The sequence below is a fragment of the Pseudomonas sp. TE3911 genome, assembly GCF_054062775.1.
Window position 1 is genome coordinate 2,689,962 of record NZ_JBSSFP010000001.1, and the last position, 57,256, is coordinate 2,747,217.

At 60.9% G+C, this 57,256-nt stretch carries 49 protein-coding genes, 1 pseudogene and 2 riboswitches (1 of these 52 running past the window's edge); of the genes and pseudogenes, 26 read left to right on the plus strand and 24 right to left on the minus strand.

Translation table 11 applies throughout. From position 1 onward, the window contains the following. The 6 genes in view from pepN to ACVWXD_RS12305 are tightly spaced (at most 14 nt apart) and all read right to left on the minus strand, a layout consistent with a single transcriptional unit that may run on beyond the window. Positions 1-468: the beginning of an aminopeptidase N gene (gene pepN, locus ACVWXD_RS12280; RefSeq protein WP_181643702.1), read on the minus strand. 2,190 nt of this gene lie to the left of the window's left edge; the window shows 468 of its 2,658 coding nt (coding positions 1-468); it begins with the start codon at positions 466-468; the stop codon falls past the left edge of the window. A gap of 13 nt (positions 469-481) precedes the next feature. After that, the gene (locus ACVWXD_RS12285; RefSeq protein WP_032887068.1) at positions 482-1,312 is read right to left on the minus strand and encodes a DUF2797 domain-containing protein; all 831 of its coding nucleotides are present in this window, start codon (positions 1,310-1,312) and stop codon (positions 482-484) included. Next, on the minus strand, positions 1,309-1,572 hold the full coding sequence (locus tag ACVWXD_RS12290; protein WP_457371070.1) for a YeaC family protein: 264 nt from the start codon (positions 1,570-1,572) through the stop codon (positions 1,309-1,311). The genes ACVWXD_RS12285 and ACVWXD_RS12290 overlap by 4 nt, the downstream gene beginning before the upstream one ends. Positions 1,573-1,586: 14 nt before the next feature. Continuing rightward, a complete protein-coding gene (locus tag ACVWXD_RS12295; protein WP_032887072.1) occupies positions 1,587-2,456 on the minus strand; it encodes a rhomboid family intramembrane serine protease in 870 nt (289 codons plus the stop codon). Next, on the minus strand, positions 2,453-3,427 hold the full coding sequence (locus ACVWXD_RS12300; RefSeq protein ID WP_371854021.1) for a metallophosphoesterase: 975 nt from the start codon (positions 3,425-3,427) through the stop codon (positions 2,453-2,455). The genes ACVWXD_RS12295 and ACVWXD_RS12300 overlap by 4 nt, the downstream gene beginning before the upstream one ends. Beyond that, positions 3,424-4,314: an NAD(+) kinase gene (locus ACVWXD_RS12305; RefSeq protein WP_032887076.1), complete on the minus strand. Its 891-nt coding sequence runs from the start codon at positions 4,312-4,314 to the stop codon at positions 3,424-3,426. The genes ACVWXD_RS12300 and ACVWXD_RS12305 overlap by 4 nt, the downstream gene beginning before the upstream one ends. 156 nt (positions 4,315-4,470) lie before the next feature. Here ACVWXD_RS12305 and ACVWXD_RS12310 point away from each other — a divergent pair, with 156 nt between their 5' ends. Further along, positions 4,471-5,418, plus strand: a complete 948-nt coding sequence (locus tag ACVWXD_RS12310) for a DUF1853 family protein (RefSeq protein WP_181643703.1) — start codon at positions 4,471-4,473, stop codon at positions 5,416-5,418. 126 nt (positions 5,419-5,544) lie between these two features. Here ACVWXD_RS12310 and ACVWXD_RS12315 read toward each other — a convergent pair whose 3' ends face one another. The 4 genes from ACVWXD_RS12315 to cobW all read right to left on the minus strand — a co-directional run bounded on the left by ACVWXD_RS12315 (position 5,545) and on the right by cobW (position 12,251). Then, the gene (locus ACVWXD_RS12315; RefSeq protein WP_457371587.1) at positions 5,545-6,147 is read right to left on the minus strand and encodes a vWA domain-containing protein; all 603 of its coding nucleotides are present in this window, start codon (positions 6,145-6,147) and stop codon (positions 5,545-5,547) included. Between the two features lie 53 nt (positions 6,148-6,200). Next, the gene (locus ACVWXD_RS12320; protein WP_457371071.1) at positions 6,201-7,199 is read right to left on the minus strand and encodes an ATP-binding protein; all 999 of its coding nucleotides are present in this window, start codon (positions 7,197-7,199) and stop codon (positions 6,201-6,203) included. Between the two features lie 225 nt (positions 7,200-7,424). Then, complete coding sequence (gene cobN / locus ACVWXD_RS12325) at positions 7,425-11,186, minus strand: cobaltochelatase subunit CobN (RefSeq protein WP_457371072.1); 3,762 nt, start codon at positions 11,184-11,186, stop codon at positions 7,425-7,427. Between the two features lie 3 nt (positions 11,187-11,189). Further along, positions 11,190-12,251: a cobalamin biosynthesis protein CobW gene (gene cobW / locus ACVWXD_RS12330; protein WP_099602913.1), complete on the minus strand. Its 1,062-nt coding sequence runs from the start codon at positions 12,249-12,251 to the stop codon at positions 11,190-11,192. A gap of 93 nt (positions 12,252-12,344) precedes the next feature. Continuing rightward, positions 12,345-12,545, minus strand: a riboswitch (cobalamin riboswitch). A 41-nt stretch (positions 12,546-12,586) separates the two neighbouring features. Beyond that, positions 12,587-12,792: riboswitch (cobalamin riboswitch) on the plus strand. Positions 12,793-12,888: 96 nt separating this feature from the next. Between cobW and ACVWXD_RS12335 the strand changes: the two genes are divergently transcribed. The 4 genes from ACVWXD_RS12335 to cobM all read left to right on the plus strand — a co-directional run bounded on the left by ACVWXD_RS12335 (position 12,889) and on the right by cobM (position 14,999). Next, on the plus strand, positions 12,889-13,077 hold the full coding sequence (locus ACVWXD_RS12335) for a CbtB domain-containing protein (RefSeq protein WP_012723860.1): 189 nt from the start codon (positions 12,889-12,891) through the stop codon (positions 13,075-13,077). Positions 13,078-13,088: 11 nt separating this feature from the next. Beyond that, positions 13,089-13,793: a CbtA family protein gene (locus ACVWXD_RS12340; RefSeq protein WP_095185921.1), complete on the plus strand. Its 705-nt coding sequence runs from the start codon at positions 13,089-13,091 to the stop codon at positions 13,791-13,793. Then, positions 13,790-14,182 carry a cobalamin biosynthesis protein gene (locus tag ACVWXD_RS12345; protein WP_032887089.1) on the plus strand — a complete coding sequence of 131 codons (393 nt, stop codon included), beginning with the start codon at positions 13,790-13,792 and terminating at the stop codon, positions 14,180-14,182. The genes ACVWXD_RS12340 and ACVWXD_RS12345 overlap by 4 nt, the downstream gene beginning before the upstream one ends. A gap of 70 nt (positions 14,183-14,252) precedes the next feature. Further along, positions 14,253-14,999 (plus strand): precorrin-4 C(11)-methyltransferase, encoded by a 747-nt coding sequence (gene cobM, locus ACVWXD_RS12350; protein ID WP_099602915.1) that lies wholly within the window; start codon positions 14,253-14,255, stop codon positions 14,997-14,999. A 248-nt stretch (positions 15,000-15,247) separates the two neighbouring features. Here cobM and nfuA read toward each other — a convergent pair whose 3' ends face one another. Both nfuA and ACVWXD_RS12360 read right to left on the minus strand, forming a co-directional pair. Further along, on the minus strand, positions 15,248-15,832 hold the full coding sequence (gene nfuA / locus ACVWXD_RS12355) for a Fe-S biogenesis protein NfuA (RefSeq protein WP_032887092.1): 585 nt from the start codon (positions 15,830-15,832) through the stop codon (positions 15,248-15,250). Positions 15,833-16,744: 912 nt separating this feature from the next. Continuing rightward, complete coding sequence (locus tag ACVWXD_RS12360) at positions 16,745-19,036, minus strand: fatty acid cis/trans isomerase (RefSeq protein WP_457371073.1); 2,292 nt, start codon at positions 19,034-19,036, stop codon at positions 16,745-16,747. 166 nt (positions 19,037-19,202) lie between these two features. On the opposite strand from ACVWXD_RS12360, the gene metH reads away from it, so the two are divergent. Then, positions 19,203-22,913, plus strand: a complete 3,711-nt coding sequence (metH, locus tag ACVWXD_RS12365; protein WP_095185926.1) for a methionine synthase — start codon at positions 19,203-19,205, stop codon at positions 22,911-22,913. Positions 22,914-23,040: 127 nt separating this feature from the next. After that, a complete protein-coding gene (locus ACVWXD_RS12370; protein WP_032885836.1) occupies positions 23,041-23,259 on the plus strand; it encodes a DUF2970 domain-containing protein in 219 nt (72 codons plus the stop codon). Here the strand turns inward: ACVWXD_RS12370 and ACVWXD_RS12375 are convergent. Continuing rightward, entirely contained in the window at positions 23,256-24,323 is a 1,068-nt protein-coding gene (locus ACVWXD_RS12375; protein ID WP_457371074.1) for an ABC transporter substrate-binding protein, read from the minus strand. The genes ACVWXD_RS12370 and ACVWXD_RS12375 overlap by 4 nt on opposite strands. 422 nt (positions 24,324-24,745) lie before the next feature. Between ACVWXD_RS12375 and ACVWXD_RS12380 the strand changes: the two genes are divergently transcribed. Then, on the plus strand, positions 24,746-26,404 hold the full coding sequence (locus tag ACVWXD_RS12380; protein ID WP_095185928.1) for a nitrite/sulfite reductase: 1,659 nt from the start codon (positions 24,746-24,748) through the stop codon (positions 26,402-26,404). Further along, positions 26,388-26,882, plus strand: coding sequence for a DUF934 domain-containing protein (locus ACVWXD_RS12385; protein WP_032885833.1), 495 nt, complete (start codon positions 26,388-26,390; stop codon positions 26,880-26,882). Before ACVWXD_RS12380 ends, ACVWXD_RS12385 begins: the two co-directional genes overlap by 17 nt. A 41-nt stretch (positions 26,883-26,923) precedes the next feature. Here the strand turns inward: ACVWXD_RS12385 and ACVWXD_RS12390 are convergent, their stop codons facing one another. After that, complete coding sequence (locus ACVWXD_RS12390) at positions 26,924-27,328, minus strand: MerR family transcriptional regulator (protein WP_032885832.1); 405 nt, start codon at positions 27,326-27,328, stop codon at positions 26,924-26,926. A 71-nt stretch (positions 27,329-27,399) separates the two neighbouring features. Between ACVWXD_RS12390 and ACVWXD_RS12395 the strand changes: the two genes are divergently transcribed. Together ACVWXD_RS12395 and poxB are read left to right on the plus strand one after the other, a co-directional pair. Beyond that, on the plus strand, positions 27,400-28,632 hold the full coding sequence (locus tag ACVWXD_RS12395; RefSeq protein ID WP_457371075.1) for an NADH:flavin oxidoreductase/NADH oxidase family protein: 1,233 nt from the start codon (positions 27,400-27,402) through the stop codon (positions 28,630-28,632). 78 nt (positions 28,633-28,710) lie between these two features. Beyond that, positions 28,711-30,435: a ubiquinone-dependent pyruvate dehydrogenase gene (poxB, locus tag ACVWXD_RS12400; RefSeq protein ID WP_032885830.1), complete on the plus strand. Its 1,725-nt coding sequence runs from the start codon at positions 28,711-28,713 to the stop codon at positions 30,433-30,435. Between the two features lie 54 nt (positions 30,436-30,489). Here poxB and ACVWXD_RS12405 read toward each other — a convergent pair whose 3' ends face one another. After that, entirely contained in the window at positions 30,490-31,047 is a 558-nt protein-coding gene (locus ACVWXD_RS12405; protein ID WP_032885829.1) for an NADPH-dependent FMN reductase, read from the minus strand. Positions 31,048-31,275: 228 nt separating this feature from the next. On the opposite strand from ACVWXD_RS12405, the gene ACVWXD_RS12410 reads away from it, so the two are divergent. After that, a complete protein-coding gene (locus ACVWXD_RS12410; RefSeq protein ID WP_032885828.1) occupies positions 31,276-31,512 on the plus strand; it encodes a hypothetical protein in 237 nt (78 codons plus the stop codon). 61 nt (positions 31,513-31,573) lie between these two features. Here the strand turns inward: ACVWXD_RS12410 and ACVWXD_RS12415 are convergent, their stop codons facing one another. Continuing rightward, on the minus strand, positions 31,574-31,912 hold the full coding sequence (locus tag ACVWXD_RS12415; RefSeq protein WP_122754398.1) for a hypothetical protein: 339 nt from the start codon (positions 31,910-31,912) through the stop codon (positions 31,574-31,576). Positions 31,913-32,092: 180 nt separating this feature from the next. On the opposite strand from ACVWXD_RS12415, the gene ACVWXD_RS12420 reads away from it, so the two are divergent. Then, on the plus strand, positions 32,093-32,986 hold the full coding sequence (locus ACVWXD_RS12420; RefSeq protein ID WP_181644256.1) for a LysR substrate-binding domain-containing protein: 894 nt from the start codon (positions 32,093-32,095) through the stop codon (positions 32,984-32,986). Here the strand turns inward: ACVWXD_RS12420 and ACVWXD_RS12425 are convergent. From ACVWXD_RS12425 to ACVWXD_RS12445, 5 genes and pseudogenes are all read right to left on the minus strand, one after another. After that, the gene (locus ACVWXD_RS12425) at positions 32,983-33,552 is read right to left on the minus strand and encodes a GNAT family N-acetyltransferase (RefSeq protein ID WP_032885825.1); all 570 of its coding nucleotides are present in this window, start codon (positions 33,550-33,552) and stop codon (positions 32,983-32,985) included. The two genes, ACVWXD_RS12420 and ACVWXD_RS12425, sit on opposite strands and share 4 nt — an antisense overlap. Before the next feature lie 20 nt (positions 33,553-33,572). Then, a complete protein-coding gene (locus ACVWXD_RS12430) occupies positions 33,573-35,828 on the minus strand; it encodes an Orn/Lys/Arg family decarboxylase (RefSeq protein ID WP_032885824.1) in 2,256 nt (751 codons plus the stop codon). 200 nt (positions 35,829-36,028) lie between these two features. Continuing rightward, complete coding sequence (dnaQ, locus tag ACVWXD_RS12435) at positions 36,029-36,769, minus strand: DNA polymerase III subunit epsilon (RefSeq protein ID WP_163033241.1); 741 nt, start codon at positions 36,767-36,769, stop codon at positions 36,029-36,031. Between the two features lie 73 nt (positions 36,770-36,842). Beyond that, positions 36,843-37,295 carry a ribonuclease HI gene (gene rnhA / locus ACVWXD_RS12440; RefSeq protein WP_017738572.1) on the minus strand — a complete coding sequence of 151 codons (453 nt, stop codon included), beginning with the start codon at positions 37,293-37,295 and terminating at the stop codon, positions 36,843-36,845. Positions 37,296-37,340: 45 nt separating this feature from the next. Beyond that, positions 37,341-38,100: pseudogene (locus tag ACVWXD_RS12445) on the minus strand (class I SAM-dependent methyltransferase). Positions 38,101-38,165: 65 nt separating this feature from the next. Between ACVWXD_RS12445 and gloB the strand changes: the two are divergent. The 11 genes from gloB to ACVWXD_RS12500 all read left to right on the plus strand — a co-directional run bounded on the left by gloB (position 38,166) and on the right by ACVWXD_RS12500 (position 53,218). Then, complete coding sequence (gloB, locus tag ACVWXD_RS12450; protein ID WP_260367264.1) at positions 38,166-38,933, plus strand: hydroxyacylglutathione hydrolase; 768 nt, start codon at positions 38,166-38,168, stop codon at positions 38,931-38,933. 98 nt (positions 38,934-39,031) lie between these two features. After that, positions 39,032-40,441, plus strand: coding sequence for a lytic transglycosylase domain-containing protein (locus ACVWXD_RS12455; protein WP_032885820.1), 1,410 nt, complete (start codon positions 39,032-39,034; stop codon positions 40,439-40,441). A 211-nt stretch (positions 40,442-40,652) separates the two neighbouring features. After that, a complete protein-coding gene (locus ACVWXD_RS12460; RefSeq protein ID WP_032885819.1) occupies positions 40,653-42,482 on the plus strand; it encodes an extracellular solute-binding protein in 1,830 nt (609 codons plus the stop codon). Continuing rightward, the gene (locus ACVWXD_RS12465) at positions 42,479-44,317 is read left to right on the plus strand and encodes an extracellular solute-binding protein (protein ID WP_095185934.1); all 1,839 of its coding nucleotides are present in this window, start codon (positions 42,479-42,481) and stop codon (positions 44,315-44,317) included. Before ACVWXD_RS12460 ends, ACVWXD_RS12465 begins: the two co-directional genes overlap by 4 nt. Beyond that, the gene (locus ACVWXD_RS12470) at positions 44,318-45,394 is read left to right on the plus strand and encodes a microcin C ABC transporter permease YejB (protein ID WP_032885816.1); all 1,077 of its coding nucleotides are present in this window, start codon (positions 44,318-44,320) and stop codon (positions 45,392-45,394) included. Position 45,395: 1 nt separating this feature from the next. Continuing rightward, positions 45,396-46,415, plus strand: a complete 1,020-nt coding sequence (locus tag ACVWXD_RS12475) for an ABC transporter permease (RefSeq protein WP_032885814.1) — start codon at positions 45,396-45,398, stop codon at positions 46,413-46,415. Between the two features lies 1 nt (position 46,416). Continuing rightward, positions 46,417-48,018 carry an ABC transporter ATP-binding protein gene (locus ACVWXD_RS12480; protein WP_032885813.1) on the plus strand — a complete coding sequence of 534 codons (1,602 nt, stop codon included), beginning with the start codon at positions 46,417-46,419 and terminating at the stop codon, positions 48,016-48,018. Positions 48,019-48,235: 217 nt separating this feature from the next. Next, positions 48,236-48,757, plus strand: a complete 522-nt coding sequence (locus ACVWXD_RS12485) for a sigma-70 family RNA polymerase sigma factor (protein ID WP_122754354.1) — start codon at positions 48,236-48,238, stop codon at positions 48,755-48,757. Continuing rightward, complete coding sequence (locus ACVWXD_RS12490; protein ID WP_181644250.1) at positions 48,754-49,704, plus strand: FecR domain-containing protein; 951 nt, start codon at positions 48,754-48,756, stop codon at positions 49,702-49,704. The genes ACVWXD_RS12485 and ACVWXD_RS12490 overlap by 4 nt, the downstream gene beginning before the upstream one ends. Positions 49,705-49,802: 98 nt before the next feature. Next, positions 49,803-52,265 (plus strand): TonB-dependent siderophore receptor, encoded by a 2,463-nt coding sequence (locus ACVWXD_RS12495; protein ID WP_260367265.1) that lies wholly within the window; start codon positions 49,803-49,805, stop codon positions 52,263-52,265. Positions 52,266-52,330: 65 nt separating this feature from the next. Next, on the plus strand, positions 52,331-53,218 hold the full coding sequence (locus ACVWXD_RS12500; RefSeq protein WP_457371076.1) for a helix-turn-helix domain-containing protein: 888 nt from the start codon (positions 52,331-52,333) through the stop codon (positions 53,216-53,218). On the opposite strand, the gene ACVWXD_RS12505 is transcribed toward ACVWXD_RS12500, so the two are convergent. The 3 genes from ACVWXD_RS12505 to ACVWXD_RS12515 all read right to left on the minus strand — a co-directional run bounded on the left by ACVWXD_RS12505 (position 53,160) and on the right by ACVWXD_RS12515 (position 55,504). After that, entirely contained in the window at positions 53,160-53,747 is a 588-nt protein-coding gene (locus ACVWXD_RS12505) for a LysE family translocator (protein WP_032885806.1), read from the minus strand. The two genes, ACVWXD_RS12500 and ACVWXD_RS12505, sit on opposite strands and share 59 nt — an antisense overlap. Positions 53,748-53,857: 110 nt before the next feature. Then, entirely contained in the window at positions 53,858-54,487 is a 630-nt protein-coding gene (locus ACVWXD_RS12510; RefSeq protein ID WP_181644248.1) for a ribonuclease T2 family protein, read from the minus strand. Between the two features lie 36 nt (positions 54,488-54,523). Then, positions 54,524-55,504 carry a Gfo/Idh/MocA family protein gene (locus ACVWXD_RS12515; protein WP_457371077.1) on the minus strand — a complete coding sequence of 327 codons (981 nt, stop codon included), beginning with the start codon at positions 55,502-55,504 and terminating at the stop codon, positions 54,524-54,526. Between the two features lie 126 nt (positions 55,505-55,630). Here ACVWXD_RS12515 and ACVWXD_RS12520 point away from each other — a divergent pair, with 126 nt between their 5' ends. Further along, a complete protein-coding gene (locus ACVWXD_RS12520) occupies positions 55,631-55,993 on the plus strand; it encodes an NUDIX hydrolase (RefSeq protein WP_032885802.1) in 363 nt (120 codons plus the stop codon). A 276-nt stretch (positions 55,994-56,269) separates the two neighbouring features. Further along, positions 56,270-57,214, plus strand: coding sequence for a sensor domain-containing diguanylate cyclase (locus ACVWXD_RS12525; RefSeq protein ID WP_095185941.1), 945 nt, complete (start codon positions 56,270-56,272; stop codon positions 57,212-57,214). Positions 57,215-57,256: the final 42 nt, after the last annotated feature.

Consider the following 57,256-nt stretch of genomic DNA (forward strand, 5'->3'; position numbering starts at 1 on the left):
GTGCTGCTCGGCGATCACCGTGGTGGTGAAGGTGCTCATCACATCCGGGCGGTCGAGGTAATAGGTGATTTTGCGGAAGCCTTCGGCCTCGCATTGGGTGCAAAACATGCTGCCGGATTTGTACAGGCCTTCCAGAGCGGTATTGGTTTCCGGGTGGATCTTGACCGTGGTATCGAGGGTAAAGGTCGCCGCCGTCGGGTGCACGGTCAGGTGGCTATCAGTCAGTTGGTAGTCAGCGTCCGTCAGTTCCTGGTCGGCCAGGTTCACGCTCACCAGCTCCAGCTGCTGGCCATCGAGCACCAACGGCGGCAGGCCCGCGCCACGCTCGGGGTTACGGCGCATCACCAGCTGCGCGTGGACCAGGCTGTGGTCCTCGAACAACTCGAAGGTCAGGTGCGTCTCATCGATCAGGTAGTCCGGCGCCTGATAATCCTTCAGGTAAATCATCTTCGGTTGTTCGGTGCGCATGGGTGGCATCCTTCTACTGGTGCACGGCGAGCTGGTAGGCCGTGTACTTACGAATATTGATAACGCCGGTGTCGAAGATCAGGTATTGGCCCTTGATCCCCAGCAGCGTGCCTTCGGCAATCGGGTTCTTGTCCAGGTTGAAGCTGACGATCTTGGCCGGATACTGCTCCACCGGGTAGCGAATCTCAATCGGCTCGATGTCGGTCACCGGTTGGATGGCTTGCAGGCCAAAGCGTTCCTGCAGGTTTTCCAAGCCTTCGGCGCAGGAGGCGAACAGTTCGTCACGCACCTGCTTGAGGTCTACGGGTTGTGCGTCGCCCTTGAGCAATGCACGCCAGTTGGTCTTGTCGGCCACCTGGCTGCGCAGCACGTCTTCGACGAAGCCGGACTGCTGGCGCGTGGCAACTCGCAGAATCGGCAACGCCTGGCTCGCGCCCTGGTCCAGCCAGCGCGTCGGCAGTTGGGTGGCGCGCGTGATGCCGACCTTGATCCCCGATGAATTGGCCAGGTAAACCACGTGGTCGGTCATGCAAAATTTCTCGCCCCAGCCTGGATCACGGCAAGTGCCGGCGTCGTAATGGCAACGCTCGGGGCTCATGATGCACAGGTCGCACTGGGCCAGCTTGGTCATGCACGGGTAGCAATAACCCTGGCTGAAGCTGGTCTTGGTCTTGCGGCCGCAATGGCTGCAATGGATGGCGCCGAGGTACTCCAGGCGGATATGGGTACCGATCAATGGGTTGACCGGCACCTCGGTCTCGCCCAGGCGAAACGCGTATTGAACGGTCGGCTCACCGAGTTGCGCCGACATTTTGCTGACTGCACCGCGACCAATTTCAATCAATGGATCGCATCCGACTTGAACAGGATGTTCGCCACCGGCTCGGATTTGGACGCGCATTCCTGCGGGCCCATGTAGCCGGTGCGCTGGTCTTCCGGCAGGTTCTGGATTTCCCAGGCGATCATCGCTTGCAGGGACAGTTCAAGCTGTTCGGCGGTGAGCTTGCGGCCATCGGACCACTTGCCGATTTCCACGGCGAGCTTGAGGCTCTCGTAGATTTCGTCCGGGGTAATGTTTTCGATCATTTCAGCAAAAGAGGACATTAGGCTCTTCCTTATCAAATAGACGATTTGCGGCGGCTGTACAGCCCACCCAGCAAACCGGTGAGGCAACCGATAACCAGGCCGCCCACGTGGGCTGCGTTGGCGATTTCGCCGAAGCCGATCATAGAGACCAGCCCCGACATGCAGAGCACCAGCCAAATCAGCATCATCGCCAGCACGCCACGGGGCAGGCGATAAGCGGGATTCGGCGAGAGTAAATGAAAGATCCAGCAATGCCCGAGAAGGCCATACAGCACGCCCGACAACCCGCCAAACAAACCGGGGCCACCGTAAGCGTATTGAGCGTAATTGGAGACCAGGCTGAACAGCACGGTCAAACCGAGCAAGTTGACACTGCCCTGGCGTGCTTCGATACGCCGTCCCAGCTCCCAGTACCACATGCCGTTCATGGCCAGGTGCAGGATGCCGAAGTGGATCAACATCGGCGTAACCAACCGCCACCACTGCCCCGACGCCAAACTGTCGGCCAGCGGCGTGAATTGGATGTACTCGCCCAGGATGCGGAACGGCAAAAACGTCAGCCAGGCGACGGCTTGCAGGTTGTCCCCCAGCAAGGTCAGTGCGCCGACGATAATGCTCGCCAGCAGCACAGACGCCGTAACCGGGCTGTGACGCACTTGCTGGGCAAAACTCGGACGCGTCATCGGCGCCTGTTCAGGGATATCCAGTTGCTGGTCGGGGTCCCCGGCGGGAAACCGCTGGTACAGCACGCGCACGTCGTCGCTGATGGTCTCGGGCACCCACAACACCTGCTCGCCCGCCTCTTCGCTGACGCGATGGGGCACTTGCATGCGTTGCAGCAGTTTGACGAAGCCGCCCAGATCGACACTCAGGGGCAGGCGCAGTACAGCCACGGTACTCATGTGATGACCTCGGGCCGCTCAACATCGACCCATACGAATTTACGTGGATCGAGGCGGGTTTCCTGATCCAGGCGATACGCCACCAGCTTGCCGTACAGCACTGCGCTGTAGTCCAGGCAAGCCAGGTTGTCGCGGATCGGCGCCGGTTTGCCGCTGCGCCAGTAGTGGCCGACGAACAACAACGGCTCGTCGACGCCATAGCGCAGCAGTGAATTTTTTTCAGTGGAGGACAGCGGCGTGCGCGCCACCGGCTCGGGCAGTGCGTCGGGCTGGAACACGATGTCGCCGTAAGTCTTCGGGTCGTCTTCCCAGAACTTGGTGCGGAAGAACGAACGCGTCAGACCGTCGCCACCGGTGAGCGTCAGGCCATCGGGCAGGCGCATGTCGGTGCCGCGCAGCAGGCGGTCAAAGGCGTTGCAGGCAAAACTGCCAGGGACGGCAGCGGCCTGCAGGAAGTGCTGGTCGATGCAGCCATCCGGGAAGGTCGCACGCAGCGGCGTGATAAAGCCGTCGTCCCAGCACGCATGCACCACGCGGAAACGCCCGGCATCGACAAACAGCGGCATGTCGTAGAACCAGCCGAGGAAGTCGTGCCAGTCGGCCGGGTGGTGTTCGAACTGGGTCAGGGTCTCTTGGATCAACCGCGCATGTCGTGGGTTGTGCTCACGCACGAACTGCTTGCCACTGCCCGGTGGCGCCGGCGTGGTCCAGCCCAGAGCGTTGAACTCGTGGTTGCCCATGATGCACAGCGCCTGGCCGGCCTCGGCCATGTCGTGGACGATATGCAGCGCCTCGCGGATGCGTGGGCCACGGTCGATGATATCGCCGAGGAACACCGCCATGCGCGACGGATGGCGCCAGGTGCCGCCCTGCTTGTGGTAACCCATTTGGTCGAGCAAGTGCTCAAGGGTATGAGCGCAACCGTGCACGTCACCAATCAGGTCGTAGCTACGCGCGGGATCGAGCATCAGTCGCCTCCACCCCCCAAGCGGCTGCCCCAGCCCAACTTGGTGCGGCACACTTCGTAATAGTTGTGGTCCAGCGGGTGGATCAACCGCAGCTTCTGCGCCTTTTTGCTCACGGTGATGGTGTCACCGGGGGCGCAGGTGAAGTGGTTCTGCCCGTCACAGGAAACCTGCGGGTAGATTTGCATGTCTTTGGACACCACGATTTTCAGCTCACTGTTGCCATCGACCACAATCGGTCGGCTCGACAACATATGGGGATACATCGGCACGATCACAATGGCATCCAGCTTGGGATGCATGATCGGCCCGCCGGCCGACAGCGCGTAGGCCGTGGAACCGGTGGGCGTGGCGACGATCAGGCCGTCAGCCTTCTGGCTGCACACGAACTGGCCGTCGATGTACAACTCGAACTCGATCATCCGCGTGGATTTACCGGGGTGCAGCACCACATCGTTGAGGGCATCGCCCTGGCCGATGGCTTCGCCGTGACGGCGCACTTCGGCTTGCAACAGGAAGCGGTTTTCCACCAGGTAGTGGCCGTCGAGCACCTTGGCCACTTCGACCTCCAGTTCATCGGGGCGGATATCGGTGAGAAACCCCAGGCTGCCCCGGTTGATCCCCAGCACCGGTACGTTATGCCGCGCCAACGCCCGCGCGGCACCGAGCAGGCTACCGTCGCCGCCCACTACGATGACCATGTCGCACACTTCGCCGAGCATCTTGCGCGACGAGGTTTGCAGGCCGTGGCCAGGAAGAATCTCGGCGATGGTGTCTTCGAGGATCACGTGCAGGTGGCGATCCAGCAGGAATTTTTTCAGCCGGCGGACGGTGTCCAGCACCTGGGTACTGCCCAGGCGACCGATAATGCCGATATTGCGAAAGTGCTCCATGGGGCTCCTGCGGGATATGGGGTGTGGCAAAAAAGAAACGATTATGGGCGAAAGGCCGCCTCAGACAAAATCCTTTGTCATCGCCAAGCCTTGATGACAATGGTTCTCAGGGCTTCTGCTCATCCTGCGCCCGCATTAAAAGGCTATGCTCGGACCATGACCGTATTCCCCGACCTGCACAGCTTACCCCGCCAATTGCGTCACCCTGAGGTGCGCGACCTGGCGTGGGTGGTGCTCGCCCCGCCGATGCTCGCGCAGACGCCCTGGCCGCAACGCCATCCACTGGCCGGTAGCGACTGGGTGCAGGCGCCCGAGCGTCTGGAACGCTGGCTGCGGCAACTGGACAAGGACAGTCGTGACTTGCAGCACTGGTTAAGCCTGGCCCGCACTCGCCGCCTGGGCCTGTACTACGAGCGACTTTGGCAATTCGCCGTGCAGCATGCGCCGGGCGTGGAGTTGCTCGCCGCCAACCTGCCGATCCGCCGCGCCGGGCATACCCTGGGTGAGTTGGACATGTTGCTGCGCGACCGCGATGGCGTGCATCACCTGGAACTGGCGATCAAGCTCTATCTCGGGCCGCAGGCGGGTAATGGCGAGAACCCGGCGCAGTGGCTGGGGCCGGGCTGCCATGACCGACTGGACCGCAAGTTGGCGCATCTTGCCCAGCATCAATTGCCTATTTCGGCACGTCCGGAAAGCCGCGAAGCACTGGCGGCGCTGGATATCCAGCAGTTCGATGCGCATTTGTGGCTCGGCGGGTATTTGCTCTATCCCTGGCCTGGACTGGCCGAAGCGCCCCACGGCGCCCATCCGCAGCATTTACGGGGGCGCTGGTTGCATCAGCATGATTGGCAGGATTTTGTCAGCGCCAGCGCGCCAGGTCGCTGGCAACCATTGCCCCGGCATGCGTGGCTGGCGCCGGCGCACTACTCGGCGGATGAAGTGTGGAGTGAAGAACAGATGCAGCATTGGCTGAGGGAGCTCAATCCGATGGCGCCCGCGCAGTTGCTCGTGCGCATGGTGCAGAGCGGCGAGGATTGGGAGGAAGCCGAGCGGTTATTCCTGGTGGCGGATCTTTGGCCGAATGTGCCGGGGGCTGGCTGATGGAGTGTGTGGTGTCTGTGAGTGCCTCATCGGGGGCAAGCCCCCTCTCACACTGACCGCATTCCAAAGGGGTGTACTCGGTCAAATGTGGGAGGGGGCTTGCCCCCGATAGCGGCGACACCGCCACTACAAATTATCGATATGCCGATAATCCAACTGCAACCCGGCCGCCAGCGCCTCGGCCCGGCCCAGCCTGATTGGCCCGCGCTCGATATCCACCAGCAACCCTGAACACTCCAACGACGGCAACGCGGCGATGTCCTTGAGGCGTCCATCGGTGATCACCAATAAACGCTGCTCCTCAGCCGGATAACACCTACGCCGCGCCGTCAGCCACTGCCCGGCCTCGGTCAGTGCGGCCAGCAATGGGGTGCCACCGCCCGCGCCGAGCTGATCCAGCCAGCCTGCCAAGCCTTTCGCGGCCTTCAAGCCCTGCACCTGCCATTTGGGCGCCTGCCCGCTGGCGGTCAGCAATGCCATGCGCGCCCGTTGTCGGTACGCGTCATCAAATAGCTGGGCCAGCAAGCCCTTGGCATCGGTCAACGCGTGATGCCGCCGAGTAGAAGCCGATGCGTCGACAATCACCAGCCACAATTGCTGGGCAGAACGGCTGCGCAGGTGAAACAGCAAATCCTCACGGGAGTGCGGTCGGCCGCCAAGCAAGGTGCCCGGCCAGTTGATCGAACCCTGTTGCGCGCTGCGCGCCTTGCCCTGCCTGCCTCTGTCCAGTCGCCCTGCCTTGGGCCGGGCATCCGCCCCCGCGTCAGGTCGGGGGCGAATGCCTAGGGCTTTTTTGGCCAGCTGGGTACTTCGCGACGTGCGCCGGTGGGCAGCGGCGGCGCGGGCATGTCACCCCACTGGCCTTGACCCGGCGAAGCCTCGCTGGAATTGGGCGACTGGCCTTCAGGCGGCGGACTGGCGGGCGGCGACTGTTCCTGGCGACGGTGGCGCAGGGCAAACTCGGCCACGGCTTCAATATCCTCCTCGGCAATTTCATCAGCGCCGCGCCACGCCGCATGGGCCCTGGCGCCGCGCAGCCAGACCAAGTCCGCGCGCAAGCCGTCGACGCCCGCAGCAAAGCAACGCTCGGTAATCTGCGCCAGGGCCTGGTCATCCAGCGCGATACTGTCGAGCCGCGCCCGAGCCTGGGTGCAACGCTCGCGCAAGGCCGCCTGGGGCTCGGCCCACTGGGTGCAGAACGCGACAGGATCGCTGTCGAAATCCAGGCGACGGCGAATGATCTGGCCACGCTCGGCTGGCAAGGTCTGCCCACTCAAGGCCACGTTAAAACCGAAACGGTCGAGTAACTGCGGACGCAACTCACCCTCTTCCGGGTTCATCGTGCCGATCAGCACAAAACGCGCGCTATGGCGATGGGAGATGCCGTCACGCTCGATCAGATTGGTGCCGCTGGCCGCCACGTCCAGCAACAGGTCCACTAAGTGGTCGGCCAGCAAGTTGACTTCATCGACGTACAACACGCCGCCATCGGCCTTGGCCAATACGCCGGGGGAAAACTGCGCGCGGCCCTCGCCCAGCGCAGCGTCGAGGTCCAGGGTACCGACCAGGCGCTCCTCGGTCGCACCCAACGGCAAGGTGACGAATTGACCGCTGGCAAGCAGGTCCGCCAGGCCACGGGCCAGTGTGGACTTGGCCATGCCACGCGGGCCTTCGATCAGCACACCGCCGATCTTCGGGTCGATGGCGGTCAGGCATAGCGCCAGTTTCAGGTCGTCGGCGCCGACCACGGCGGACAGCGGGAAATGGGGAATATCGGTCATCCGGTCTCTCTTTAAATTCTGCTGTACACGTAATCACCCTGTCACGAGCCCGCTTCTTGTGGCGAGCGGGCTTGCCCCGCGTTGGGCTGCGAAGCAGCCCCAATAGAAGCGCCGCAGTCTGCCAGGCAGCTCCGGGGCTATGTTTTGGGGCCGCTTCGCAGCCCAGCGCGGGGCAAGCCCGCTCACCACAACAGCACCGCCCGCCACCACGGCCCATCTCGCGCTCTAACTGCCTTCTTCTATATCCAGCAACAGATTTTCCAACGCTTCACGGTACGCCCCTGGCTCTTGCCAAAGGCCACGCTGTTGCGCCTCCAGCATGCGCTCGGTCATGTCCCGCAACGCCGCTGGGTTGTGCTGCTGCACAAACGCGCGGGTGTCGGGGTCGAGCAGGTAGGCGTCAGCGAGCAAGGCGTATTGATGATCGTCGATCAGCGCCGTGGTGGCGTCGAAGGCGAACAGATTGTCCACGGTCGCGGCCATTTCAAACGCACCTTTATAGCCATGACGCTTCACCCCATCGATCCACTTGGGGTTGGCAGCGCGGGCACGGATCACCCGGTTCAGCTCTTCCTTCAAAGTGCGGATCTTCGGCAAGTCCGGCTGGCTGTGATCACCGTGATAGCTGGCAGCCTTATCGCCGCTCAGGGTTTCCACGGCGGCGAGCATGCCGCCCTGGAATTGGTAGTAATCGTTGGAGTCGAGCAGGTCGTGCTCGCGGTTGTCCTGGTTTTGCAGCACGGCCTGCACCTGGCTCAGGCGCTGGGCGAACTGCTCGCGGGCGGCGGTGCCTTCGTCGGCGCCGCCATAGGCGTAGCCGCCCCAGTTCAAGTAGACCTCGGCCAAGTCCTCGCGGCTTTGCCACAGGCGGCCATCGATCGCGCCCTGCACGCCTGCGCCATAGGCACCGGGCTTGGCGCCAAAAATGCGCCAGCCGGCCTGTTTCGCCGCGGCCTCTTCATCCAGGCCAGACGCCAGTAACGCCGCGCGTTCGCTGCGCACCTTGGCGGCCAGTGGGTTCATGTCGTCCGGTTCGTCCAACGCCGCCACCGCCTGCACCGCCGCGTCAAACAAGCGGATCAGGTTGGCGAAGGCATCGCGGAAAAACCCGGACACCCGCAGCGTCACATCCACACGCGGGCGGTCCAGCAGGCTGACCGGCAGGATTTCAAAGTCATCCACCCGCTGGCTGCCGGTGGCCCACACCGGGCGCACGCCCATCAGCGCCATGGCCTGGGCGATATCATCGCCGCCGGTGCGCATGGTCGCGGTGCCCCAGACCGACAGGCCCAACTGGCGCAAATGATCGCCGTGGTCCTGCAAATGCCGCTCAAGAAGCAAGCTGGCCGACTGGAAGCCGATGCGCCAAGCCGTGGTGGTGGGCAGGTTGCGCACATCGACGGTGAAGAAATTGCGCCCGGTGGGCAGTACATCCAAGCGCCCACGACTCGGCGCGCCGCTCGGACCTGCCGGCACGAAACGACCGTCGAGGGCGTCCAGCAAACCGCGCATTTCCGCCGGGCCGCTGGCATCCAGGCGTGGTGCCACGACGATGCGCAGGCTTTCGATAACCGCTTTCACGTCTTCCCAGCCGGGTTCTTCCAACTGTTCAAGGGGGCCTTCCAACGCCTGCTCGATCAGCCGCGCCGCGTACAACTCCAGACGCTCGCGGGTGTCGCCGGCGGTGCGCCACACCTGCGCATCGATGCTCTGCAACACCGCCGGGCGGCGCCCAGTCCACGGTTCGGCCAGGGCGCAGTCCAGCGGGTCGAAGCCCAGCCCAAAGGCCTTGGCCAACACGCGCAGCAAGCTCGATTGCGGGCCACGGCCATCGCCTCGGGGGATGCGCAGCAAGGCCAGCAACGTATCAATGCGCAAACGGCCTTGCGGCGATTCACCGAAGATATGCAGGCCGTCGCGGATCTGCGATTCCTTCAAATCACACAGGTAGGTGTCCAGGCGCGGCAGCCAAATCGCCGCATCGGCGTCGCCATCCAGTTCAAGCTCCTGGTCGATACGGGTTTCGCGCACCAGCTTAAGGATGTCTTTTTGCAGCTCACGGGCACGGCGTGGGTCGAGCAGTTGGGCCTCGTAATACTCGTCCGCCAACAGCTCCAGGTCACGCAGCGGGCCGTAGGTTTCGGCGCGGGTCAGCGGCGGCATCAGGTGATCGATGATCACTGCCTGGGTGCGCCGCTTGGCCTGGGCGCCCTCGCCCGGGTCGTTGACGATAAAGGGGTAGATATTCGGCAGCGGCCCCAGTATCGCGTCAGGCCAGCAGTGTTCCGACAGGCCCACGCCCTTGCCTGGCAGCCATTCCAGATTACCGTGCTTGCCCACATGGATGACGCCATGGGCGCCATAGGTGTGGCGTAACCAGAAATAGAACGCCAGATAGCCGTGGGGCGGCACCAGGTCCGGGTCGTGGTACACCGCACTGGCGTCCACCTGGTAACCCCGCGCCGGCTGGATGCCGACGAACGTCAGGCCCAGGCGTAGGCCGGCGACCATCAGGCGGCCATCGCGGAACATCGGATCGTTATGGGGCGTGCCCCAGCGCTCCAGCACGGCGCGCTGGTTGGCTTCAGGCAGGCGCTTGAACATCGCTTCGTACTCATCCAGGCCCAGGCTTTGATGGCACGGGCGCAGGTCGAGGCTGTCCAGATCGTTGGTGACGCCACCCAGCAAGTCGTGGATCAAGGCGGTGCCGCTTTCCGGCAGTACCGCTGGCACCGGGTAACCTTCAGCTTGCAACGCACACAGGATATTCAGCGCCGCCGCCGGGGTGTCCAGGCCCACACCGTTGCCGATGCGGCCATCGCGGGTCGGGTAGTTGGCAAGGATCAGCGCGATGCGTTTATCCGCATTCGGCACACGCGCCAGTTCGACCCAACGGCGCGCCAGCTCGGCGACAAAATCCATACGCTCGGGCGCTGCGCGGTAGCACACCACGTCCGACTGGCTGCGTTCGCTGCGCCAGGCCAGGTCTTTGAAGCTGATCGGCCGGCTGATAATGCGGCCGTCCAGCTCCGGCAAGGCAATGTGCATCGCCAGGTCGCGCGGACCCAGGCCTTGTTCACTGGCCTCCCAGCCGGGCTGGTTGTCCTGGGCGCAAATCGCCTGGATCACCGGAATGTTGCGGCGAAATGGCCGCAAATGCGGGGCTTCGGGGCTGGATTGGGCAAAACCGGTGGTATTCAGAATCACCGATGCCTGCACGTCATCCAGCAAATCCTCGACCACCGCGAGGCAGCCGGGCTCTTTCAAACTGGCCACCGCCATCGGCAACGGGTTGAGGCCCGCCGCCTGCAAGCGCTGGCAGAACACATCGATAAAACCGGTATTGGCCGCCTGCAAATGGGAGCGATAGAACAGCACCGCCGCCACGGGATGGTCGGCGTGCCAATCTGCCTGCCAGTCGCTCAGGCAAGCATTGGCTTTGCCGGGATGATAAATCGCCGTACGCGGCAAGGCTTGCGGCTCGGCCCACGGGTAGTCGCGGCCCATATAGCCGCTGGCCAGGCAGCGATAAAAGTCCAGCGCGTTGCCCAGCCCGCCCTGGCGCAGAAACTGCCACAAGCGATCCCGCGCCTCGACGCCGACGGTACTGAGACCGCTGAGTTCCGGGTCCGGGCGATCATCCCCCGGCACCAGGATCAGCTGCACACCGCGCTCGGCCAACTCCACCAAGCGCTCGATGCCGTAGCGCCAATAACCGATGCCACCGTGCAGGGAAATCAGGATGACCTTCGCGTGGCGCAGCACCTCATCGACATACAGGTCGACCGAAGCGTGGTTCTGCACCTGCATCGGGTTGGCCAGGCGCAGGCTCGGGTAGTCATCCGGCAACTGCTGGGCCGCTTCGGCCAGCAGCGCCAGGCTGGAATCACCGCTGCACAGGATCACCAGCTCGGCGGGGGTTTGTCCAAGGTCGGCAATATTGTCGTCCGCGACAAAACCACCGGGCTGAGTCCTGAGCAGGTGCATGGATTAAACGCTGAGCGCGGCGCGCAGTTGCGCTTCGAGGCCGACCGCATCCAGGTCCTGGCCGATCAGCACCAGGCGCGTGATGCGTGCTTCGTCAGCACCCCAGGCGCGGTCGAAGTGTTTGTCAAAGCGGGTGCCCACGCCCTGGATCAACAGGCGCATCGGCTTGTTCGGGATCGCGGCGAAGCCTTTGACACGCAAGATGCCGTGTTGCACGACCAGTTGAGTCAATGCGTCGAGCAGCAGCGCTTCGTCGGCCTGGGGCAAGTCGATGGAGATGGAATCAAACGCATCGTGGTCGTGATCGTCTTCACCTTCGTGGTGATGATCGTGATGGCTATGACGACCGTCGATATGCTCTTCGGAGCCGGCGCCCAGGCCAATCAACACGTCCAGGGGCACGCGACCGCTGCTGGCTTCGATGATTTTGACGGCTGGCGGCAGCTCTTCGGCGACTTCCAGGCGCACACGGGCCAGGTCTTCCGAGCTGATCAGATCGGCCTTGTTGAGGATGACCAGGTCCGCGCTGGCCAATTGGTCGGCGAACAGCTCGTGCAGTGGCGACTCATGGTCCAGGTTCGGGTCGAGTTTGCGCTGGGCGTCCACTTGATCGGGGAACGCAGCAAAGGTACCGGCGGCCACGGCCGGGCTGTCGACCACGGTGATCACCGCGTCAACCGTGCAGGCGCTGCGGATTTCCGGCCACTGGAAGGCTTGCACCAGCGGTTTTGGCAGGGCCAGGCCCGAGGTTTCGATGAGGATATGATCGAGGTCGCCGCGACGGGCGACCAGTTCGCGCATCACCGGGAAGAACTCTTCCTGCACGGTGCAGCACAGGCAGCCGTTGGCCAGTTCGTACACGCGGCCATTGGCTTCTTCTTCGGTGCAACCGATGGAGCACTGCTTGAGGATTTCACCATCAATGCCCAACTCGCCGAACTCATTGACGATGACGGCGATGCGACGGCCCTGGGCGTTGTCGAGCATATGGCGCAGCAAGGTGGTTTTGCCCGAGCCGAGGAAGCCGGTAACGATAGTGACGGGGAGTTTGGCCAGTGTTTTCATCGGATGCCCTTGGGGGCGGGCATACGGGACGATAGGCCCTGCGGCGCGGCGCAGAAGCGGATTTCGTCACCGGATCACCCCGCCCGGTTGAATTAGAAAATCGGTTGCGAGGCAGGTCTCCTGGCTTAGGGCTTGCGGGTCGCTAGACCGGCGCCGGCTGCGCCTTCCCGCCGTTGATGGCAGTGGCGTGGCAGTCGGATGAACCCTTCACAGTTGCGGGGGCAGCCGCGGATTGAACCGCGTTCCCTTCTTAGCTTCGGCCTGGGCCGAAGAACCTCGAAGGTGCAAGGCTACAGGGGCTCGGTGAATTTGACTACCGTCGCTCTGCATGCTTTCCTACATGCCTTGTTTCGGGTGCCCTTCACAGGGTGAAACGGGAAACCGGTAAATCATGGCTACCATGACCAGTCCGGTGCTGCCCCCGCAACGGTAAGCGAGTGAAGCGTCAGATCCACTGTGCCTGTAAGGCATGGGAAGGCGATGCTTTATAGACCCAGTGTCCCTCGCAAGCCCGGAGACCGGCCCGAAAAATCAGATAACAAACCCGCGGTGGGCGGGCGCTGTTCGGAACTCTGCGTGCCTGGCTCGCGGGGTTTTCATGCGCTCGTTTCATCCAGACACCTGAAAGGGACGCGCCATGTCGATCATCAGCAGCACTTCGCACTCCGCCAGCAGCACCTCTACCTTGAGCCAACGCCTGACCGCCGCCATCGGCGCGTCGATCCTCGGCGCGTGTCTGGTGTATTTCGCCGGTTTCTCGCATATCGAGGCGGTGCACAACGCTGCCCACGATACCCGCCACAGCGCCGCGTTCCCGTGCCACTGAGACCTGCCGACATGATCAAGCGTATTGCGCAAACCGCAGGTTTCACCGGCCTGTTGGCCGCGCTGCTGCTGACCCTGCTGCAAAGCTTTTGGGTCGCCCCGCTGATTCTTCAGGCGGAAACCTTTGAAAAAGCCCCGGCGGCAACCGAAGTGGTGCATGAGCACGCTGCCGGCGCTGCTGCCCACACCCACGATGCCGAAGCCTGGGAGCCTGAAGATGGCTGGCAGCGCGTGCTGTCGACCACCGGTGGCAACTTGGTGGTGGCGGTTGGTTTTGCACTGATGCTGGCCGGCCTCTACACATTGCGCGCCCCCACCCGCACGGCGCAGGGCCTGCTGTGGGGCCTGGCCGGTTACGCAACCTTCGTGCTGGCGCCGACGATGGGCCTGCCACCCGAGTTGCCGGGCACCGCCGCCGCTGATCTGGCACTGCGCCAGACGTGGTGGATCGGCACTGCGGCCTCCACCGCTGCCGGGATTGCGCTGATCGTGTTCGGGCGCAACTGGCTGCTGAAAGTGCTGGGCGCTGCCATCCTCGCGGTACCGCACGTCATTGGCGCGCCGCAACCGGAAGTGCACGCAATGCTCGCGCCGCAAGCCCTGGAAACGCAGTTCAAAATCGCTTCGCAACTGACCAACGTGGCATTCTGGCTGGCCCTGGGGCTGATCAGCGCCTGGCTGTTCCGCCGCAAACGCGACGATCAATACTCCGCATGACCTACGTGGTCGGCCTGGGTTGCCAGCGGGGTTGTGAGGTTCATACCCTGCTGGCGCTGTTTGATACCGCTCTCGCCGAGGCAGGGATTGATCCCCAATGCATCACCGCGCTGGCCAGTATCGACCGCAAACACGACGAGCCAGGCTTACTGGCTCTGGCACGGCACTTGAACCTGCCGCTGGAGTGCTTCAACGCCGAGCAACTGGCGATTTATGAACACCGGCTAAGCCACAAGTCCGACGTCGCGTTCGCCCACACGGGGTGTTACGGCATCGCCGAAAGTGCCGCCCTGGCCCTTGTTGAACAGCTCGGCGGCGCGCCTGCCCAGTTGCTCATCACCCGCAAAAAAACCGCCCAAGCCACCTTTGCGTTGGCCTGCGCCGGTTAAAACCCCGATAATCGCCCTCCCCGATCATGAGCAATCTTCATGCTCGCCCGTTTTTTGACAGGAATTCTCCATGACCGTCTACTTCATCGGCGCCGGCCCCGGCGACCCGGAATTGATTACCGTCAAAGGCCAGCGGCTGATCCGTAGTTGCCCGGTGATCATTTATGCCGGTTCGCTGGTGCCTGCGGCGGTATTGGAAGGTCATCAGGCAGAACACGTGGTCAACAGCGCCGAACTGCACCTTGAACAGATCATCGACTTGATCAAGACCGCACACGCCAAAGGCCAGGACGTGGCGCGCGTGCACTCCGGGGATCCGAGCCTTTACGGAGCGATCGGCGAGCAGATCCGCCTTTTGCGGGAATTGGGCATTCCATTCCAGATCATTCCTGGCGTCACCGCCGTAGCGGCCTGCGCAGCGTTACTGGAGACGGAGCTGACCCTGCCAGACATCGCCCAAAGCGTGATCCTGACCCGTTATGCCGATAAAACCAACATGCCCGCCGGTGAGGGTTTCGACAGCCTGGCGCAGCACGGTACGACCATGGCGATTCATCTGGGGGTGAATCATCTGGAGAAAATCGTCGCCGAACTGCTGCCGCACTATGGCGCGGATTGCCCGATCGCCGTGGTGCATCGCGCGACTTGGCCGGATCAGGATTGGGTAGTGGGCACCCTTAGTGATATCGCCGAGAAAGTCGCGTCCAAAGGTTTTCGGCGTACGGCGTTGATTGTGGTGGGCCGGGTGCTGGCGAGTGACAGTTTCAGTGAGTCGTCGCTGTATCGGGCGGGGCATGCGCACCTTTATCGACCTTGATTATTCACTTCATAAAGACCCTATAAGCCACTGATAAATATCAATAAATACAGATAAATATGGGAGGATCTTGCTCCTGATAGCGGCGGGTCAGCTTCCAATGGGGCAACTGAGCTACCGCTATCGGGAGCAAGCCCCCTCCCACAGTTAATCTTAGTTGTTAGGTTTATTGCGTAAGATTCTGAATTTAAAGCAAAAAAAACGGCGCTCACGGGGCGCCGTTTTTCTGTTCGCAGTGAACGCCTTACTCAGTAGTAGGCGTTTTCTTTCTGCGTGTGGTCCGTCACGTCACGGACGCCCTTGAGCTCCGGAACGCGCTCCAGCAGGGTGCGCTCGATGCCTTCACGCAGGGTCACGTCCGCCTGGCCGCAGCCCTGGCAGCCGCCGCCGAACTTCAGCACGGCGATACCGTCATCGACCACGTCGATTAGGCTGACCTGGCCGCCGTGGCTGGCCAGCCCTGGGTTGATCTCGGTTTGCAGGTAGTAGTTGATGCGCTCGTTGACCGGGCTGTCGGCGTTGACGCTCGGCACCTTGGCGTTTGGCGCCTTGATGGTCAACTGGCCGCCCATACGGTCGGTGGCATAGTCCACCACCGCGTCGTCCAGGAAGGCTTCGCTGAAGTGGTCGATGTACGCGGTGAAGCTTTTGAGCCCCAGGGCGGTGTCTTCAGGTTTCTCTTCACCGGGTTTGCAGTAAGCAATACAGGTCTCGGCGTACTGGGTGCCGGGCTGGGTGATAAAGACGCGGATGCCGATGCCTGGGGTGTTCTGCTTGGACAGCAGGTCAGCCAGGTAATCGTGGGCGGCGTCGGTAATGGTTATGGCAGTCATGGAAACTCCTCACAGGCTTGCCCGGAGTTTACGCCAAATTATTACGGAGGTACAAAGTCCTAGTGTTTTTGTCGGGTTAGGCTTTGGTTTCGGGGTGGTGGTGTGGATGTGGGGTGTATATCCGTTATTTAGGTGGCGGCTACAATTGGTTCCGACCTGACGGCGGGTCACTTTTGAAAATAGCCGGAATGCCGGCCCCGCCAAAAGCAACCAAAAGGCTCTTGCCCCACCACTCGGTGCCTCGCCTAGGCGCGGCATGGCCGTAATCCGACATTGATTTTTTGGGGGGGCGCTTTCAGATCAAAAGTTAGAGCGCGACGGCTTTAGAGCCTACCGGATTTTTGTCTGTGTACTCGGGTAAAAATGTGGGAGGGGCGGTGCGACGATTCGACTTGCTCCCGATGGCGGTGTGTCAGCGAAAAGATCTGTAACTGACCCACTGCCATCGGGAGCAAGCCCCCTCCCACATTTTGATCTCCATGTATCAGATAGGTATCAGCCTGCTTTTGCCCTGCTTTTGCTCTGCTTTTGCTCTGCTTTTGCTCTGCTTTTGCTCTGCTTTTGATCTGGCCCTTACATCCTTTTCGCTGACGAAGTCAGCGGTCTTTTGATCTGCGCTTTTGATTGTGATCTTGGGCGCCCCATCAAACACGCTGGCCGAACGCAGGCTTGAATCCGTGGGTAACCCGGCAGGACGCCGGGTTAGCCGCGCTGGGCCATGGATGGCCCATCGCGGCGGCCCACGGATTCAAGCCGGAGTGAGGGCACACCGAGCCTAGGCGAGGTGCCGAGTGTTGGGGCGAAGCGTTTTTGGTTACTTTTTGCGCTCTTCAAAAAGTGACCCGCTGTAAGAGCGGAACCCATAGCCGCCGTGACCCAAATAACGGATATGCCCGCCCCCCCCCCAACCACTCACAAATTCTCATACCGATTCATATCCAGGACCCCCGCCTCAACCGGCGTAGTCTCCCGAACATACTCCGACAAGTCGTGGAAATACCGCCAAAACAGCGGATGACTACGCCTCACCCCCCAACGATCCACAATCTTCTCAAACTGCGCGGCATCCTTGACCTGCTCCATCTGCGCCACAAAAACAGACACTTCCTGCGCCGGAATATTGAACATGAAGTTCGGATAACTACTGAGCACCCCAGGGTAAACAGTCACCGTATCCAGCCCCGGCTGATAGCGGTACGCCTCACCCAGCAAAAACGCCACATTACTGTGAGCCCTATTACGCAGCAGGCTGTAAACCACACGCGTCCCACTGGCAGTCTCAACACGCAACATCGTCGCCTCAGGCAACTGATCTATCACCTTAAGACCAGCCGCCGGACGCAAGGTCAGCCGGCTAAGCGCCTGCTCAGCATCCTGCAAGGCAGGCTCAATACCGTCACGCGAACAATAAGCACCAGAACAGCGATTGATCGGGTCCGGGCTCGCATTCAGATCGCCGTAACGGGCAATCAACTGGTTGGCAAAGTCCCGCTTGGGATCCTGTTCATTGAGGTGCAAACCTGTCGGCTTATCGTCATCAATGGCTTCGTAATCCAGCCACAACTTGATCTTGCCGCTGTTCTGGTACCAGTCGTCCATAAAGTCTTCACGAGAATCCGCCGGCATCAGGCGCAGGAAGTTCTGCTCGGCACCGTTACGGATCAAGTCGAAGTAAAGGCGAGTCTGGGCCTGGTGCGAGACGTTGCCAAACACATCGAAATTCACCGCCAACTGGTAATAGGTCCGTTCCAGCAACGGATAGTCGAACAGCCACATCGTCTGAGGCACTTCGCCGATCAGGCCTTTGTTGACCGACGCACTGTCAAAGTGGCGGAAGATACTCAGCAAGGCGTTGTCATTGCCCGCCCACAGGCTCGACCAACTGGGTGGCGGCAAATCGGCATAACTGTCCCGGCGCAGCGCTTCGTACTGGTTGCGCTTGTCGCGATAGGCCAGCCACAGGCTCAACACGCTGCCTACATCATCGTTCTGCCCCGGCATGGCGAGCAACGGCGTGGCCTGTCCGCGATAACGTGCATCGGTGATGTACAGGTCGTGGTCCGGGTCCTGGAACAGGGCCCAGAAGTTGTCGCGGATCACATCCGTGGCGATCTGCCCACGGCACACCGGCCCACGAATAAAGGTGCGTACAAAGTACTCGGCGTTATCCAGCATGAACTGGTAACGCGCCTTGGCGGGGATTGCCTCGAAGGTGTCGAACGGATTGGCGCGACGTCCAGGCCCGTAACCCGGCAAGGCGCTGACCTGCCAATCACCGGTGTAAAACAGCGCTTTGATCCGCGCCATTTTGGCAGCGCTGAACGGATAGGTAATGTGAGTCTTGTGCACGATCACGCCCTGCACCGGCCACAGACGGTAGTACACCCGCGTGCCCGGATCGTCATTGGGGCGACGGGTGCTGATCAGGTCGATGGGCTGCCCACTCGGCGTGCGCGAGCGCACCCACTGGAAGAAATGCCCCGGCTCGCCGTTCTCGAAATAGATATGGGCTAGGAACAAGTGCTCGAACAACCAGCGGGCCACCAGGCTTTCTCGGGCGCCGGGCTGGTTGAGCAGGTTTTCCCACTGCTGCACCTGCAAGGCTTCCTTGGCACTCGGTGCCAGGCCCTGCTCATCGATCGGCGCGCCGGACGCCAGCCAGCGCTGCAGCGTCTGGTATTGCTGGTCGGTCAGGCCGGTGACCGCCAGTGGCATGCCTTCCTTAGGATGACTGCCTGCGTAGGCATTGAATTCGCCGGGGGTGGCGCACATGTTTTCGCGGTTCAGGCCCAGCACAATGTCGTCCGGCAGCTTGGCGTTGGGCTGCAGCGGCGCGTTGTGCCCTAGTTCCAGCATGCGTGCCATCAACGCGGCCTGGCTGCCCTGGGCGTCCAGCACCGAATAGAAGCCCTTCTGCTGCCAGGCTTGCTTGCCGAATGCGTCATAGAACAAGCGCGTAGTCGGCGCAGCCTGGCTGCGCTCGCCGTCGTACACCGGCACTTTGCTCGCGCCTCGGGCGGCGCCCTCGGCACTGCCCAGGTTGAGCTGGCAGGCGGAGTCATAGCAGGCATGGCAGGCCACGCACTTCTCGGTGAAAATCGGTTGGATGTCGCGGGTGTAGGAGATCGCCGGGGCGGGACCTTCTGCCTGGGCAGTACTGGCAATCAATGCCAGGACGGCGCTGACGATAAGACGAAGTGACATGTATCCGGTCCCGATTCAATGCGTGCGCTGAAAAATTGCCGGTGATTCTACCGGGCCATCGCACCTCACAACGTGAGCGATATTCATGCAAAAGCCGGACATGCCGCAAATCCGCACAGGTTTGCTATGATCCACGCCCTCCGTAATGCCTGACCAGAGTAGTCCCATGTCCGATCGTAGCGCTCGTCTGCAAGCCCTCCACCACGCCCTCAAGGAACGCATCCTGATCCTCGACGGCGGCATGGGCACGATGATCCAGAGCTATAAACTGGAAGAGCACGACTACCGTGGCAAACGCTTTGCCGACTGGCCGAGCGACGTCAAGGGTAACAACGACCTGTTGGTGATTACCCGCCCGGACGTGATCGGCGGCATCGAGAAGGCCTACCTGGATGCCGGCGCCGACATCCTCGAAACCAACACCTTCAACGCCACGCGCATTTCCATGGCCGATTACGGCATGGAAGAGCTGGCCTATGAACTGAACGTCGAAGGCGCACGCCTGGCGCGCAAGATCGCGGACGCCAAGACCGCCGAGAATCCGGACAAGCCACGCTTCGTTGCCGGCGTCCTGGGCCCGACCAGTCGTACCTGCTCGCTGTCGCCCGACGTGAACAACCCCGGCTACCGCAACGTGACCTTCGATGAACTGGTGGAAAACTACACCGAGGCCACCAAAGGCCTGATCGAAGGCGGTGCGGACCTGATCCTGATCGAAACCATCTTTGACACCCTCAACGCCAAGGCCGCGATCTTCGCCGTGCAGGGAGTGTTCGAAGAGCTCGGTATCGAATTGCCGATCATGATCTCCGGCACCATCACCGACGCCTCCGGCCGTACCCTCTCGGGCCAGACCACCGAAGCATTCTGGAACTCGGTCGCCCACGCCAAGCCGATTTCCGTGGGCCTGAACTGCGCCCTGGGTGCCAGCGAGCTGCGCCCGTACCTGGAAGAGTTGTCCAACAAGGCCAACACCCATGTGTCGGCGCACCCGAACGCCGGCCTGCCCAACGAATTCGGCGAGTACGACGAGCTGCCTTCGGAAACCGCCAAAGTCATCGAAGAGTTTGCCCAGAGCGGCTTCCTCAATATCGTCGGCGGCTGCTGCGGCACTACGCCTGGTCATATTGAAGCCATCGCCAAAGCCGTGGCCGGTTATGCGCCGCGCCCGATCCCGGATATTCCCAAGGCCTGCCGCCTGTCGGGCCTGGAGCCGTTCACCATTGATCGCAGCTCGCTGTTCGTCAACGTCGGCGAACGCACCAACATCACCGGCTCCGCACGCTTTGCCCGCTTGATCCGCGAAGACAACTACACCGAAGCCCTGGAAGTCGCCCTGCAGCAGGTGGAAGCCGGCGCCCAGGTGATCGACATCAACATGGACGAAGGCATGCTGGATTCGAAGAAGGCCATGGTGACCTTCCTCAACCTGATCGCCGGCGAGCCGGACATCTCCCGCGTACCGATCATGATCGACTCCTCCAAGTGGGAAGTGATCGAAGCCGGCCTCAAGTGCATCCAGGGCAAGGGCATCGTCAACTCCATCAGCATGAAGGAAGGCGTCGAGCAGTTCATTCACCACGCCAAGCTGTGCAAGCGCTACGGCGCCGCCGTGGTGGTGATGGCGTTCGACGAAGCCGGCCAGGCCGACACCGAAGCGCGCAAGAAAGAAATCTGCAAACGCTCCTACGACATCCTGGTGAATGAGGTCGGCTTCCCGCCGGAAGACATCATCTTCGACCCGAACATTTTTGCGGTCGCCACCGGTATCGAAGAGCACAACAACTATGCCGTCGATTTCATCAACGCCTGTGCCTACATCCGCGACGAGCTGCCGTATGCGCTGACCTCCGGCGGCGTGTCCAACGTGTCGTTCTCGTTCCGTGGCAACAACCCGGTGCGCGAAGCGATTCACTCGGTGTTCCTGCTGTATGCGATCCGCAACGGCCTGACCATGGGTATCGTCAACGCCGGCCAGCTGGAGATCTACGACCAGATCCCGGCCGAGCTGCGCGAAGCCGTTGAAGATGTAGTCCTCAACCGCACCCCGGAAGGCACCGACGCCCTCCTCGCCATCGCCGACAAATACAAGGGCGACGGCAGCGTAAAAGAGGCCGAGACCGAGGAATGGCGCGGTTGGCCGGTGAACAAGCGCCTGGAACACGCGCTGGTCAAGGGCATCACCACCCACATTGTTGAAGACACCGAGGAATCCCGGCAGTCGTTCGCGCGCCCGATCGAAGTGATCGAAGGCCCGCTGATGTCCGGCATGAACATCGTCGGCGACCTGTTCGGCGCGGGCAAAATGTTCCTACCCCAGGTGGTGAAATCCGCCCGTGTGATGAAGCAGGCCGTGGCTCACTTGATCCCGTTCATCGAGCTGGAAAAAGGTGACAAGCCGGAAGCCAAGGGCAAGATCCTGATGGCCACGGTGAAGGGCGACGTGCATGACATCGGCAAAAACATCGTCGGCGTAGTGCTCGGTTGCAACGGTTATGACATCGTCGACCTGGGTGTGATGGTGCCGGCGGAGAAGATCCTGCAGGTGGCCAAGGAGCAGAAGTGCGACATTATCGGGCTGTCCGGCCTGATCACGCCGTCCCTGGACGAGATGGTGCATGTGGCCCGCGAGATGCAGCGTCAGGACTTCCACCTGCCCCTGATGATCGGCGGCGCGACCACCTCCAAGGCGCACACGGCGGTGAAGATCGAGCCTAAGTACAGCAACGACGCGGTGATCTACGTCACCGACGCCTCACGCGCGGTGGGCGTGGCCACGCAGTTGCTGTCCAAGGAGTTGAAAGCCGGCTTCGTCGAGAAGACCCGCCTGGAATACATCGATGTGCGTGAGCGCACCTCCAACCGCAGTGCGCGCACCGAACGCCTGAGCTATCCGGCGGCCATCGCCAAGAAGCCGCAGTTCGACTGGAGCAACTACACACCGGTGGTGCCGACGTTTACCGGTGCCAAGGTGCTGGACAATATCGACCTCAACGTCCTGGCCGAGTACATCGACTGGACTCCGTTCTTTATCTCCTGGGACCTGGCCGGCAAATTCCCACGCATCCTCACCGATGAAGTGGTGGGCGAAGCCGCCACCGCGCTGTACGCCGACGCCCAGGAAATGCTCAAGAAGCTGATCGATGAAAAGCTGATCAGCGCCCGTGCGGTGTTTGGTTTCTGGCCGACCAACCAGGTGCAGGACGATGACCTTGAAGTTTACGGCGACGACGGCCAGCCAATTGCCAAACTGCACCACCTGCGCCAACAGATCATCAAGACCGACGGCAAGCCGAACTTCTCCCTGGCCGACTTCGTCGCGCCTAAAGACAGCGGCGTGACCGACTACATCGGTGGCTTTATCACCACCGCCGGCATCGGCGCCGAAGAAGTGGCCAAGGCCTACCAGGATGCCGGCGACGATTACAACTCGATCATGGTCAAGGCCCTGGCCGACCGTCTGGCCGAAGCCTGCGCCGAGTGGCTGCACCAGCAAGTGCGTAAAGAGCACTGGGGCTACGCCAAGGACGAGCAACTGGACAACGAGGCGCTGATCAAAGAGCAATACAGCGGTATCCGCCCTGCTCCCGGCTACCCGGCGTGCCCGGATCACACCGAGAAAGCCCAGTTGTTCCAATTGCTCGACCCCGAGGCCCGCGAAATGCACGCCGGGCGCAGCGGTGTGTTCCTTACCGAACACTACGCGATGTTCCCGGCGGCGGCGGTCAGCGGCTGGTACTTCGCCCACCCGCAAGCGCAGTACTTTGCCGTGGGCAAGGTCGACAAGGATCAGGTCGCCAGTTACACCGCCCGCAAGGGCCAGGACCTGGCCGTGACCGAGCGCTGGCTGGCGCCGAACCTGGGTTACGACAACTAAGCCCTGACGGAGAAACGTGCCCACGCTCAACGCGGGCATGCAGCCCGTGACACTGCGCGTCGCCTCCCCGAACCCGCCTCGGGCAATCGTCTATGCTATCCCTCACACACCTTGTGTCGAGGGACGTATGGACGATCCAGCCAACTACAAGCCCCCTACCTTCTGGCAGATGCTCCACAGTGTGGTGGCCGCTGCGTTTGGCGTGCAGAGCGGCAAGAATCGGGCCCGCGACTTCACCCATGGCAAGCCCAGCCACTTTGTGATCCTGGGCATCCTGTTTACGGCGGTGTTTGCCTTGACCTTGTTTGGAATCGTCAAGCTGGTGCTGCACCTGGCCGGCGTCTAGCGCAGCAACAGACGTAGGCTGAATGGGTAGCGATAGGACTCGGGCTTGCCCTGGGCTGACAGCACGCGAAAATTCACCGCCGGTGTCGGCCCCATCAAACGCCGCGCCTGGCCGGCATCGATCAATTGGAACAATGTCAACTGCCGGTCGCGCCCGCCGTATGCGCCAATGTCCAGGCCCTTGGCATCATCATGAACCAACACCATGGCCCAGCCGCCGACAGTGAAATGCCCGGCGACCAGGGACGACAAGCGTCCGTCCAGTCGAGCCTGCAAAATCTCCGGCGAGCTGTTGATCGCGCTGAACAGCACGTCCTTACCCGGTAACCGCCCGCTGGCCTGCAGCGCCTGCATGGCGCCCAGCGCCATCTGATCGTTGGCCGACCACACCAGCGCCGTCTGCGGGTAGCGCTTGAACAGTTGCGTCGCTTGCTCGAAGGCGCGCTCGCGGCTCCATTCACCGTAGACCAACTGACGCAGGCGCACCTCGGGATGTTCGGCCAGCGCCCGACGCATGCCCCGCTCACGCAATTGCGCGCCCGGCGTGGTCTTGACGCCGGAAAAGGCCAACAGGTCGAGGGATTGACCGGGCGCAACCGGTCCGTGCTGGCGCAGCAAGTCGCGGAGCATCAGGTAGCCAGCCTCTTCATCGTCAGCGACCAGGCTGCCGATCAAACGGATGCCACTGCGGGTTCCCAGCAAATGCATCTGGTCGGGGGTCAGCGCGCTGTTCACCAACAGCAGCTTGACGCCACTGCCCTCGGCCATGCGCAGGATCTGCGGTGCAACGTATTGCTCATTCACCAGCACCAGGTAATCAGGTCGCTGGTTACCTTGCAGCACATCACGCGCCTGAAGCAGCGTATTGTCGGGATTACGCTCGCCATAACGCACACGCAATTCCAGGCCGAGGTCCTTGGCGGCGGCCTGCATGAATTGCGTGTAGCTGACCCAGAAGGTTTCCGTCGACACGCCCGGATTGAGAAAGACCACCGACGTTGCATGAGCCATCACTCCATACGTCGATCCCAGCAACCAGACACACGTAATCAACACCTTCAACATAGATGCCTGAGCCTCGAAAATAGGCCGCCATGATAGTAGCAATGCCCAACCCAATCGAGGTTCGATCAACCACCTTTATTGGTGGCTTACCCAAAACACGGCAGTTCCCACCACCAGAATGATCAAGAACAGAATGGCCCACGCATCCACGGTACTGTCGGGTTTACGGGCTTTTGTCGGATTGCTCATCGCATCGCCTCTTGTCGGTTTTATAGGTGATTGCACTAAGACTCGCTCACAGTAAAGTTGATGATTGCCCGCATGACAAATGTGGATATCGCGATAACTGTTCTCATTAGTCATTTTGGTTATTTGCATATACTCAAACATCACTTTTGCGCATAAACGCAAACTGGTATCGTGCGCCGGCTCCGTTGGGAGTGCGCGGCCGTGCGCGCAGATTTGCCGAGAACAGGACCTATATGTACGTATACGACGAATACGATCAGCGCATCATCGAGGACCGCGTTAAGCAGTTCCGTGATCAGACCCGACGCTACTTAGCAGGTGAACTGAGCGAAGAAGAGTTCCGCCCTCTGCGCCTGCAAAATGGCCTTTATGTTCAGCGCTTTGCGCCGATGCTGCGGGTGGCCGTGCCCTATGGCCAACTGACTTCGCGCCAGATGCGCATGATGGCCAAGATTGCCCGCGACTTCGACAAAGGCTATGCCCACATCAGTACCCGCCAGAACGTACAGTTCAACTGGCCGGCGCTGGAAGATGTGCCGGACATCCTCGCCGAGCTGGCCACCGTGCAGATGCACGCCATTCAGACCAGCGGTAACTGCCTGCGCAACGTGACCACCGACCAATTCGCCGGTGTTGCCGCCGATGAGTTGATTGACCCACGCCCATGGTGCGAAATCGTCCGTCAATGGACTACCTTCCACCCCGAGTTCGCCTACCTGCCGCGCAAGTTCAAGATCGCCGTCAACGGCTCGACCTCGGACCGCGCCGCCATCGAAGTCCACGACATCGGCCTGGAGCCGGTCTACAACGCCGCTGGCGAGCTGGGCTTCCGTGTGCTGGTGGGTGGCGGCCTGGGCCGTACCCCGGTAGTTGGTGCGTTTATCAACGAGTTCCTGCCGTGGCAAGACTTGCTGAGCTACCTCGACGCCATCCTGCGTGTCTACAACCGCTATGGCCGTCGTGACAACAAGTACAAGGCCCGGATCAAGATCCTGGTCAAGGCGCTGACCCCTGAGGTATTCGCCCAGAAAGTCGATGCCGAGATGGAACACCTGCGCGGCGGCCAGACCACCCTGACCGAAGCCGAAGTGCACCGCGTCGCCAAGCACTTCGTCGACCCCGAGTACAAGGCCCTGAGCAATCAGGACACCGAACTCGCCGCACTCGACCAGCAGCACCCGGGCTTCGCCCGCTGGCGTACGCGCAACACCCTGGCGCACAAAAAGCCGGGCTATGTGGCCGTAACCCTGTCGCTCAAGCCTACCGGTGTTGCCCCAGGTGATATCACCGACAAGCAGCTGGACGCCGTTGCCGACCTGGCCGACCGTTACAGCTTCGGTCAACTGCGCACCTCCCACGAGCAGAACATCATTCTCGCGGATGTGGAGCAAAGCCAACTGTTCACCCTGTGGGGCGAACTGCGCGAAGGCGGTTTCGCCACGCCGAACATTGGCCTGCTGACCGACATCATCTGCTGCCCAGGCGGCGATTTCTGCTCCCTGGCCAACGCCAAGTCGATCCCGATTGCCGAATCGATCCAGCGCCGTTTCGACGACCTGGACTACCTGTTCGACATCGGCGAGCTGGACCTGAACATTTCCGGTTGCATGAACGCCTGTGGTCACCACCACGTCGGCCACATCGGCATCCTGGGCGTGGACAAGAAAGGCGAAGAATTCTACCAAGTGTCCCTGGGTGGCAGCGCCAGCCGCGATGCGAGCCTGGGCAAGATCCTCGGCCCGTCCTTCGCCCAGGAAGCCATGCCCGAGGTGATCGGCAAACTGATCGATGTGTACATCGAACAGCGCACCGAAGATGAGCGTTTCATCGACACCTACCAGCGCATCGGCATTGACCTGTTCAAGGAGCGCGTCTATGCAGCGAATCATTAAGAACAACGAAGTCCTCGACGAAACCTGGCACCTGCTGCCCAAGGACGCGAGCTTCGACGGCATCTCCAACTGCGACGACCTGATCGTGCCGCTGGCCCTGTGGCGCGAGCATGGCCACGCGCTCAAGGCCCGCGACGGCGGCCTGGGTGTGTGGCTGGACGCCGATGAAGAAGCCGAAGAGATCGGTCCTGATGTGGAACACTTCCAGGTCATCGCCCTGAATTTCCCGGCCTTCACCGACGGTCGCAACTACTCCAACGCACGCTTGCTGCGTGACCGTTATGGTTACAAAGGTGAGCTGCGGGCGATCGGCGATGTGCTGCGCGACCAGTTGTTCTACCTGCGCCGTTGCGGGTTCGATGCCTTCGCGCTGCGCGCAGACAAAGACCCGTACGAAGCATTGGAAAGCCTCAAGGACTTCTCGGTGACGTACCAGGCTGCAACCGATGAGCCGTTGCCGCTGTTTCGCCGGCGCTAAGTCTGCGGACATGAAAAAGCCCTGGCATGCCAGGGCTTTTTTTATGGTTGAAGTTTTATCGACGCCAGCACCTGCTTCTGCCCCATGGAGCATGGCACGCCTTCCGGCTGCGCCCGCACGGCCTCGATCACGCCCAGCAACTGCGCTTTGCTGTGGGCCAATTGCGCTTGCATCACTTCGATCTGTGCCACTTTGCGCTCCAGGGCCTCGATCAACTCGTCGCGCTTGTGCTCTCCAGGCGCGGGCATCAGCGCCTTGAGTTCCTGCAAGGTAAACCCAGCCTGCTGCGCACTCTGAATCAATTGCAGAGTCTGCAAGGCCTCTGGCGCATAACGCCGGTATCCGTTGGACTGGCGTCCGACCTGACTGATCAACCCTTCGCTCTCGTAAAAACGAATGCGTGAAGCGGCCAGACCGCTCTGTTTTGCCAGCTCACCAATATTCATCACAACGCCTGCTTGACATTAAAGTTAACTTTAAGCTTAGCCTGAGCCCTCCCCCGCTCAGGAGTCAACTCATGTCACCTTTTGAAGCCCTGCAACTGCCCAACGGCCAAATCATCGCCAATCGCATCGCCAAGGCTGCGATGGAAGAGAACATGGCCGATATCAACCAAGCGCCATCCCGCGAATTGAAGCAGTTGTACAAGGCCTGGGCAGATGGCGAACCCGGCCTGCTGCTGACCGGCAATGTGATGATCGACCGCCACGCCATGACCGGCCCCGGCGGCGTGGTCCTGGAAAACGAGGAGCACCTGGACAGCTTTCGCGAATGGGCCGATGTAGCCCGTAACAAGGGCGTGCACTTCTGGATGCAGCTCAGCCATCCAGGGCGCCAGACCATGGCCAATCTCGGCCAACAAGCCTTGGCACCGTCTGCCATTGCGCTGGACCTGGGCAGCTTTTCCAAGATGTTCGCCACACCAAAAGCGATGACCGAAGACGATATTCAGGACGTGATCCGGCGCTTCGCAACCAGCGCACGCCTGGCCGAGAAAGCTGGCTTTACCGGGGTGCAGATCCACGGCGCCCACGGCTATTTGCTGAGTCAATTTCTCTCGCCCTTGAGCAACCACCGCAGCGACCGTTGGGGCGGCTCGCTGGAAAATCGCGCGCGCCTGTTGCTGGAAGTGATTCACGCCGTGCGCGCCAGTGTCAGCTCGTCGTTTTGCGTGGCGGTCAAACTCAACTCGGCGGATTTCCAGCGTGGCGGCTTCGATGAAACCGATGCGCGCGCGGTGGTCGAAATGCTCAACCCGTTGCCCATCGACTTGTTGGAATTGTCCGGTGGCAGCTACGAGGCGCCCGCCATGCAAGGCGAAGCGCGGGATGGTCGCACCCTGGCCCGTGAGGCGTATTTCCTAGAATTTGCCGCAGAAATGGCCAGCGTCGCCACCATGCCCGTGATGGTCACCGGTGGCATTCGCCGACTGCCTATCGTGAAGCAGGTACTGGACAGCGGCATCGCCATGGCCGGTATCGCCACCGCCCTGACCCTGGAACCACAATTGATCAAGCATTGGCGCGAAGGACGCGACCTCAACCCGCAACTCAAACCGATCGATTGGAAGCGCAAGCCTCTGGCCTCACTCGCTACGCTCGCCGTGGTGCGCGACCAGATGCGCCGCCTCAGCCGTGGTCGTTTGCCCAACCCCAAGGTTATCCCCTGGCTGGCCCTGGCGTGTGACCAATGGTTTATCGCTCGGCGCACTCGGCAGTACCGTGCGGCCATGACGCAATCTTCACATTAAAGACGGAGCATTCGCCGTGATCGAGCTGTCCCCTATTGATCAGCAGTTTTTTAACCTCACTGACGATTGGAGTGCTTCATGGCGAAAATCAACCTGGCCCAGCAACTGGCGACCACCCTTGAACAGGCGGGCATCAAGCGCATTTGGGGCCTGACCGGCGACAGCCTCAACGGCCTCACCGACGCCTTACGCACCATGGACAGCATTGAGTGGATGCATGTGCGCCACGAAGAAGTCGCCGCGTTTGCCGCCGGTGCCGAAGCAGCAGCCACCGGCGAGTTGACGGTGTGCGCAGGCAGCTGCGGGCCGGGCAATCTGCACTTGATCAATGGTCTGTTCGACTGCCATCGCAACCATGTGCCAGTGCTGGCGATTGCCGCGCAGATTCCGTCTTCGGAAATTGGCTTGAACTACTTCCAGGAGACCCATCCGCAGGAACTGTTCAAGGAATGCAGCCACTTCATCGAGCTAGTCACCAACCCCGCGCAGATGCCCCAAGTGCTGCACCGCGCCATGCGCTCGGCGATCCTCAATCGCGGCGTAGCAGTGGTGGTGATTCCGGGGGATGTGTCGCTGCTGGAAGTCGAAGACACCCTCAAGCCGTGGCCGGCCCTGCACGCGCCACGCACACTGCCTGCGGAAGCCGATCTGCTGCACTTGAGCGAGATCCTCAAGGACAGTGAAAAAGTCACGCTGCTGTGTGGCAGCGGCTGTGCGGGCGCCCATGCGCAAGTGGTGGCCCTGGCCGATACGCTGGGTGCGCCGGTGGTGCACGCCCTGCGCGGCAAAGAACATGTGGAATGGGATAACCCGTTTGATGTGGGCATGACTGGCCTGATCGGCTTCAGCTCCGGTTACCACGCCATGCTCGACTGCGACACGCTGATCATGCTCGGCACGGACTTTCCATATCGCCAGTTCTACCCTACGGACGCAAAAATCATCCAGGTCGACCGCAACCCACAGGCATTGGGTCGTCGCGCTACCTTGGACTTGGGCATCGCCGCAGATGTGGGCGAAACCATCGACGCCCTCCTTCCGCGCTTGACCCGCAAGACGGATCGCAGCTTCCTTGAGACTTCATTGAAGCATTACGTGAAAGCCCGCCAGGGGCTCGATGACCTTGCGCAACCTTCAAAAGCCAACCGGCCGATCCATCCGCAATACGTCGCGCGATTGCTCAGTGAGCTGGCCGACGATGATGCGATCTTTACCGCCGATGTCGGTTCGCCCACGGTCTGGGCGGCGCGCTACCTGAAGATGAACGGTAAACGCCGCCTGATCGGCTCGTTCAACCACGGCTCCATGGCCAACGCCATGCCCCAGGCCATTGGCGCGCAGGCAGCATTCCCGGGGCGGCAAGTGATTTCGATGTCCGGCGATGGCGGGTTCGCCATGTTGATGGGGGATTTCATCTCGCTGGCGCAGCTGAAGTTGCCGGTGAAAGTCATCGTGTTTGATAACTCGTCACTGGGGTTCGTCGCCATGGAGATGAAGGCGGCGGGTTATCTGGACGCGGGCACCGAACTGAAAAACCCGGATTTCGCGGCGATGTCCAATGCCATGGGTATCCTGGGCATTCGTGTGGAGCAGTCCGAAGACCTGGAGCCGGCCCTGCGCCGCGCCCTGGCCCACGATGGCCCGGTGCTGGTGGACGTGGTGACTGCCACCCAGGAACTGGTGATGCCACCGAGCATCAAGCTGGAACAGGCCAAGGGGTTTAGCTTGTACATGCTCAAGGCGGTGATGAGTGGGCGTGGCGATGAGGTAATCGAGCTGGCGCGGACCAACTGGCTGCGCTGATCTAAGCATGTGGGAGGGGGCAACCCCCTTCCCACGCTTTAAGCTATTGCCAACTCAAGCCGTTTGTTTTTCTACCCACTGGCCGTAGGCATCGATAAACGCCTGCAAAAACGGCTTGGTCTTTTCCGACACTTTGCCCGACTCATCAAACACACTGCCCGCCCCACCCAGGTAGGCTTCGGGCTGCTGCATGCACCATACATCCAGGAACACCAGGGACTGACGCAGATGGTGGTTGGCGCCAAAGCCTCCGATAGCACCAGGCGACACACTGATGATCGCACCCGGCTTGCCGCTCCAGGCGCTTTGCCCATAAGGACGGGAACCCACATCAATCGCGTTCTTCAACGGGGCCGGCACCGAGCGGTTGTATTCCGGGGTCACGAACAGCACCGCGTCGGATGAACTCACCTGTTTGCGGAAAGTACTGTAGGCTGCCGGCGGTGAATCAGCGTCGATGTCTTCGTTGTAGAGCGGCAAATCGCCAATTTCGACGATGTTCAACTTCAGATTGGCTGGGGCCAGTTCGGCCAATGCCAACGCGACCTTGCGGTTGATCGACTGTTTTCTCAAGCTGCCAACCAGGACGGCAATCGTGTAGACCTTGCTCATTGAGGTTTTCCCGATGTCTGACTAAAGGAGCTTGTAGTTATAGAGGCTTCACGACAGGTTCACCAGAAGGTTTTGAGAATCCTCCAGACGTTTGCCTCGCACCTCTCTGCGTAGGAAGCGTCGTAAAATCCCAGCGAATAGTATTTTTTTTCCGCAGGCAAACTACCCCTCTTTATTACGGTCTACAGAACCGCAAATCGAGTGTTTATCTCCAGAGGTTCTAAACAGATGGCAGCAGTACTTGTCGGACAGTTCCATGCCAGAGACGCGGAAGGCCGCGTTTATTCCGTGCATGAGTTCCAGGAATCCAACCCGGCGCAAGGCGACCTGGCTGGCTCGGCGCCCACCACAACCTACAAGCTGGCCATTGGCGACCGTGTAGAAAAACTGGAAGGCGATGAGTTCAAACTGATCCAGTCGGGCATCATTATTGTCCGCGAATCGCAAACCACCCTCGCTTCATAAGATCTCGCCTTGATGACCTGCTCAGTCCTGGCCATTGCTGGCGTTGACTGGGCTGGGGTGATCAGGGGCTGCGGATTTCCGTCACTTCGATGCCCTGCTCGCCTTGCTTGAGCGTCACCAGCAAGTGCCCCCGCTCCCCTTCCACGGCGTACATCGAGCGCGTGTAGCCCGACGTGTTGTACGCGGGATACGCCTCCACCTGCCTGATCAAGGTCACCCCCAACACCGCCCCCACCTGTTCGCCGACCTGTTCCTGGGCACGGATAAACGCTTCGAGCGCCAGGCTTTCCGGTGTGTTGTTGTCGTGATTATTGAGGAGATAAGCCGCCGCGCACCCCACGGTCACCAGAACCATGAGTTGCTTGGCCGTTACCCCGAAGAACGTCGAGGGAATAGGCATTCGAGACCAGACCTGTTTTTTTTGTAGTGCCGGTACCCGGCTTTGGTCGTTGATGATCAGACGAGCCATTTTAGTAAGGTCGTGGCTGAACGCCAGTGGCATAGGCGACTTGCACCGTCTTTTTTGCGCACGACCGCTTGCACCATTGAAACCCCACCACACTGCACATAGACTCCGGCCATGCGTTTACGTCATATCGAAGTGATTCAGGCCATCTTGCAGACCGGACACCTCGGCACGGCCGCCGAATGGTTGCAACTCCCCGTGGGCGATGTGGACGCGGCGCTGAAGGAAGCCGAGCAGCAACTGGGGTTTATGCTGTTTGCCAGCGTGCGCGGGCGCTTGCAGGCAACACGGGAAACCCTCGAACTGCAGGCAGAAATCGCCCATATATACGAAGCGCTGGAACCGGTGCAACGCCTGGCCAGCCGTTTGAAACACCATCACGCCCCGCCCTTGCGTGCGCTCTGTACCCCGCCCCTGGCCAATCAACTGCTACCGCAAAGTATCGCGGTGCTGCGTCGACGCTTTCAGGACACCCCGTGCAACCTATCAAGCCAGCCCACAAGGGAGATCGTCAGGAGCCTGTTGCTGCATGAGGCCGATGTCGGCTTGAGCCTGCATGACCCGGAACACCCGCAAATCGTCAGCACCGTGCTGGCTCAAGGCAAACTGCAGTTGCTGGCGCCCTACGGCTGGCTCAAGCCCAAGCAGAAGTACATTGCACTACAGGACCTGGCCGGCCAGTCGATGATCGGGTTGGAGGGGCAAGACCCGCTCAGCCGCCTGCTGGACGCCAAGCTGCAAGCCCTACGGCCGCTTCCGGTGGTGCAGACACGGGTGCAGACCTACCAGATGATGCGCAGCATGGTAGAAGCGGGAGAAGGCTTGGCGATTGTCGACCCCTTCACTGCGTTTGGCGCGCAAGAGGCCGGACTGGATGCGTGCCCGGTGTCGCCGCCGATGATGGTCAGCCTGTACGCGCTGACCCTCAAGGATGGCGTGGCCTCTCCAGCGATGAATGCATTGCTGGAAATTGTCACGCAGAAGGCTGAAAGCCTGCTGCTGAGTTAAGCCTTGTCGACTTCGGCCTTGAACAGCCGATACCAGAAAATCGCCACTTCGCGAGTTTGCGGGTCAATGCCGCGATAGCGCAGGTGGTCGATCCCGCCCATCACATAGCCGCATCGCTCATAGAGGCGGCAGGCGCCGAGGTTGTTGTTCTGGGTTTCGAGCATCATGCCCGGCAGGTTTTTCTTGCGGCTCCAGAACTGCGCTACATCCAGTAATGCCTTCGCTACACCGTGCCGCCGCGCCGGCAAGACCACCGCCAGTTCATCCACATGGGCGAAGCCATTCCAGTTGGTGCTGACCACGACATGCCCCACCGGTCGATCGTCCAGATAGGCCATGAAGATCGCACTGTCTGGGGCATCGCGGAAACTGGCGAACTCCTCAGGATCAATCCCATAACATTTGCGGTACGGCAGGATACGCTCCAGCGGCCATTGATCGACGCGCTTGCCCATCTCCGGCACGCTGTAGGCGCTGACCTCGAAACTGAAGTCATTGCCCCACACGTAGGCATCAAAACCTTCGTCGGCGACTCGCACACTGAGCCCTGGATACTTCGGGTTCATTACAGCTTGCATAAACATCCTTAACCCTTGATGCAGTCGACGGTGTAACAACGACCACTGCCGTCATCTTCGTGTTGTAACCCGTGAACATCGGCAAAAAAACCGGGAAAACTGCTATCGAACGTACGGGCAAATGCCAGGTAGTCGATGATCGAGCGGGTGCTCTCGGTAAAGCGCTCGCCGGGCATGATCAACGGAATACCAGGCGGATACGGCACCAGCATCACGGCTGCGACGCGTCCTGGCAAGGCATCAATCGACACTGCTTCCACTTCACCCCTTACCAATTGGTCGTAGGCGTGCGCCGGTTTCATCGCAATCTCCGGTAGTACGGTGTACATGCGCTTGAGGTGTTTGGCGGTGGCGTTGCTGCGGTAACAGCTGTGCAATTGGTCGCACAGGTCGCGCAAACCCAGGCCCTGATAACGCGCCGGCCCTTGGGCAAACACCGAGGGCAAACAACTGGCCAGGCTGACATTCGCGTCGTAGCTGCGTTTGAATTCCAACAACTCGGTGAGCAACGTACTCCATTTGCCTTTGGTGATGCCCATGGAAAACAACACGAGGAAGGAATACAACCCGGTCTTCTCCACCACCAACCCGCGCTCCCAGAGGAACTTACTGACCACGGCGGCAGGGATCCCACAATCGCTCAAGGCACCGCCTGCATTGAGACCGGGCATGACCAGCGTCACTTTGATCGGGTCCAACAACACATAATCTTCGGCCACATCCCCAAAGCCATGCCAGTCATCCTGCGGCTGCAACAGCCAGTCCTCCGTGGCGACGCGGTCGATGCCCGCCACCGACGGCGGCTGCCAGATCGAGAACCACCAATCTTCAGCGGCGATATGCTGGCGGAGGTTAGCCAGCGCGCGGCGAAAACTTAGGGCTTCGTCGAACATTTCCTGGAGCAACGAACGCCCGGCAGGGCCTTCCATCATCGCCGAAGCCACGTCCAGCGACGCGATGATGCTGTACTGAGGCGAGGTGGAGATGTGCATCATGAACGCTTCGTTGAAACGGTCACGGTCCAACTGACGGGCGCCGCCGTCCTGTACATGGATCATCGAGGCCTGGCTGAACGCGGCCAACAACTTGTGAGTGGAGTGAGTGGTGAACACCAGTGGGCTGTCCGGAGTGCGCGAGGTGCCCATGCCATAGCGCCCGGCAAAGAATTCGTGGAACGCCGCGTAAGCGTACCAGGCTTCGTCAAAGTGCAGCACCTCGACGCTGTTGCCCAATTGCTGCTTGATCAGCTCGGCGTTGTAGCACAGGCCGTCATAGGTGGAGTTGGTGACCACGGCCAACTTCACTTTCGCTGGCCGGCCACGGGTCAACGGGCTGGCGTCGATCTTGGCGCGGATCGACTCGGGGCTGAATTCACTCAGGGGGATCGGGCCGATAATGCCCAGCTCGTTGCGCTCCGGGCACAGGTACAGCGGGATAGCGCCGGTCATGATGATCGAGTGCAATACCGACTTGTGGCAGTTGCGGTCCACCAGCACCAAATCATCGCGGGCGACCATCGAGTGCCAGACAATCTTGTTGGCGGTGGAAGTGCCGTTGATCACAAAGAAGGTGTGGTCAGCGCCAAAATTACGGGCAGCACGAGCCTCTGCTTCGGCCAGGGGGCCAGTGTGGTCCAGCAGCGAGCCCAATTCGGGCACAGAGACCGACAAATCCGAACGCAGGGTGTTTTCCCCAAAGAACTGATGAAATGCCTGCCCCACCGGGCTTTTGCGGTAGGCCACGCCACCGCCATGGCCGGGGGTGTGCCAGGAATAATTTGAATCAGCGGTGTGCTGCACCAAGGCCTTGAAGAATGGCGGCAACAGGCCATCTAGGTAGGTGCGCGCAGCGCGGGCCACTTGCCGGGCCAGGAATGGCACGGTGTCTTCGAACAGATAAAGGATGCCACGCAGTTGATTGAGCTCGCTCATGGCATCGGCCGGGGCGTTTTCCAGGGTGACTTGCTCGCCCAAGGCAAAGATCGGCAGGTTCGGTGCCCGTACCCGCGCCAAGCGAATCAGCTCAACCATGTTTTGCAGCAGATGGGTATTTTCGCCAGCGCCTTCGGCGGCGATCAACATGCAGGCCAAGCCGTGATGGGTAGACGCCACTAGCCGACCTTCGGCGTAGTCCACGGCGGAAAAAACACTGAAGCCCTCTTGCTCCAACTCCCTGGCAATGCCGCGGACCCGGTCGCCGGCAACGGTGTCGGCCTTGATGTCGCGGTGCACGATAAGGATAGGGAACTTCAGGTCTTTGTACATGAGGGCGTGGAGTCCTGAGGGCTATGCACTCAGGGTAGAAGCTGGGAAGCGATGACGCGAATGAAGATTTTGAAAGCTATGCAGATCAACTGTGGGAGGTGGCTTTCTCCCGATCACGGTGTGTCAGCTAATAGTTGATTGGCTGATCCACCGCCATCGGGGCGAGCCCCCTCGCACAGGTTGATCGGACCCACGCAGGGCTATTGTTGTGTCAACTGGGTCCACAGCGCCGGCGCGCCCGCCGACTTGGCAATCGCTTCCAGGCGTTGCGCATGCTCGACCATGTCCTGCTCGCTGGCGCGGAGAATGGTGGTCGGCTTGCGATCTGCCGGCAGACGCCGGATTTCCGAAGGACGATTGCCCGAGCCTTCCGCAGAGCCGCTGCCATCGGAAGCATTGCCGGCCAGGGACAGGCTGGTCTGCCCGCCGGTCATGGTCAGGTAGACGTCGGCGAGAATCTCGGAGTCAAGCAAGGCGCCGTGGAGTTCTCGGCCGGAGTTGTCGACGCCATACCGCTTGCACAACGCATCCAGGCTGTTGCGCTGGCCAGGGTGACGCTCCCGGGCCATCATCAAGGTGTCGAGGATCGAGCAGTGCTGGGAAATATCCGCGCGATCCGTCTGCCCCATGAGGGCAAATTCGTTGTTGATGAAGCCGACGTCGAACGCCGCGTTATGGATGATCAACTGGGCGCCGTTGATGAATTCGAAGAACTCATCGGCCACCTCGGCAAAACGCGGTTTGCCCTTGAGGAACTCGTCGGTGATGCCGTGGACGCCGATGGCGCCTTCGTCACTGTCGCGGTCCGGTTGCAGGTAGACGTGGAAGTGACGCCCGGTGAGGCGCCGACCCATGAGTTCGACACAGCCGATTTCAATGATCCGGTGGCCGTCAGTCACCGGCATGCCGGTGGTTTCGGTATCGAGTACAACAGATCGGATGGCCATCAGGGTTCAGCTCTCAACGGGGTGGTGGTGTGCGTCAAAGGGCGGGATGTTAACACGTCAGACGGCATCAGCTTTGCTTGTAGCCCCGCACTTCATCCACGCCACGGTTGGCCAACTGGTCGGCACGCTCGTTGCCGGGGTGGCCGATGTGACCACGTACCCACTTCCAAGTGATGTCATGGCGATTGCATTGCTCATCGAGCAGTTGCCATAGGTCGGCATTCTTGACCGGTTCTTTGGCGGCGGTCTTCCAACCGCGCTTTTTCCAGTTGACCATCCACTCGTTGATGCCCTTCATCACGTACTGCGAGTCGGTCACCAGCAGTACGTTGCAACGGCGCTTGAGTTCTTCAAGGCCGCGAATCGCGCCCATCAATTCCATGCGGTTGTTGGTGGTGTTGGCTTCGCCGCCCCACAGTTCCTTCTCGACGCCCTTGCACACCAGCAACGCGCCCCAGCCGCCGGGGCCTGGGTTGCCCTTGCAGGCGCCATCGGTGAAGAGTTCTACGGTATCGGTCATCGGTTACATCCATCAAAACAGGCGGGATCTGAAATCAAAAAGGGTTTACGGTTCGCTTTGCTTGCGATTGACCTTGGCCATCGGCATCGGCACCAGCTTGCCCATGGGCTGGCGGGGCACCTGGCGCACTGGCCGCAGCCCGACCACAATCTTGCGCGCTACTAATAAATAGAAGCCGCCGCCCGACAGTTGCCAGGCACCCGCGCGGCGTTCCCAGCCGGCCAGGCGCGCCTGCACACTTGGTCGAGGCAAGCGGCGGACGATAGCACCCGAAGCGGCGTTTCTCCAGCGCGAAGCCCAGCAGGTTCAACCAGTCCGCCACCCGCGACGGCGAGATGCAGCGCGCCTGGCGAAGGCCATCATGAGCGAACACATGGCGCAGCCCCCAACTGCTCCAGGGGTTGATACCAACAATCAGCAAATGGCCACCAGGGCGCACGCTGCTCGCCGCCTCGCGCAGCAACCCGTGAGGCGACAGGCAGAAATCCAGACCATGCTGCAACACCACCACATCGGCAGCGTGCTCGCTCAACGGCCAGGCCTGTTCCTCACAAACGATCTCTACGCCCGGCAACGGCGCACCCAGGCGCACATTGCGCTGCACCTGCGGCGCAGAGGGCGGCGTCTGTGCCGAGGGACCGTAATGCACGAGGTAGCCACCAAAGAAACGACCCAACTCGTCTTCGAGCATGCGCCGTTCTTCATCCAGCAAAAATTGCCCGATGGGCCCGGACAACCATTCGCGGGCCGCGCCGATCAGGGCCAGCCACTCAGGATCGGCCTGGGCGAACGCTTTATCAGTCATTGCATTCTCCAACTCGCCTAGACGTTCTAAGATGCACCAATGTGTTCAGCTTGGCGAATCGAAGAATGATACAGATCAGTGCTCTGCCCGCCTTCACCGATAACTACATATGGTTGCTACAGGACCCGCATACCCAACGTTGCGCGGTGGTCGATCCCGGCGATGCCGCTCCGGTACTGGCCTGGCTTACGCAACATCCGGAGTGGACCCTGAGCGACATCCTGATCACCCACCATCACCATGATCACGTGGGTGGCGTCGAGCAACTCAAGCGCGTGACCGAAGCCAAGGTCTACGGACCGGCCAACGAGCAGATCCCGGCGCGGGACGTCGCCCTGCAGGATAACGATTGCATCAACGTGCTCGGCTGGGACTTTGACATCTATACCGTGCCAGGCCACACCCTCGGCCACATCGCCTTCTATCACCAGGGCGTACTGTTCTGTGGCGACACCCTGTTCGCCGCCGGCTGCGGCCGCCTGTTCGAAGGCACGCCGGAGCAGATGCACACTTCCCTTGAGCGCCTGGCCGCACTGCCCGCCGACACGCTGGTGTACTGCACCCACGAATACACACAAAGTAACCTCAAGTTCGCCCAGGCAGTGGAACCGGACAACGCTGATATCGCCGAACGGGTGGAAATCGTCCGCCAACTCCGGGCCCGTGGTGAGATAACACTGCCCTCCAACCTGGCATTGGAAAAACGCACTAACCCTTTTCTGCGTACTTCTGAAACATCCGTTAAACAAAAAGCGGACGAACGGAATGGCCGCGACAACCGCTCTGGGGCCGAGGTGTTTGCTAGCTTGAGGGCTTGGAAAGATAAGTTCTAAGACGATGCAATCTGATACGTAATTTCTGAATGGTTGACCGGAACCAAAGTGCTTTCTAGAATCGCCCGACATTTTTGCCCGGAACTTACTTCCAGCCAATGTCGTCATCTATTCGTAAATCCAACCATTCAGACGCATTGACCCGCCTGGCTCAAGCTGTGGCGGTGGCTGTGTCCGCAACGCTGGCGGGCTGCCAATCGACCAATTTCACTGCACAATCCACCGTGCAACCCAAGCCCAACCTTACCGCCAAAATCAAACAGAAACCCGTCATCTGGCTTTCAGAAAAGCCTGCTCCCGAAGTACCGCAGGATGTCTGGGAACGCATGCGACGGGGCTTTCAATTGCAGGACAACGTTGGCGTTAACCCGCGCATCGAGCAACAGCGCCTTTGGTTCGCCAGCAACCCGTCCTTCCTGGAGAACGCCGGCGAACGCGGCAGTCTCTACATTCATTACATCGTCGAACGCCTTGAAGAACGCAACATGCCCCTGGAGCTGGCGCTGCTGCCAGTGATCGAAAGTGCCTACAACCCAATGGCCTATTCGCGCAGCGATGCCGTCGGCTTGTGGCAGTTCATCCCCTCCACCGGGCGCTACTTCAACCTGCGCCAGACCCGCGCCTATGATGGCCGCCGCGACATTACCGCCTCCACCACCGCCGCCCTGGACTACCTGACCCGTCTGCACGACATGTTCAACGGCGACTGGCTGCTGGCGCTGGCAGCCTATAACGCCGGCGAAGGCACGGTGAGCCGGGCGATCGAGCGCAACGAGAAGCTCGGTCTGCCCACCGACTACTGGAACTTGCCCCTGCCCCAGGAAACCAAGGATTACGTGCCCAAGTTCCTGGCGCTGTCCCAGGTGGTGCTGGCCCCTGAGGCCTACGGCGTCAACCTGAACCCGATTGCCAACACGCCTTACTTCGAAGTGGTAGAAGTCAAACAGAGCATGGACCTGTCACGGGTCGCTGCGCTGGCTGAAATCGATGAAGACGAGCTGTTCCAGCTCAACCCGGCCCTCAAACAACGCACCACCCTGGATGGCCCGCAGCATCTGTTGGTACCGAGTTCCAAGGCGCAGTTGCTGACCAGCACCCTTTCGACGATGAAGCCTGAAGAACTACTGGCGATGCGCCCGAAGAAACAGGTCTTCGACGAAGTTGAGACCGCACGGGTTGCCGGCCGCAGCCGAAGCTACAAGGTGCGCAGCGGCGACAACCTCACGCTGATCGCCAAGGCCAACAAGGTCGATGTGCATGACCTGCAACGCTGGAACAAGCTTAACGGCCAGGCCCTCAAGGTTGGCCAGACCCTGGTGATGCAGGACACCCGCCGCGCAGTAGCCAGCAGCAAGAAGCCGGTGCAGTACAAGGTCAAGAAAGGCGACTCGCTGTACATCGTCGCCAAGCGTTTCAACGTCGAGATGCAACATCTCAAGCGTTGGAACCCGCGTACTGGCCAAGCGTTGAAGCCGGGGCAGATGCTGGTAGTTTCCGGGCCGCGCTAAGGCTTTCAGAACACTGTAGAACCAATGTGGGAGGGGGCTTGCCCCCGATATCGGTGGATCAGCCAATGAATCTGGTGGCTGACAAACTGCTATCGGGGGCAAGCCCCCTCCTACACTGAATCTCCAGTGTTCCCAACCGGCTTTTTCCAACCGGAACAAGCTGTTACTGTACCGACCATAAAGCCCAAGCCGCCTGGATCGGATCTCTGACTTGAAGCGTCCCCTCCTTCTACTAATAAGTCTGGCCTTGAGCTTTGGTGCGAACGCGACGATTACCGAGAGCCACGGGTATACGCAGTTCGGCAGGCTCAAATACCCAGCCAAATTCACCCACTTCGATTGGGTAAATCCTGCAGCGCCGAAAGGCGGGACCTTGCGGGTCATGGCATTTGGCACCTTCGATACGCTCAACCCCTACACGTTCAAAGGCTCAAGCCCGGTTTCAACCCCCAACTTCCTGCAATACGGCGTCAATGAGCTCAATGAACCATTGATGGTCGGCACCGGCCAGTACGCGCCATCCGGCGATGAGCCCACCTCAAGTTACGGATTGATTGCCCAATCGGTGGAGTACAGCGAGGACCGCAGTTGGGTAGTGTTCAACCTGCGCCCGGAAGCACGCTTTCACGATGGCAAGCCGATCACCGCGTATGACGTGGCGTTTTCCTATCGCACCCTGCTGACCGAAGGCCACCCGCAGTACCGCACCAACCTGCAGGAAGTGGCGCGGGTGGACATCCTCAACCGTCACCGCATTCGCTTTGTGTTCAAGCGCGCCGGCAACCCACTGCTGATCCTGCGCCTGGGCGAGTTACCGGTGCTGCCCCAACACTATTGGAAAAACCGCGATTTCAAGGCGACCACCTTCGAACCGCCGCTGGGCAGTGGGCCTTACCGTATCAGCAAGGTCACGCCTGGGCGCCAATTGGTGTTCGAACGGGTCAAGGATTACTGGGGCAAGGACCTGCCGGTCAACCAGGGTTTCTATAACTACGACAAGGTCGAGGTGGAGTTCTACCGCGACAGCGACGTGGCCTTCGAAGCCTTCAAGGCCGGCGAGTTCGACATCTATATCGAGCACCAGGCCAAGAATTGGGCGAATGGTTACAACTTCCCGGCGGTGAACCGGGGTGACGTGATCAAGGCGCAGATCGCTCACCAGATCCCCACCCAGAGCCAGGGCCTGTTCATGAACACCCGCCGGCCGACCTTCAGCCAGACCAAGGTGCGCGAAGCCCTGGGGCTGATGTTCGACTTCGAATGGACCAACCGCACGCTGTTCAGCAACGCCTACAAACGCACTTTGAGCTACTACCCCAACAGCGAGTTCGCGGCGACCGGCGTACCCGTGGGCCACGAATGGCTGATGCTCTCGCCGTACCGCGAGCAATTGCCGGCGAACCTGTTTACCCAAGCCTTCAGCCTGCCGCAGACCGACGGGCGCGGCATCCCCCGTGAAAACATGCGCCGCGCCCTGTCGCTGCTGGGCGAAGCCGGGTGGAAGTTGTCGGGCCAACGCCTGCTCAACAAGGACGGGCAACCGCTGCGCTTCGAGATTCTGCTGGTCAATCCGAACCTGGAGCGCATCCTGCAGCCCTATGTCGAGAACCTGATCAGCATCGGCATCGACGCGCGGCTGCGCACCGTTGACCGCGCGCAGTACAAGCAGCGCCTGGATCAGTTCGACTTCGACATGATCCTGATCACCCTCAATCAAACCCTGAGCCCCGGCCTTGAGCAGTGGCAGTACTTCCACTCCAGCCAGGCCGCAATCAAGGGCAGCAAGAACTACGCGGGCATCGCCAACCCCATTGTCGATCACCTGCTGGAACAACTGCTGGCCGCCCAGACACGCGAAGAACAACTGGCCGCCGGCCGCGCCCTGGACCGAGTGCTCCTGTGGCAGCACTACAGCATTCCCAACTGGTACCTCAACTATCATCGCCTGGCGTACCGTAACCGGTTCGCCTTTGTCACCACGCCGCCCTACAGCCTGGGCCTGAGCGCGTGGTGGCTGAAAGCGTCGGAGAAAGCCCAATGATGTCTTTGCGTACTTCACTGTTTGCCGGCCTGTTGCTGTGCTCCGCAGCCCACGCGGCGCCGCAACATGCGCTGACGCTCTACAACGAGCCGCCGAAATACCCCGCCGACTTCAAGCACTTCGACTATGTGAACCCGGATGCCCCCAAGGGCGGCACCTTCCGCGAATCGAGCATGGGCGGCTTCGACAGCCTCAACCCGTTTATCAGCAAGGGCGTGCCGGCCGACAACATCAGTCTGATCTACGACACCCTGGCCATGCAGAGCCTGGACGAACCCATCACCGAATACGGCCTGGTCGCCGGCAAGATCGAAAAAGCCCCGGACAACAGCTGGGTGCGTTTCTACCTGCGCCCCGAAGCGCGGTTCCACGACGGCCACCCGATCCGCGCCGAAGACGTGGTGTTCACGTTCCAGGAACTTATGAAGGAAGGCTCGCCGATCTACCGCACCTACTACGCCGATGTCGATGAAGTGGTCGCCGAAGACCCGCTGCGGGTGTTGTTCAAATTCAAGCGCACCAACAACCGCGAGTTGCCACTGATCCTCGGACAACTGCCGGTACTGCCCAAGCATTGGTGGGCCACGCGGGACTTCGCCAAGGGCAACCTGGAGGTGCCGCTGGGCAGCGGGCCGTACAAGGTGGCCGAGGTCAAGGCCGGGCGCATGATCCGCTACGAGCGGGTCAAAGACTACTGGGCCAAGGACCTGCCGATCACCAAGGGTTTCTACAATTTCGATAACCGCATCACGGACTACTACCGCGACAGCACCGTGTCCCTGGAGGCGTTGAAGGCCGGGCAGTTCGACTACTGGCTGGAATTCAGCGCCAAGAACTGGGCCAACGCCTACAACATTCCGGCAGTGACCCAGGGGCGGTTGATCAAGGAAGAGATCCCCAACGGCAACCCCACGGGCATGCAAGGTTTTGTGTTCAATACGCGCAAGGCGATGTTCCAGGACGTGCGCGTGCGCAAGGCCATCAGCCTGTTGCTGGACTTCGAGTGGAGCAACAAACAGCTGTTCAACGGCGCCTACACCCGCACCCGCAGTTACTTCGAAAATTCTGAAATGGCCGCCACCGGCCTCCCCGGCCCGGATGAGCTGAAAATCCTCGAGCCCCTGCGCGACAAAATCCCGGCCGAAGTCTTCACCCAGGCCTTCGAGCCGGCCAGAACCGACGGCAGCGGCATGATCCGCGCCCAGCAACGCGAGGCCTACCAACTGCTGCAGGAGGCCGGCTGGCGCATCGTTGATGACAAGATGGTCGACACCACGGGTAAACCTGTGACCATCGAGTTCCTGCTGGCACAGACCGAGTTCGAACGCATCCTGCTGCCCTTCAAGCGCAACCTGGCGGACCTGGGCATCGACCTGGTAATCCGTCGGGTGGACGTCTCGCAGTTCGTCAACCGTGTCCGCTCTCGGGACTTCGACATGATGGTGGGCAGCTTCCCGCAGTCCACTTCGCCAGGTAACGAACAACGGGAGTTCTGGAAGTCTTCCAGCGCCGACAAGCCTGGCAGCCGCAACTACATGGGCCTCAAGGACCCAGCGGTGGACCAGTTGGTGGAAGAACTGATCGACGCCGATTCGCGCAAAAGCCTCGTGGCCCATGCCAAAGCGCTGGATCGCGTGCTGCAGTTTGGCTACTACGTGATCCCCAACTGGCACATCAAGACGTTCCGCGTGGCGTATTGGGACCACCTGGGGCACCCCAAAGTCCCGCCGCGCTACGACGTGGGCACAGCCACCTGGTGGAGCAAACCCAACGTCAAACCTGCCGTCACCTTGGACACAGACACGAACGCCGATTCGGCGAGCGGAGGCGATTAAATGCTGGCCTATATTGTTCGCCGCCTGTTACTGATCATCCCCACGCTGTTCGGGATCCTGCTGATCAACTTCATCATTATCCAGGCCGCCCCCGGTGGTCCGGTGGAACAGATGATCGCCAAGCTTGAGGGCTTTGAAGGCGCCACCAGTCGCATTGCCGGCGGCGGCGCCGAAGTCTCGGTGGCCGGTTCCAGCAGCTATCGCGGCGCCCAAGGTTTGGACCCGGCGCTGATCAAGGAAATCGAAAAGATGTACGGCTTCGACAAGTCGGCGCCGGAACGCTTGTGGATCATGGTCAAGAACTACGCCCAGCTGGATTTTGGCGACAGCTTCTTCCGTGACGCCAAGGTCATCGACCTGATCAAGGAAAAGATGCCGGTGTCCATCTCCCTCGGGCTATGGAGCACGCTGATCATGTACCTGGTGTCGATCCCCCTGGGGATCGCCAAGGCCACGCGGCATGGCAGCCATTTCGACGTGTGGACCAGTTCGGCGATCATCGTCGGCTACGCGATCCCGGCGTTTTTGTTCGCCATCCTGCTGATCGTGGTATTTGCCGGCGGCAGTTACTTCGACTGGTTCCCGTTGCGCGGGCTCACCTCCAACAACTTCGACGAGTTGAGCTGGGGCGGCAAGATCCTTGACTACTTCTGGCACCTGGCATTGCCCATCACTGCGCTGGTCATCGGCAACTTCGCAACCATGACGCTGCTCACCAAAAACAGCTTTCTCGACGAGATCAACAAGCAGTACGTGGTCACCGCCAAGGCCAAGGGCCTGACCAACCACCGCGTGCTCTACGGCCATGTGTTCCGTAACGCGATGCTGCTGGTGATCGCCGGGTTTCCGTCCGCGTTCATCGGGATTTTCTTCACCGGCTCGTTGCTGGTGGAAGTGATCTTCTCCCTCGACGGCCTGGGCCTGATGAGCTTTGAAGCGGCGATCAACCGCGACTACCCGGTGGTGTTTGGCACGCTGTTTATCTTCACCCTGCTGGGGCTGATCGTGAAACTGATCGGCGACCTCACCTACACCCTGGTCGATCCGCGTATCGACTTCGCCAGCCGGGAGCATTGAGATGAATCTATCCCCCCTCAATCGCCGCCGGTTCGAGCGTTTCAAGGCCAACAAACGTGGCTGGTGGTCGCTGTGGCTGTTCCTGATCCTGTTCGGGCTGAGCCTGGGCGCGGAGCTGATCGCCAACGACAAGCCGCTGGCCGTGCACTACGACGGCGACTGGTATTTCCCGGCGCTCAAGCGCTACCCGGAAACCACCTTCGGCGGCGAATTCCCACTGGAAGCCAACTACAAGAGCCCGTATATCCAGGAGCTGCTCAAGGCCAAGGACGCCTGGACTCTGTGGGCACCGATCCCGTTCAGCTATCAGAGCATCAACTACGACCTGAAAGTGCCGGCCCCCGCGCCGCCCTCTTCCGTGAACCTGCTGGGCACCGATGACCAAGGCCGCGATGTACTGGCGCGGGTGATCTACGGGTTCCGGGTTTCGGTGCTGTTTGCCCTGACCCTGACCATCCTAAGCTCGATCATTGGCGTGATCGCCGGAGCCTTGCAGGGTTTCTATGGCGGCTGGGTCGACCTGGCCGGGCAGCGTTTCCTGGAAATCTGGTCCGGGCTGCCGGTGCTGTATTTGCTGATCATCCTCGCCAGCTTCGTGCAGCCCAATTTCTGGTGGCTGCTGGGCATCATGCTGCTGTTTTCCTGGATGAGCCTGGTGGATGTGGTGCGCGCCGAGTTCCTGCGTGGGCGCAACCTTGAATACGTGCGTGCAGCCCGGGCACTGGGGATGCAGAACGGCGCGATCATGTTCCGCCACATCCTGCCCAACGCCATGGTCTCAACCATGACCTTTATGCCGTTCATCCTCACCGGCGCTATCGGCACCCTGACCGCACTGGACTTCCTCGGCTTTGGTCTGCCAGCCGGCTCGCCATCTCTGGGTGAACTGGTAGCCCAGGGCAAATCCAACCTGCAAGCACCGTGGCTGGGCATGAGCGCGTTTGCCGTGCTGGCGATCATGTTGAGCTTGCTGGTGTTTATCGGCGAGTCCGCTCGCGATGCCTTCGACCCGAGGAAATGAGATGAATCAGGACAATCTGATCGAAATCCGCGACCTCAGCGTCGAGTTTGTCACCGGCGAGCATCACCACAGGGTGGTCAACAACGTCAGCTTCGACATCAAACGCGGCGAAACCATCGCGCTGGTCGGCGAAAGCGGCTCTGGCAAGTCGGTGACCGCCCACTCGATCCTGCGCCTGCTGCCCTACCCCTTGGCACGGCACCCGAGCGGCATCATCCAGTACGCCGGACAAGACTTGCTGACCCTCAAGGAAAAGACCCTGCGGCACATTCGCGGTAACCGCATCGCAATGATCTTCCAGGAGCCGATGACCTCGTTGAACCCACTGCACTCCATCGAGAAGCAGATCAACGAAGTGCTCGGCCTGCACAAGGGGCTGACCGGCAAGGTTGCCACGCAGCGCACCCTGGAATTGCTCGAACTGGTGGGCATTCCCGAACCGCACAAGCGCCTAAAGGCCCTGCCCCACGAGTTGTCCGGCGGTCAGCGCCAGCGGGTAATGATTGCCATGGCATTGGCCAACGAGCCGGAACTGTTGATCGCCGACGAGCCGACCACGGCCCTCGACGTGACCGTGCAGTTAAAAATTCTGGAGCTGCTCAAGGAGTTGCAGGCACGTCTGGGCATGGCCTTGCTGCTGATCAGCCACGACCTGAACCTGGTGCGGCGCATTGCCCATCGCGTCTGTGTGATGCAGAAAGGTTGCATCGTAGAACAGGCCGAATGCGAGACGCTGTTCCAGTCGCCGCAACACCCTTACACCCAGGAATTGCTGGCGGCCGAACCCAGCGGTGGACCGGCCAATAATGTGGTCGGGCCGCCGCTGCTGGAGGTCGATGACCTGAAGGTGTGGTTCCCGATCAAGAAGGGCTTTTTGCGCAACACCGTCGATTACGTCAAGGCGGTCGATGGCATCAACTTTAGCCTGCCCCAAGGGCAAACCCTGGGCATCGTCGGCGAAAGTGGTTCGGGCAAATCAACCCTCGGCCTGGCGATTTTGCGCTTGATCGGAAGCAAAGGTGGGATTCGCTTCGAAGGCCAGCAGCTTGACCGCCTGACGCAACAGCAGGTGCGCCCGCTGCGCCGGGAAATGCAGGTGGTGTTCCAGGACCCGTTCGGCAGCCTGAGCCCGCGCATGAGCGTCAGTGAGATCGTTGGTGAAGGTCTGCGCATTCACAAAATGGGCACGCCGGCCGAGCAGGAAGCGGCGATTATCGCGGCGCTCAAGGAAGTGGGCCTGGACCCGGAGTCCCGCCATCGCTACCCCCACGAATTTTCCGGCGGGCAACGCCAACGCATCGCCATCGCCCGCGCGTTGGTGCTCAAGCCGCGCCTGATCCTGCTGGACGAACCTACCTCGGCGCTGGACCGCACGGTGCAACGCCAGGTCGTGGAATTGCTGCGCAGCCTGCAGGCCAAGTACAACCTGACCTACCTGTTCATCAGCCATGACCTGGCGGTCGTGAAGGCATTGAGTCACCAATTGATGGTGGTCAAGCATGGCCAGGTGGTGGAACAAGGCGATGCGCGGGCGATTTTTGCTGATCCGCAGCACGCGTATACCCGGCAGTTGCTGGAAGCGGCGTTCCTCGTTCCTGCCTGAATGCACGCAGACCTAATGTGGGAGGGGGCTTGCCCCCGATGAGGGATTGTCAGCTGATGCAGCTGTGGCTGACCCACAACAATCGAGAGCCCCCCCTCCCACCTTCAGCCCTACTCCTTTAAGCCTGCCTAGTAGCGAACCAATATCATTTGCGCTCACCCCATCCTTTTGCTTTAATCGCGACCAATTCTTATTTACACCGTTTCTCTCGCGCTGGATGGCTAGTGTGTCGACCTCCTTCACCCACCTCTACGGCACCCACCACGGCTGGCTGCTCGGTCTGTTGCGCAGACGCCTGAACGACCGCTGGGATGCCGCCGACCTGGCCCACGACACCTTTATCCGCTTACTCAGCCGCCCACCGACCGAGACCGATCACGCGCGCCAGCGCTCCTACCTGGCCACCATCGCCCGTGGTTTGTGCATCGACCATTGGCGACGTCGCCAACTGGAAAAAGCCTGGCTCGACAGCCTCGCCCTGCGTCCCGAAAGTACCCAGCCGTCGCCGGAACAGCGGGCAATCATCGTCGAAACCCTCTACGAAGTGGACGCCATGCTCGCCCGCCTGCCGAGCAAGGTTCGCGAAGCATTCCTGCTGGCCCAACTGCATGGCCTGCCCTACAAAGCCATTGGCGAGCAACTGGGCGTGGGCGAACGCATGGTCAAGAAATACATGGCCCAGGCCTTGCTGCATTGCGCGATCCTCGAAGCCGAGCTGGATGGGATGCTGGTGCAATGAATACCCCCGGCAAGCTCAGCCATGCCAGCCTGGAACAGGCCGCGCACTGGTACGTGCGCCTGCAGGACCAAGGCAGCGCCCAGGAGCAGCAACGCTGGCAGGCCTGGATGGCGCAGAACCCGGAGCATCTGGCGGCCTGGCAGTATGTGGAGCGCGTCAGCCAGCGTTTCGCGCCGCTGATGGACCAAGCCCCGAGCGCCAGCCGCGCCTTGCGCAGTTCGCGGCGCCAGACACTCAAAACATTGCTGGTGTTGTGTGCCGGTTCAACCCTGGCGTGGGGCACTTGGCGCAACACCGCCCTGCCCCGGCTGGTGGGCGGCTGGAGCGCCGACTACGCCACCGGCAGCGGCGAGACCCGCGATGCCGTGCTGGCCGATGGCAGTCATGTATGGCTCAACGCCCTCAGCGCGCTGGATGTACGCTTCGATCCCCTGCAACGCCTGTTGCACCTGCGCTTTGGCGAAGTGCTGATTGATACGGCCAAGGACGCCGGCCGGCCCTTCCTGGTAGACACCGAACACGGCCGCCTGCAGGCCCTGGGCACTCACTTCAGTGTGTTGCAAGGCGAAGACCACACTGAGCTCAACGTCTTTGAGGGCCGGGTGCACGTGCGCACCGCCAGCCAGCAGGTGCGCATCATCGACGCCGGCCAGCAAATCGCGTTCAACCGCGATGGCTTCAACACAACCACCGCGGTATCCCCCGCGCGTGAAGCCTGGAGCCGTGGCGTGCTGCTGGCCGACAATTTGCCCCTGGGCCAGTTGGTGGCCGAGCTCAACCGCTATCGCACCGGCCACCTGGGCTGTGACCCGGCGGTGGCGCACTTGCCGGTGATGGGTTCATTCCCGCTGATGGACAGTGACCACGCTCTGCATCTGCTGCAAGCCGCGCTGCCGGTTCGGGTCGATCGGCTGATGCCATGGTGGGTCACCGTCGGCCCACGGTAAGTTTTTCCCCGCCGCCAGTTCCCTTTTTCAACACTCGTTCGGTTAACCCTGTAGACGCTTTCAATTCGCCGATCGACTTGATCCAAAGGGAAACATTCATGTCGCAACCTGCTCGCTTCGCGCTGCGCCCATTGGCGCTGGCCACTTCGCTGTTTTGCCTCGGTGTGCCGGTGGTGCATGCCGCCGAATCGCCTTCGACCCAGGAGACCACGCGCAGCTACCGCATCGCTGCTGGTTCGCTGATCAGTGTGCTGAACCGCTTTGCCGAGCAGTCGGGCATTTTCATTGCCGGCCACAACAGCCTGGCCGCCGGCAAGACCAGCCCTGGCCTGTCGGGCAACTACACCGCCGCCAGTGGCTTGCAACACGTGCTGCAAGGCAGCGGCTTGCAGGCCCTGCCCCAGGGCAACAATGGCTACGTGCTGGAACTGATCGCGGCCAGCACCGGGGCCCTGGAGCTGGGCGCTACCACCATTTCTGGCCAGGACTTGGGCGCTACCACCGAAGACACCCACTCCTACACCACAGGCTCGATGGCCTCGGCCACCGGTCTACCGTTATCAATGCGTGAAACCCCGCAATCGGTCACCGTGATCACCCGCCAGCAGATGGACGATCAGGGTTCCAATAGCATTGCCGATACCCTGCGCCGCGCCCCTGGCGTGAGCGTGCAGAACTACGACAGCGAGCGCTGGGAGTTCTCCAGCCGTGGCCTGCCGATCACCAATTTCCAGTACGACGGCGTCAACTCCACCTACGACGGCGTGTACGACTACGGCACCACCAGCACCGACATGGCGGTGTACGACCACCTGGAAATCATCAAAGGTTCGGCTGGCCTGTTAAGCGGCTCCGGCGACCCGTCCGCCACCGTCAACCTGATCCGCAAAAAGCCCACCAAGGACTTCAAGGCCTCGGTCACCCAGACGTTCGGCTCTTGGGACAACTACCGCACCGAAGGCGATATCTCCGGCTCTTTGACCGAGTCTGGCAATGTACGCGGGCGCTTTGTCGGCGTGTATCAGGACCGCCAGTCCTACCTGGACCATTACCAGAACACCAAGGACATCGCCTACGGCATCCTGGAAGCGGACCTGACGCCCGACACCCTGCTGACCTTTGGCATCGACCAGCAGAACACTCGCTCGCGCGGCGCCAGTTGGACCGGTTTCCCGATGTACTTCAGCGACGGCTCGCGCACGAATTTCTCGCGCTCGTTCAACCCAGCCGCCGACTGGAGCCGCCGTGACTTCCAAAACCAGACGCTCTTCGCCTCGGTACAGCACAAACTGGCCAATGACTGGTCGCTCAAAGTCAGTCTCGACCGCAAACGCAGCCAGCACGACACTCTTTTGGCCTCCGCCAGCGGCGGCAACCCGGACCCGGTCACCGGCGACGGCATGTACATGTTCATGGGCAAGTACAAGGGCGACCAGGTGCAGAACACCCTGGACGTCAATTTCAGTGGACCGTTCAGCCTGTTCGGCCGCGAGCATGAGTTGATCATGGGCTTCATGGCCACACGCTCGAAACAGGACGTGCCGGTGTACGGCTCGATCTACCCCGGCGTGGGCGGCAGCATCTTCGACTGGCAAGGTGAATACGCCAAACCGAACATCCCACGCAGTGGCCAGAACGATATCGTGCAACGCCAGACGGGTGCCTACCTGGCCACTCGTCTGAAGCCTACCGATGACCTGTCGGTGATTCTCGGCACCCGCGTGAGCAATTTCAGCGGCACCGACAGCACCGACTTCTACGACCCGACCCAGACCGACAACCGCACCACCTACCACCAGAGTGGCGTGGTCACGCCGTACGCCGGGATCGTCTATGACCTCAACGACACCTGGTCGGTGTACACCAGCTACACCCAAATCTACCGACCACAAACCAGCAAAGACGCTGACCGCAAATTACTCGACCCCGTGGAAGGCCAAACCTACGAAGCCGGGCTCAAGGCCGCGTTCTACGACGGTCGCTTGAACGCCAGCTTCGCCGCGTTCCGCATCGAACAGGACAACGTGGCCGAATATGTCTCAGGCTTCGATACCGACTCGATTTACCGCCCCATCGCCGGCGCGACCACCAAGGGCGTTGAAGCCGAACTGTCGGGCGAGGTGCTGGACGGCTGGAATATCGCCGCCGGCTACACCTACCAGCACACCCGCGATGCCGATGACGGCTACGTGTACAGCTCGGTGCTGCAGACCACCACGCCACAGCAAGTGGTGCGCCTGTTCAGTTCCTATCGCCTGCCCGGCGCACTGGAAAATGTCACCGTGGGCGGTGGCGTGAACTGGCAGAGCGCGTTCTTCGGCAACGTGTTCCAGCCCGATCCGAGCGATACCGTCAACTTCGGCCACGACTCGCGCATCACCCAGGACAGCTACTACCTGGTAGACCTGATGGCGCGCTACCGCTTCAACGAGCACCTGAGCACCACGTTGAACGTGAAGAACCTGTTCGACAAAAAGTACTACACGGGCCTCGGCAACTTCGGCACTGGTTTCTACGGCGAACCGCGCAGCCTGCAGCTGGCGACCAAGTGGGACTTCTAAGCTGACGCCATTGGCGGCGTGTGTAATGATCATCCCTCGTTCTTCCAAGGGATGGAGCCACCGCTATGTCACCGGACACTTGCGCGACACACTCGCCCCGCTTCTGGCGTGACGAGCGCTTGCCGTTCATAGAAGCGCGGACCATCGCCGACGGGCGCAAGGTCACTTACACCCGTCACGCCCATGAGCATTTTTCTATCGGCGCGATCACCACCGGACGCAGCTATTACCACTACGGCGCCGAGACCTTCCAGATCAGCGTCGGCACGGTGGTATTGATGAACCCTGGCGACGTGCATGCCTGCAACCCTATTGAGAACGAGCATTGGTCCTACCATATGCTCTACCTCGATACCCCGTGGCTCACGAACCTGCAATACCAACTGGGCTTCAGTACCGAACAGGGTTACCGGCCATTCAATACGCCCCATTCCCGCGACCCGGTGTTGTTCAGCGGCCTGTTGGCGCTGTACAGCACATTGGTGGACGAACAGGCCGAACTGCTGCAAAAGCAAAGTGCACTGATCAGTTATTTCAGTGAAGTTCAGCAGCGCCTAAACCCATCGCTTACGCCAGTGCGGGAGGTGAACCACAAGCTGGAACGCGCCGCCGAATTCATCCGCGCGCACTGCACCCTTGCGTTGAAACTGGAAGATATTTGCCAGGCGGCCGAGCTGTCGCCGTCGTACCTGATCCGCGCGTTCAAGCAGTATTACGGGCTGACGCCCCATGCGTTTGTGGTCAATGAGCGTATCCAGTTTGCCCGCAGCCAATTACGCCAGGGCGAACTGATCGCCGATGTGGCCCTGGCCGCAGGCTTTGCCGACCAAGCGCATTTCCAGCGTGCCTTCAAACAGCACTTCGCCGCCACGCCCGGCCAGTACCGCGACCGGCTCAAGCCATCAGCAAATAACCCACACTGGCCACCAGCAACGCGGCCATTGAGCGGTTGAACACGCGCACGCCCTGGGGGTTACTCAAGTAGCGGCGCAGGAAGGTGCCCGCATAGGCCCAGCACGCCACCGACAGGTAACAGATCACCAGGTAGAGGCTTGCAAACAGCCACACCTGACCGGCGTCGCCATCGGCCACGAACAGGCCCATTCCCGCCACACAAGCCAGCCAGGCCTTGGGGTTGAGCCATTGCATAATCGCGCCGTAAAGCATTGATGGCGCAGTGGCGGTGCCCTCGGCGTCCAGGCGGCCATCATCGACGGCCAGTTTCCAGGCCATGTACAGCAAAAAGGCCACGCCGCCCCATTGAATCAATTGGGTCAGGATTGGCCAGCGCACCAACACTTCATGCAGGCCCAGGCCGATCAGCACCAACAGCAGGGTGAAACCGACGGCAGCGCCGAACACGTGTTTCTGGCTGGCGGCAAAACCGAAGCGCGCGCCGGAACTCAGGGCCACGACATTGACCGGTCCCGGTGTGATAGAGGTGGCCAGGGCGAAGGCGGCCATGGAAATAATCAAGCTCATTGCGGATCCCTTTTTATGGTGATGCATGAAGAGGGATCCACGGTATAAGGCCGAGCCGAAACGGTATTGAACAAAATCACCCTGGCCCCCAGTCCCGCGGCGAGGCTGCCTCAGCGCTGCGCAGGAATGCGGATATCGCCCTCCCGGCATTGGGTTTTCACACTGCGCGGGCAGCCGGCGAACGCCAGCTCCTTGGTCAGGCAGACGCGCACTTCCGACAGCACCTTGCCTTTGCAGATCACGGCCAACCCATGATTGCCCATGCGCGGGTTGCTCTCGCGAAACAACGCCTCGATCTCACGGGCAGGCAACGAAGGCGGTGTATTGAACGGTTGCAGTTGCGGCGGAATGGCGACAACGCCCAGTGCCACATCGGTCTTTTCCAGATATGCCATTGGATCCAGCCCACTGCAAGTACCGTGCTTGGCCCATTCGTGCTTGAGCAGGGAACGCGTGGGAAACAGCGCCGCGCCCTTGTCCATCTCTTCGCGAGACAAGCGTGACTGGGAATCACAGGACGCCGGCCACCCGCCCTTCGCGTATTGCGGCCACAGACCGTGAAGCACAAAACCGTAGCCTTTACCTGAACACTGTTCGTTATCCGGGTGCGTCAGGCAAAACGTCGGCGACCATGACAGCGACAACACGTAGAAATCAAACTCTCCAGGCGTGCCCTGACTTCTTGGGGCCGCCATTGCGCCTGTAGCGAGCACAAGGCACAACACCATCCAGTATCTCATCCGTCTATTCCTTGAGAAAAAACACGTATATCGCATCTAGCCGGGATGATGGGGGTTGCGCTGTAGCACCTTGTCCAGAATCCGGTCGGTTTTCAATGCCTCGATGGCCAGCGAAGGATGCTCGGCTTCACCACGGATATGCGCGTTCATGGCCAACACGTGGTGCCACTGGATATGCGCGTGGCATGGCACGTCCAGCACTTCGTTGGTCTCGGCTTCAAGGCGCAGCGGTTGGTCTTCGAAAACGGCAAACGTAATGCGACCCTTACTGCCGATCAGCTCGACGTTGTCTTCCCGTCGGTCGGCAACAAAGTTCCAGCAACCCATGCCCAGCGCGCCCGAGCTGAAGGTCCAGCAAGCTGTAACCGCGTCCTCGGCCACATAGCGACCTGCCTGGCGTGCTGTAAAACCGGACACCTCGACGATATCCCCGGCCAGGTACTGGAACAGGTCAAAGCCGTGGCTGGCCAGGTCGGCAAAATAGCCGCCACCCGCGATCAGCGGGTCGGTGCGCCAGTTGGCGGCGCTGGCGTCCTCGGCAGCCGGTGGTTTGCACAGGGTCCAGGTAAGCTGACGCAGCTCGCCGATGCGCCCATCCCGCAGCCAATCGCGAACTTGCTGAAAGCGCGGCAGCGAACGGCGGTAGTAGGAGACAAACAAATGCAGCCCGGCACGCTCGAAGGTACGTTGCATCAATGCGCTTTGCTCGGCATTCAGCGCCATGGGTTTCTCGACGCAGCAATGCTTGCCGGCCGCGGCCACCATCAGGCTGTATTCCAAGTGGCTGTCGGGCGGTGTGGCGATGTAGACCGCGTCCACCTCAGGGTCGTTGATCAGCGCTTGGGCGTCGGTATAGGAACGGGCAATGCCATGGCGTGTTGCATAATCGCGCACGGCGGCCTCGCGACGCCCCATCACGGCTACCAGGGCCGAACCTGGCGCTTTGTAGAAAGCGGGCCCACTCTTCAATTCAGCGACACTGCCACAGCCGATCATGCCCCAACGTACGGTGCTCATCTGTTTTCCTCGTGCGTTTTGTTCAGTCGGGCAGTATCCACATACCCATCCCTGCGCGCCATAACCACTTAGCATGACAATTGCATTACACTTTTATGACATTCATGCCGCTGCGGGACACAGACGATGAAAATCAGGGCAACGGTCATTTGCGAACACGAGGGGCATATCCTCTTCGTGCGCAAGGCCAGATCAAAATGGGCGTTGCCGGGTGGCAAGGTCGAGCGCGACGAACGCCCGGTGGGCGCCGCCGAACGCGAGCTGGAAGAAGAAACCGGATTGAACGTGGACGGCCTACTCTATCTGCAGGAACTCAAAGCCCGCGACACGCTGCATCATGTGTTCGAAGCGTCAGTGGTGAACATCGCGGACGCGCGACCCTGTAACGAGATTGTCGACTGCCAGTGGCACGCTTATGGCGCGCTCGACCAGTTGGACACCACCGACGCCACCAAACACATCGTCAAATCCTTTCTACGCCGCCTGTAAATCGGCGCTCTGGTCGCTGGCCAACACCCCTCGTATCACCAAGCCATTTGCTCTCTGCCGTTCGACAAAGGATTTGACGAACGCGGCAGCGGCTGCCTGCACCAACGGTACTGTCAGTGTTCAAAAATCCAGCGTCTATTTGTAGCGAAAACGCCGAAACACCCGCGCCAAAAAGCCTCCTTCACGACCTCTCGTCTGCTGCCTCGGCTTACGCTTGACTCCAAGCGACGATCAAAAGAGGCTCTTGGCTATTCGCCATCATCCCCGAGCACTCCCATGAGCATCGATCACCCAAGCCAGCCCGACAGTGACGTGTACCGAACGCTGTTGGAGTCGACCAAAGCCATCCCCTGGCGTATCGATTGGCAAACCATGACGTTCAGCTACATCGGCCCGCAGATCGAAACATTGCTGGGCTGGACCCCGCAGAGCTGGGTCAGCGTGGACGACTGGGTCGAGCGCATGCACCCGGATGACCGTGAATACGTGGTGAATTTCTGTGTGTCGCAGTCCCGCGCCGGCGTGGACCACGAGGCGGATTACCGGGCACTGACGGTCAACGGCGACTACGTGTGGATTCGTGACGTGGTGCACGTGGTGCGCAAGGACGGCGAGGTCGAAGCCCTGATCGGCTTTATGTTCGATATCAGCGAACGCAAGAAAACCGAAGAGCACTTGGTACGCCTGCAAAAGCAACTTGAGGAATATTCCTACCAGGACGGCCTGACCGGCATCGCCAACCGACGCATGTTCGACACCGTGCTTGAGCGCGAATGGGCCAGCGCCCAGCGCAGCCAGTTGCCGCTGTCGTTGATCATCCTGGATATCGATTTTTTCAAGCAGTACAACGATCACTACGGCCATATCAAGGGCGACGAATGCTTGCGCCAGGTCGCACGTACCCTGTCGCTGGCAGCCAACCGGCCACGGGATTTCATCGCGCGGATCGGCGGTGAAGAGTTTGTATGGCTACTACCGGAAACCGACGCGGCGTCGGCCAAACAGGTAGCACGACGTTGCCTGCACCTGATCTGCCAGCAGCAGATCGAGCATGGTTTTTCGGCGGTGTCGAACCTGCTGACCATGAGCCTGGGCGTCGGTACACGTATCGTCACACCAGATAGTCCGATGCTGGAATTTGTCGAGGGTGTCGATAAATTGCTCTACCAGGCCAAACGCAATGGACGGATGCGCGCGGAGTTTGCCGAGGGTGAAGTTTGACGCGGAGGTCAAATCGCGGGCAAAAAAAATCCCAAGTAGCTG

Bases quoted from the DNA above. Each gene is read 5' to 3' on its own strand.
- ACVWXD_RS12290 (WP_457371070.1), bottom strand. From the start codon at position 1,572: ATGTCCTCTTTTGCTGAAATGATCGAAAACATTACCCCGGACGAAATC.
- ACVWXD_RS12295 (WP_032887072.1), bottom strand. From the start codon at position 2,456: ATGAGTACCGTGGCTGTACTGCGCCTGCCCCTGAGTGTCGATCTGGGC.
- ACVWXD_RS12305 (WP_032887076.1), bottom strand. From the start codon at position 4,314: ATGGAGCACTTTCGCAATATCGGCATTATCGGTCGCCTGGGCAGTACC.
- ACVWXD_RS12310 (WP_181643703.1), top strand. From the start codon at position 4,471: ATGACCGTATTCCCCGACCTGCACAGCTTACCCCGCCAATTGCGTCAC.
- ACVWXD_RS12320 (WP_457371071.1), bottom strand. From the start codon at position 7,199: ATGACCGATATTCCCCATTTCCCGCTGTCCGCCGTGGTCGGCGCCGAC.
- cobN (WP_457371072.1), bottom strand. From the start codon at position 11,186: ATGCACCTGCTCAGGACTCAGCCCGGTGGTTTTGTCGCGGACGACAAT.
- cobW (WP_099602913.1), bottom strand. From the start codon at position 12,251: ATGAAAACACTGGCCAAACTCCCCGTCACTATCGTTACCGGCTTCCTC.
- ACVWXD_RS12335 (WP_012723860.1), top strand. From the start codon at position 12,889: ATGTCGATCATCAGCAGCACTTCGCACTCCGCCAGCAGCACCTCTACC.
- ACVWXD_RS12340 (WP_095185921.1), top strand. From the start codon at position 13,089: ATGATCAAGCGTATTGCGCAAACCGCAGGTTTCACCGGCCTGTTGGCC.
- ACVWXD_RS12345 (WP_032887089.1), top strand. From the start codon at position 13,790: ATGACCTACGTGGTCGGCCTGGGTTGCCAGCGGGGTTGTGAGGTTCAT.
- cobM (WP_099602915.1), top strand. From the start codon at position 14,253: ATGACCGTCTACTTCATCGGCGCCGGCCCCGGCGACCCGGAATTGATT.
- nfuA (WP_032887092.1), bottom strand. From the start codon at position 15,832: ATGACTGCCATAACCATTACCGACGCCGCCCACGATTACCTGGCTGAC.
- ACVWXD_RS12360 (WP_457371073.1), bottom strand. From the start codon at position 19,036: ATGTCACTTCGTCTTATCGTCAGCGCCGTCCTGGCATTGATTGCCAGT.
- metH (WP_095185926.1), top strand. From the start codon at position 19,203: ATGTCCGATCGTAGCGCTCGTCTGCAAGCCCTCCACCACGCCCTCAAG.
- ACVWXD_RS12370 (WP_032885836.1), top strand. From the start codon at position 23,041: ATGGACGATCCAGCCAACTACAAGCCCCCTACCTTCTGGCAGATGCTC.
- ACVWXD_RS12375 (WP_457371074.1), bottom strand. From the start codon at position 24,323: ATGTTGAAGGTGTTGATTACGTGTGTCTGGTTGCTGGGATCGACGTAT.
- ACVWXD_RS12380 (WP_095185928.1), top strand. From the start codon at position 24,746: ATGTACGTATACGACGAATACGATCAGCGCATCATCGAGGACCGCGTT.
- ACVWXD_RS12385 (WP_032885833.1), top strand. From the start codon at position 26,388: ATGCAGCGAATCATTAAGAACAACGAAGTCCTCGACGAAACCTGGCAC.
- ACVWXD_RS12390 (WP_032885832.1), bottom strand. From the start codon at position 27,328: ATGAATATTGGTGAGCTGGCAAAACAGAGCGGTCTGGCCGCTTCACGC.
- ACVWXD_RS12395 (WP_457371075.1), top strand. From the start codon at position 27,400: ATGTCACCTTTTGAAGCCCTGCAACTGCCCAACGGCCAAATCATCGCC.
- poxB (WP_032885830.1), top strand. From the start codon at position 28,711: ATGGCGAAAATCAACCTGGCCCAGCAACTGGCGACCACCCTTGAACAG.
- ACVWXD_RS12405 (WP_032885829.1), bottom strand. From the start codon at position 31,047: ATGAGCAAGGTCTACACGATTGCCGTCCTGGTTGGCAGCTTGAGAAAA.
- ACVWXD_RS12410 (WP_032885828.1), top strand. From the start codon at position 31,276: ATGGCAGCAGTACTTGTCGGACAGTTCCATGCCAGAGACGCGGAAGGC.
- ACVWXD_RS12415 (WP_122754398.1), bottom strand. From the start codon at position 31,912: ATGCCTATTCCCTCGACGTTCTTCGGGGTAACGGCCAAGCAACTCATG.
- ACVWXD_RS12420 (WP_181644256.1), top strand. From the start codon at position 32,093: ATGCGTTTACGTCATATCGAAGTGATTCAGGCCATCTTGCAGACCGGA.
- ACVWXD_RS12425 (WP_032885825.1), bottom strand. From the start codon at position 33,552: ATGAACCCGAAGTATCCAGGGCTCAGTGTGCGAGTCGCCGACGAAGGT.
- ACVWXD_RS12430 (WP_032885824.1), bottom strand. From the start codon at position 35,828: ATGTACAAAGACCTGAAGTTCCCTATCCTTATCGTGCACCGCGACATC.
- rnhA (WP_017738572.1), bottom strand. From the start codon at position 37,295: ATGACCGATACCGTAGAACTCTTCACCGATGGCGCCTGCAAGGGCAAC.
- gloB (WP_260367264.1), top strand. From the start codon at position 38,166: ATGATACAGATCAGTGCTCTGCCCGCCTTCACCGATAACTACATATGG.
- ACVWXD_RS12455 (WP_032885820.1), top strand. From the start codon at position 39,032: ATGTCGTCATCTATTCGTAAATCCAACCATTCAGACGCATTGACCCGC.
- ACVWXD_RS12465 (WP_095185934.1), top strand. From the start codon at position 42,479: ATGATGTCTTTGCGTACTTCACTGTTTGCCGGCCTGTTGCTGTGCTCC.
- ACVWXD_RS12470 (WP_032885816.1), top strand. From the start codon at position 44,318: ATGCTGGCCTATATTGTTCGCCGCCTGTTACTGATCATCCCCACGCTG.
- ACVWXD_RS12475 (WP_032885814.1), top strand. From the start codon at position 45,396: ATGAATCTATCCCCCCTCAATCGCCGCCGGTTCGAGCGTTTCAAGGCC.
- ACVWXD_RS12480 (WP_032885813.1), top strand. From the start codon at position 46,417: ATGAATCAGGACAATCTGATCGAAATCCGCGACCTCAGCGTCGAGTTT.
- ACVWXD_RS12485 (WP_122754354.1), top strand. From the start codon at position 48,236: ATGGCTAGTGTGTCGACCTCCTTCACCCACCTCTACGGCACCCACCAC.
- ACVWXD_RS12490 (WP_181644250.1), top strand. From the start codon at position 48,754: ATGAATACCCCCGGCAAGCTCAGCCATGCCAGCCTGGAACAGGCCGCG.
- ACVWXD_RS12495 (WP_260367265.1), top strand. From the start codon at position 49,803: ATGTCGCAACCTGCTCGCTTCGCGCTGCGCCCATTGGCGCTGGCCACT.
- ACVWXD_RS12500 (WP_457371076.1), top strand. From the start codon at position 52,331: ATGTCACCGGACACTTGCGCGACACACTCGCCCCGCTTCTGGCGTGAC.
- ACVWXD_RS12505 (WP_032885806.1), bottom strand. From the start codon at position 53,747: ATGAGCTTGATTATTTCCATGGCCGCCTTCGCCCTGGCCACCTCTATC.
- ACVWXD_RS12510 (WP_181644248.1), bottom strand. From the start codon at position 54,487: ATGAGATACTGGATGGTGTTGTGCCTTGTGCTCGCTACAGGCGCAATG.
- ACVWXD_RS12515 (WP_457371077.1), bottom strand. From the start codon at position 55,504: ATGAGCACCGTACGTTGGGGCATGATCGGCTGTGGCAGTGTCGCTGAA.
- ACVWXD_RS12520 (WP_032885802.1), top strand. From the start codon at position 55,631: ATGAAAATCAGGGCAACGGTCATTTGCGAACACGAGGGGCATATCCTC.
- ACVWXD_RS12525 (WP_095185941.1), top strand. From the start codon at position 56,270: ATGAGCATCGATCACCCAAGCCAGCCCGACAGTGACGTGTACCGAACG.